Raw genomic sequence first — 52,926 nt, forward strand, 5'->3', positions numbered from 1 at the left:
CGTCCGGCGCCGGCGCCGGACCCGGCACCACCGGCGCCCGCGGCGGCCTCGGCGCGCCCAGCCGGGTCGGCCGGCTCCGCCCCCGCAGCGTCACCGACCTGCCGAACTCCCACTCGTCCGCCTCCGCGAGATGCGCCAGCTCCAGCACCGTCCCGGACGCCAGCACCCGTCCCGGCGAGGCCTTCGCGAGGTCGCTCAGCCGCGCCGCCTCGTTCACCGGATCGCCGATCACCGTGTACTCGAACCGCTGCTCCGCGCCGATGTAGCCGGCCACCACCGGGCCCGCCGACACGCCGATCCCCGCGTCCAGCACCGGCACCTCCGCGCGCAGCCGCACCGCCAGCTCCCGCGCCGCGCCGAGCGCCCCGCCCGCCGAGTCCTCCAGCTCCGTCGGCGCCCCGAAGATCGCCAGCGCCGCGTCCCCCTCGAACTTGTTGATCCACCCGCCGTGCCGCGCCACCACCGCCACCACCACGCCGAAGAACCGGTTCAGCAGCCCGACCACCTCGTCCGGGCCCCGCGTGTCCGCCAGCCGCGTCGACCCCGTCAGGTCGACGAACAGCACCGCCACCTCGCGCGTCTCGCCGCCCAGCTCGATGTCGCCGCGCTCCAGGGCCAGCCCCGCGACCTCCTCGCCGACGTGCCGGCCGAACAGGTCCCGCAGCCGCGCGTTCTCCCGCAGCCCCGCCACCATGTGGTTGAAGCCCGCCTGCAGCTGCCCGACCTCGCTCGCGTCGTACACCGCCACCTCGGCGCCGAGGTCGCCCCGCTCCACCTGCGCCATCCCCGTCCGGACGGACTTGATCGGGTCCGCGATGGCGCGCGTCGCCATGTACGTCACGTACACCCCGACGGCCAGCGCCGCGCCGCCCAGCCCCAGGATCGTGATCGCGAGCTGGGTGACGTCGATGTCCGGCGCCGCGAGCGCCGCCACCGCCACGCAGATCAGGCCGAACACCGGGATCGCCGTGCCGAGCGCCCACGCGAGCATCACCCGCGTCGTCACGCCCGGCAGCCGGAACCTGCGCGGCCGCTCCGCCGCCAGCACCAGCGCCGCCGCCGGACGCAGCAGCCGCTCCGACAGCAGGTACACGATCGTGCAGGTCGTCGCCGCGCCGAGCAGGCACGTCAGGCCCGTCTTCACCGCGAGCCGGCCCGTGAACAGCACCACGTCCAGCCCCGCCCAGCCCGCCGCGCCGACCCCCCACAGCGCGCCGACCAGGACCGTCAGCCGCAACGGCCCTAACAGGACCGCGCGTCCCTGCACCCGGTCCGGCATCCCGCCGCCCCGCACCAGGCTCACCACCGGACGCCACAACCACAGCCCCGCGACGAGCGCGATCGGCCCCGCCACCACCGGATAGCCGAAGAACGCCACCGCGTTCACCAGGTGCACGTGCTCCGGATCCCGCAGCGGCGGGTCCGGCACCACGAACGTCGCGAACAGCAGCACCACCAGGCCGCCGACGATGTTCGCGACCACCACCACGACCGCGAGCACCCACCGGACCCGCACCTCGAGCATCGTCCGGGGCACCCCGGGGAGAAGTCCGCGCGCCATCGCCCTGGACACCTGTGCGCCTCCGTCCCCGAGGTCCCACGGAAATCATCGCACTAGGCGGTGGTGCTCTCCTCGGCGATCGCGGCGTCCGCCGGCGCCTCCCGCTGCGAGCTCCGCCACACCAGCGGCCAGCCCGCGAGGACCAGCACGAGCCACCCCGCCATCACGTACAGCGCGACCCGCGTGTCCGCCTCCCACGCGATCGTCACCGTGACGAACGCGAAGAAGGCCAGCACCAGCCAGTTCGTGTACGGCGCCCACGGCATCCGGTACGGCGCCTTGGGCAGCAGCCCCGCCGCCGCCTTGCGCCGGTACGCCATGTGCGCCACCAGGATGACGCTCCACACCAGGATCGCGCCACCCGTCGACACCGACGTGATGTACTCGAACGCCTTGTCCGGCACGACCGCGTTGATCACCACGCCGACGCCCATGACGAGCGCCGAGATGACGACGGTGAGCACCGGCACGCCGCGCCCGTTCAACCGCCCGAGCGCCTGCGGCCCGTCCCCGTTGACACCGGCCGTCCGCAGCATCCGCGACGTCGAGTACAGCCCGCCCGCGTTGCACGACGACAGCGCCGCCGTCAGCACCACGAAGTTGACGATGTCCCCGCCGCCCGGAATGCCGATCCTGTCGAACGCCAGCACGAACGGGCTCGCCCCGCCCTTGAACGCCGTCCACGGCACCACCGCCATGATCACCAGCAGCGACACCAGGTAGAACAGCGCGAACCGCACCGGCAGCGCGTTGATCGCCCGCGGGATGTTCTTCTCCGGGTCCTTCGCCTCGCTCGCGGTCACCCCCACCAGCTCGACGCCCAGATACGCGAACATCACCATCTGCAGCGTCATCAGCGTCGGGCTGATCCCCTCGGGGAAGAACCCGCCCTGATCCCAGAGGTTCGACACGCCCGCCGTCTTCCCGGCGTCGCTGAACCCGAAGACCAGCACCCCGATCCCCACCAGGATCATCATCACGATCGCCGCGACCTTGATCATCGCGAACCAGAACTCCAGCTCGCCGAAGAGCTTCACCGAGATCAGGTTGACCACGAACAGCACCACCAGCGCCACCAGCGCCGTCTGCCACTGCTCGACGCCCGGGAACCACTTCTGGACGTACTTCCCGGCGGCCGTCAACTCGGCCATCCCGGTCGTCACCCAGATGATCCAGTACGTCCACGTCGTGGCGTACCCCCAGAACGGGCCCAGGAACTCTCGGGCGTATCCGGCGAAACCCCCCTCCGCGTGCCGGTAGGTGAGCAGCTCACCGAGCGCCCTCATGACGAAGAACAGCATCAAACCCGCGACGGCGTACGTCAGCACGAGACTCGGGCCGGCCTTGGCGATGTTCTCCCCGGCGCCGAGGAACAGCCCCGTACCGATGGTGCCGCCGATGGCCAGCATCTGGATCTGGCGGGTTCCGAGCCCGCGCTGATAGCCGTCCGCTTGGTCTGGGAGCTTTGCGACCACGCGTTCTTTCCAGCCTCTCACGTCTACGGCCGCCCCTCCTGGGACGGCTCTGGCCCGGCCAGACTAGGAACCGTCCCCCCGAATGCGGAAACTCACCCCCGCATCCGCCCGATGACGCTCCGTGTCCCCCGTCCTCCCCCATCCCGCCCGCGGTTAACGAGTTGGCGCCGCCCTCGGGAGTCGCGTATGCTCTCGGACGTCGCCAAAGACCGGCAGCCCGCCGGTCAGGCCACCGCCCCGAAGCCGCTAAGCTCGAGGCAAGCAAGGTCCTGTGGAGCAGTTAGGAGTGCTCGCCACCCTGTCAAGGTGGAGGCCGCGGGTTCAAATCCCGTCAGGACCGCCAGACGCGCCGACGCGCGTCCTGGGCAGGTAGCTCAGTCGGTACGAGCGTCCGCCTGAAAAGCGGAAGGTCGGCGGTTCGACCCCGCCCCTGCCCACCTCTCTGAGCAGCACAAAGGCCCGGAACCAGTCTCGGTTCCGGGCCTTTTGACGGCAACCCTGACGGCAACGTCCGCTCATGACGGCTTCCATCGCCCCAGCGGCCGACCGCTCTCGATGAAGTCCCGGTACTCATCGAACAGGACTCCCTGATTCACCCACCGCCCGCGGTCGGCGCCCAGCTCCCGCTCGGCCAGCTCGATGGCGGCTTCTGACGACTCGGTCTCACCCACGGTCCTAGCACCGTCCTGATCCTCATCCGCAGCGTAGAAGGCGGGGAACTCATCGACCGGGAGCCACTCGCACTCTTCGACGATGTAGAGCCGCACGACGAACCCCCGGAAGCGCTTCACCGGCGAGATGGAGCACCACCGGAGGCCCCGTCGCCCCTCGTCCTCGAAGGCGCTAATGAGTTGCTCTATCTCCCGACCTCGCCGAAGAGCACCGGCAGCGTAGGTGTTCGTCAGGTACCGCACGGGGTCACCCTACGGAGCTTCCCTCATGCAAAGAGGCCCAGACGGTGGTCTGGGCCTCTTTGAGCAGCGAGCGGACGTCAGCCGAGGGCATCCCCCAGCTTCCGGAGCGCTGCCCGCTTGTCGTCGAGGGACGTGTGCGCGTAGATCGTCATGGTCACCTCGATGTCGCTGTGCCCGACGATGTCGCGGACGACGTTGGGTGCGATGCCCAGGTGGAGCAGCAGCGAGACGCAGGTGTGGCGCATGTCGTGGAAGCGCATGCCCTCCAGGCCGGCGGCCGCGCGGACGCGGCCCCAGGAGCGGCGAAGGTTGTCCGGCTCCATGGGCGTGCCGCGTCGGGACGGGAAGACGAGGCCGTAGTCCTCCCAGTCGTCCCAAGCGTCCGAGCGTTCGGCCGTCTGCCTCACCTTGTGCTCGCACAGAGCGGTGATGCAGACGGGAGGCAGCGGGATGGTTCGCTCAGAGTCGTCGGTCTTGGGGCGGACAAACCGCAGCGCTCCCCCGACCCGTTGGAGCGTCTGCGCGACTTCCAGCGTGGCGCTCTCGACCCCGCTACCCGCGCAGGTCTGGCACTCGGCGCGATCCGTTCCGCCGGCTGCGCGGCGCCGCCAACTGGCTCCGGGAGCTGTACAAGGCGGGGTCCAACATGGTTCTGATCTTCGATGCGGCGACGGACTAGAGCCCCGAGACGCGGGCGTTGCTGCGCTCGAAGCTGGCGGGCCGCAACGAGGTGACGGACGCGATGATCGCGTCCCTGGCGGATCATCTGAACGTGTCGGTCCGCGAGGCACAGGCTGTCTACCGCGCACTGGCCGCCCCCGGCGTCTATCGCGAGCTCGTCAACGACTCGGGCTGGACGGCCGACGAATTCGAACGCTGGGTCGGCGACGCGCTGGAACGGCAACTGCTCGGCAGCCGCCGAGGCAGAGACCCATCCGGACAATGCGCCACAGGCCCGGGCGGTCTCCGGCCACAGGAAGCCGGGCACCGCGCCCAGAAGGTCATTAAAGGAAGTCAAACCTGCGGCACCGCGCCCGCATCAGGCGCAAGACCGGACCGACCACACGCGGCATGAGCGGATGGTACGAGTCCCGTCAACAGCCAAGTCCTGGTCCCTTACCCACGCGGTGCAGCAGCCCACCCTGACGGAACGCCCCGTCAGTGAGCGCCTCGCAGGTCGCCTGCGCTGATGTCCCGGCATGGGGCTAGCGTGACGCCCAATCCATGGTTAGCGTCCACTTGAGCCGCTCGCCCACCCGAGGAGCATCTAGTGGCCAAATATGACGCTCTACGAGACCACCTTATCGCGCGCCGTGACGATGAGATTTCCGTGATAATGGGCTTCGGCGAGATCGAGGCTCTCGTGGGATCGCTCCCGCAGTCGGCGTGGACACACAGGGCTTGGTGGGCGAATGATTCCAAGGTCCAGGCGCAAGCGTGGCGGTCTGCCGGCTGGCGCGTCGAATCGGTGGACCAGAGCACCGAACAGGTGGTGTTTGCCCGTAGCCTCGTGGGCGATGCCCTAGGAAACAGAAGAAGCATTGAGGCTAGTTCCAATCAAGGCCCCGGAAGGACGGAGCGCCGGCATCGGATCTCCGCAGCGGAGTTGACTAATGCGCCTGTCGCCGAGCGACAGCCACGTATACGCGTGTTCCTCTGTCATGCCTCACAGGACAAGCAAGCGACTCGTAACCTTTACGAACTGCTCACCGGTGCCGGCTACGACGTATGGTTCGACGAACGAAATCTCCTTCCCGGTCAAGACTGGGAGTATGAGATCCGTGCGGCAGTGAAGAGATCCGACGCCGTCATCGCAGTAATCTCTCGACATTCTGTAAACAAAGTCGGCTTCATTCAACGCGAATTGCGTCTGGTATTAGATGCCGCGGACGAACGCCCGGAGGGCGTGATCTTTCTGATACCGTTACGACTTGACGATACACCGGTTCCCGCACGCCTGGCCAAGTGGCAATGGCTGGATGCCACCGGCCCCGCCTGGCTCGACCGGCTTGTGGATGCATTGGGTACGGTCGAATCCTTCGCCAGTTCCGACAATCCTGATTCTGTCCCTGGCTCCGGCGACAGCCCCGTCGCCGTTGACTTCCTTGGCCTAGAGTTCAACCCAGAAGTTCTGAGTCCCGGCCAGACCATGCAATTGAGCTACCGGGTTCGACTGCTGTCTGAGCGGACACTTCCCGTCACCCTGGGTGCGAGCCTGCTTGGCAGGAACGGTGATGAGTACTTCGATGCGCTTAGAGATCGCGAGGTGCAGCTCGCGCCCGATACGGCGGTCTACCGTCGTCATCTTCAGCTCCCGTTGGCGGTACCCGCAGGCACATATAGGCTTGTAGGAGCCGTCTGGTGGCGTCGAGTAGGACAGCGCCGTCTTGCCACGCTCGACCGAGGCTTCGTCGTGAGTGTTGTGCCGTAATAGCACCACCGGCTCATACACAACAATCGAAGCACCTTGGTGCGTTCAAGCAAGCTTCCAATTCATACAATCGCGCGAATGCAAATCAGCCGCAAGAACAGCGGCATGACGGCAAGACACGCTTACTGCTCTGAGCCCAGCATGATCGCGCAATAGCCTGCGACACGGGATTGCTCTTCTAAGGGCACAAGGAGATCCGTTCCCGCTTATGGTGGCTATTCGCGTGGCTGGAGGAGTTCAGCCCGGACCAGTTCGAGCAGTCGACCGACCCAGTTGCGTCCTTCGTGGGGACCACGATCGGTCCAGAATGGTGACTCGGAGACGCCGGTGTAGCTGATCCGTGCGTCTGCGGTGGACAGCAAGATCTCAGCCCTTTCTGGGTGCTGGGTGAACTTAGCGCGCAGCAGATCAGCCATCGCAGCAGTCCGGGCCGTAGCCCAGTCCGGCCGCAACGTGCACCGACCGCCGGCCTCGTGGGCCTCGCGGACCGTGGCCGCGTCCCGGATGCGGTCGTGATCCGAACGGGCAGCGACGGCGCTCGCCCAATACCCATGGATGATCGTGGGGTAGGTCTGGCCGGCATAGGTGAACGGAGCCGGAAACTCGTTGCGGAGTACCCCCAGATCCAAATGTTCCGGCGGCTCGACGGGCGGATTGAGTCGCTCATGCAAAGTGATCGCCGCCGCACAGGCCTGCACTGGATCGTCGGCATACAGGACGTCCCGGCGCTCACGCTCACGCTGCGCGCCTTGAGCACCGGCGTTGAAGTACTCCAGAACCTCGGAATGCATCTGCTCGGTGGCAACCGGCCCGTCTCCGCCAACCGGTTCCCCGATATCGGTGACCAACTGCCGCAGCGGGATGTCCTGCCGGTCCATGTCGCCCAGCACGAACACCCGCCGGTGCGCCGGAATCGCCAAGTACGCCTCGCGGATGCGCAGGCGATTGTCCTCGGCGGGATCGGACTGGTACCGCCTGATCGCCTCCCAACACCGGTCCGAGGTGGTCGGCCGACCGTTCAACGCTTCGATCTCGTCAGCGACCTCGCCCAGGAAACCCTGGTTCGTCAACGGCTCTGGATACCGGGCCGACCACCGCGGCGTCGGTGCAGGCCGCTCAGGCACCGGCCGCTCAGGATCACGAAGAGCGATCTTTCCGGACCCGAGCCTCTGCCGCAATCCATGCAGGTCGAACGCCTCCCCGCAGCTGAGCAAACCGTCAGCGTAGACGAACAGATCGTCCACGTAGTAGCCGGAATGGCCCTTGACCCAGACATGGCACCACACCCCGCCGACCCGCTCTCCATCCACGAGCCGATAGGTCGGCCTCTTCCACACCATCCACGCAAGCTAACCCTCGATCAGTACCGCGACAAACGCACGCGCTCATCAGCAGAAGAGGACGTTCCCTGGCGGTGTCCTCCGATGGCGACCGATGAGGGGCGTCGACTGGTAAGGATGAGGTGTCATGTATGGCTTGAGGCCGGATGTCGGGTGGTTGCGCTGGTCGTGAGATGGGGCCGGAGAATCGTGCAGCGGCGGTTAGCCCTGTTCGGGGGACGAAGATTCGCTTTCGTTACGGCGCTCCCGGTGCATGCGCGCCAGCGTTACCGCTCCGCCGCCGACGCCGATGAGGAGAGCCACGCCAGCGATCCAGAAGGCAGGGGTTCCGGGCTCGACGCCGGTAGCCGAGGCAAGGGCGACCGCCAGGGCCCACGTGGCAAAGGCGGGTACGACCAACGCTGCGGCACGCCGATCACCCTGGCGTCGCCACCTGTAGAACATCACCATCATTCCGCCGGCACCTAGGAAGAAGGCGATTCCCTGCAGGGCAACGGACCAACTTCCTCCAGAGATCACGAAGACCGCCACAGCACAGCTGATAACCATTAAGGCGATCTGGGCGGTTACGGCATTCGACCTGGACAGCAATCTGCACCTCACGACGGGAAGAGAGATCACGCCCCATCTTCGGGCGGCTTGGCTTTTGATGCCTCATATGGCCGAAGGTGGCCGACGGGGGGACGGCAACGCCGGAGGTGGAGGGCGCGTGCCCACGGTGAGCCGGGCTGCGGGCACGGCCCGTTTGGTTGGGCGGGCTTCGGTGTTCTCGTCGTCGAGGCTGCGGTCTCGGGCTCCGGTGAAGGTACGACCTGAGTAGACAGGAAGATCAGGCGGGTGGGGGCGGATGGTCGCGTACGAGCGTCAGATCCGTGCGTGCTGGAAGATGTCCCGATCCCCGGAGGAATCCACGTGCGGCTCCGCTTCGATGGCCTGTACGCCGAGCAAGGCCAGGCGTACACCTCGTTCCTGCGCTTCTTCCCCACAGGCGAGGGCATGGCCGCCTCGGTCGAGCATGATCTGCCGTTGGAGGAAACCGTCGTGTCGGTGGCCGCTTGGCTGCTCCCCGAACATCCCTATGCGTCCCGCGGTCCGTACTCGGTGGAGGACAACGTTCTGTCGTTCGACGCGACGTCCCGGGAAGGGTTGGTCGAATATCTCGGCGTCATCGCGCCGCATGGCATGGAGTTGTGCCTGCACTCGCACAGCCACATCAACGGCCACAGGGCCTACGGCGTCTACCGGTACCAGCGCCTTCCCAGCTCGTGAGCACGAAGGGGGCCTGTCGTCTTCCGCTATACCGGACGGGCCGTTCTGGTTGTAGCGTGAGGGCGTGTTTGGTTGATCTTGCCCGGGGCTAGGGTCCGGGCGGCGCCGGCGGGAGCGAGGCCATGCGGACCAAGGGTCGAGGAGCGCCCGATGCGGAGGCGCCCTGGAATGAGATCGTCCCGTTGCTGTGGATGGGCGGCCACTACTACCGGAATTCGATGGGGAATCGGGCGCCGGCCATCGTGCGTGACGAGTTCGATCTAGTGATCAGCTTGTACACGCGAGAGGGGCATGGTCCAAGCGGCGGCGTCGCCCACCAGTGTGTGGACGTTCCCGATGGGCCGCTGACCGCTGAGCAGATCGCGGCGATCTGTCGCGCTGCCGAGTCGGCGGTGGAGGCGGTTGAGCAGGGCAGGCGTGTGCTGGTCCGCTGTCATTCCGGCTACAACCGGTCCGGTCTCGTCATTGCCCATGCCCTCACGCTTTCGGGTTACAGCACCGATGACGCGATCTTTCTGGTCCGTTACCGCCGATCAAAGTGGGCGCTGAACAATTCCTTGTTCGTGGACTACCTGAACACCGGGCTCGACGTGGCGCGCTTGCTGACCGGGCTCGAAGCCTGATCCGAACCCCGGTTCTCAGATGAGCATTGGACGCCGTCGCCTTGTTCTCAGATCATTCGGGTTTCGGTGCTGCGCTCCCTTGGCTACCTTCGGAGGCATGGACGAGGCGGAGGCGAGTGGGAAGGTCTGGCGGGAGCAGGTGCGTCGGCGAGTGACCGCAGAGCAGGACCGGGACGCCTTGGCCCGTCTCATCGAATACGACGCCGACCCGTTCGAGGTTGAACTGTACGAGCTGGCGGCCGACCCGCGGACGCTCGTCATCGACCGCGCCCAGCGGCGGAATGCCGGGCAGCATGAGCGGCATGTTCGGCGGTTGAGCCAGCGAGGTCGGCGGGCCGCTTCGTGAGCCCGCACTACAGGTGCATGGCGGGCGCCGTCCGACCTCGGTCGGTGGTTCGCCCTCGGCCGAAGATATTCTCGGAGCCGCCGGGGCGTTTTTGTTGATGGCGGCCGTACCGATGCAGAACTCGGGCGTGGGGCGGTGGCGCAGTTATCGGGACGATTTTAAATGGACTTTCACGCTCGTCGTCCCGGGAGCGAGTTGGTGGCCAAGCGGGCGGCGGCGAGGGCGCTGTTGATGGAGACTTCAGCCAGGAGGCCGGGTGCGGCGACAGCGTCGCCGGCCAGGTAGATGTGGTCGCCGCGGTCGATCGCCGGGCGGTCTCGCCAGGTCGTGCCGGGCAGGTCGAGGGCGCCGGTGCGGTTGGCAGCGATCTGGTCGCGGCGCCAGGTGAGGCGGTGGCGCCACAGCGGGGCGCACAAGTCGTAGAGGGCTTCGAGACGCGTCAGGCCGGCGGCCTTGGATTCACCGGCCCGCAATGGCATCGCCCCCTGCAGGAGCGTTCGGCCGGGCGGAGCGAGGCTCGGGTCCTGTGCGCTGAACCGTTCGACGAAACCGCCTTCTTGGAGATCGAAGGTGACGCATTGGTCTCTGCGAGAACGGCGCAGGGCGAGGTCCAGGAGGACGCATCGTCCCGACTCCCAGCGCAGGGTCTCGTCGGTCAGGAGAGCGCGGGCGGCGTCGAGGCCGGTCGCCACGATCACCGGGCCGGTTCCGGGAATCTGATCGATTCGTGAACCGGTTTCGATCCGTACGCCGAGGCGGCGGGCACGGGCTGCCATACGGTCGACCAGCGCGCCCCAGCCTCCGGCGGGGTAGCGAGTGATGGGCTGGCGGAACGAGGCCGCCCTCAGCAGGCGTTCGAAGGCGAAGGCGGCCGAGAGCCGGCCGGGGTCGGCCTCGAACAGGACGGGACCGAGCATCCCCGCTGCGGCATGGTAGGCGCGCGACCCGAATTGCGAGGTCGCCCAGTCGCGGAAGGAGCGGTCGATCGGGGCGCGGCGACGGCGGCCGAAGGTGAGCATGCGGATCAGGTCGGCGGGAGGGAGTGGCTTGAGCCCGCCGCGGTCGCGGAAGCGGATCCTCACCAATTGGGCGGCGCTCAGCCGGACGGCGGGATGTGCGAGTCCCTGCGCGACAAGCCAGCGCCAGGCCGTGCCGTCCTTGTAGAAGGCGTGGATACCGTCGTTGGCGATGTAAGGGGCGGGAGTGGAGCGGGCCCTGCCACCGAGGTTCTGATGGGCTTCGTGCAAGACCACGCCCGCGCCCTTTTCGGCGCAGGTGATGGCGGCGGTCAGACCTGCCAGGCCACCGCCGATGACGGTGATGGTGGGTTTCATGCCGTCAAGGACGCAGCGCCGGTCCGTCCTGTGACATGACGGACCGGCCTCCGGCGGTGACGACGATCGCGGGGCCCGCATTGGCGTTGACCAGCCGGGCGATCGGGTCCGCCTTGAAGCGTGGCCGCCGCCGGACGAACACCGTCCGCTCCAATGGCGACAGCGTTTCCAGCACCACCAGCAGCGCCAACGACACCGAATTCATGGCGCAGGACGTTCTCGGCGGGATCGCCGCCGAGAGTATCGGGCGCGGCAGTTTTCGACTACCGCGGCCACGTTTCCTGCACTACGTCCTCGGCGTCACCGACCCTGCTCAGCACCCGATAGGCCTTGCCCATCAAGAGGTCCCGATGGGCAAGGAAGACGTCTTCCCGCGTTACGCGTCCAGCTCGGCCTGAACACTTCCGGCTGATCACTTGGCTTCCCAGGCGCCGTCCGGGCACTCGGTTTGGTGCAGTCAGGGGGCTCGTAGCTTCTCTACTACCGTGACGGCCTGGTCGAGCAGATCTATGGGGCAGCCCCAGTAGTCATAGATGCCGCCGCGGGCGCGGTTGCTGCCGCAGACGACGAAGACGCCGGTGCCCAGTTCGGCCTTGAGGTGGGTGGCGAGCCAGCCGACGAAACCGCTGTTGTCCATCTGGTCGGCGAAGTGGAAAGAGAAGATTCCGAAGCGTTCGATGCCGTCGCCCTTCTGGAACGGGACCAGGCGGCTCCAGCTCTCCTGGTCGCGGACGACCGCGAGCGTCTCGGGAGTGAGCGCCGGCGGACGGTCGGCCGGAGACTCCTCAAAACACCAGACGCCGTCATGCACGACGAGTTCCGCCTGGGCGATGACACTGCGTAGCCGTTGTTCCGTCTGTTCCGCGGTCTCCATACTCACACTGACCATCAGTGACGCTCCTCGATCCGTGAAGCCGTGATCCGACGCAGGAATCAGCGCGCTTACCGTCTCGCCTATTTCGCGTTCCGCGACGGGCTAGGTGTCGCGTTGGATTGGGCTGCGGAGGCCGTTGATGAGGATCGACAGGAGTCGCGGTCCTCGGGCGTCGAGTTCGGCGTCGTCCAGGCGCGACAGCCAGCTGATGAGGACGATGACGTCGCGGGCCTCGGCGTCCGGGCGGACGCTGCCGGACGAGCGGCCGGCGGCCAGCAGCAGTTCCACCGCCTCGCCGATCGGGCCGAGGCTGTGGGCGGCGAGGTCCTGCCACGTCGCCGCCTCGATGGCGGCGAACACGTCGCGCTTGACGCGGGCGTAGGCGGCCACCCGGTCGAACCACGCCGCGAGCGCGTCCAGCGGCCGAAGGGCCGCCAGCAGGCGCGGGGCCTCGGCGACCAGTTCTTCCACTTCGTGGCGGTAGACCTCGGCGAGGAGGTCCTCGCGTGTCGGGAAGTGGCGGTACAGGGTGCCCTGTCCGATGCCGCAGGCCTTCGCGACCGCGTTGAGCTTCAACTCTCCCGGCTCGTGGACGAGGTCGCGCGCCGCCTGGAGGATCCGCTCGCGGTTGCGCTGCGCGTCCGCGCGCCGCGTCCCGCCGCCTCTGACAGAACCGGACATGTGTCCGCTAGGCTCGTCGGTGTAACCGGACATGTGTCCTATTCTAGGCGGAGGTTCTGCATGACCATCCAAGGCAAGGTCGTCGCGATCACCGGAGCCAGCAGCGGGATCGGTGAGGCGACGGCCCGCCACCTGGCCTCGCTCGGCGCGGCCGTCGTCCTCGGCGCCCGCCGCACCGACCGGCTGGACCGGCTCGTCGGCGAGATCGAGGCCTCCGGCGGCGAGGCGGCAGCCACGCGCGTGGACGTCACCGAACCCGGCGACCTCCGGTCGCTCGTCGCCCTCGCCGTCGAGCGCTTCGGCAAGCTGGACGTCCTGGTGGGCAACGCCGGGGTCAGCAGGATCGGCCCCGTCGCCGACCTGGACGTCGACGGCTGGTCGGCGATGGTCGACGTGAACGTCAAGGGGATCCTGCACGGGATCGCCGCAGCCCTGCCGGTGTTCCGCCGCCAGGGCACCGGTCACCTCGTCACGGTCGTCTCGACGTCCGGGCTGAAGATCGTCCCCACGCAGGCGGTGTACGCGGGGACGAAGAACGCGGTGCGCACCCTCCTGGAGGGCCTGCGGCAGGAGAGCACGGACGGGGTGCTGCGGACGACATCGATCTCCCCCGGCTACGTCCGGACAGAGCTCATCGACAACGCGGTCGACGATCCGGCCGTGCGCGAGCAGGCCAGGCGGAACATGGCCGACCTCGGCATCGACCCGGCGGCGGTGGCGCGGGCGATCGCGTTCGCCATCGACCAGCCCGAGGACGTCGAGATCGGCGACCTGACCATCCGTCCGACGCGCCAGGGCTGAGCGGCCGCGATGAGCGTCCGCGATGGGGGTCAGGCGTCGGCTTCGATGGCGAAGGTGTTGCCGTCCGGGTCCTGGAACCAGGCGATGCGGCCGCCGCCGGCGCGCGGGGTGATCCCCCGGTCGTCGTGTTCGAACTGGTCGTAGCGGACGAATTCGACGCCGGACGAGGCCAGTTCGTCAACGATCCGGTCGATGTCGTCGACGTACCACGTCGCCAGCGTCGCGTCGGTCTTTCCGGCGGTGACGGACTGGTACACGTTCAGCGCCGGGCCGCCGCCGGACGCATAGACGCGGCTGCCGCCGACGATTCCGGCACTGGGGCCGGACCCCAGAGCCTGCAGGCCCAGCTTTCCCTCGTAGAACTCGACGGCCTTCTGAATGTCGGAGACGGCGATGGAAGTCCTGAGGTGATACGCGCTCAAGGGCATGAACCACTCTCTCACACGCGGCCGGCTTCGCCCTTACCGCGGGCACCTGCGGGGAAGGCGGACTTTTCCGGGGGTGTGCTTGAAGGTGTTCATCACGAGCCATTCGTCCAGTTCCGGATCGAAAAGGTTCTGGACGCCGAACTGGAGCACCTGCCAGAACGTCCCCCGATCGCGCTGGTCGACGTAGACGTCGCCGAGGGCGAGCGGAATGCGGAGGTGCTTGCCGGGAGGCAGTTGCGGCACGACGACACCGACCCTCCAGTGGTTCACGTGGCGTCGTGGGTTTCGCTGCAGCGTCTCCCGTCCGACGAAGCGTGCCGTGCCGAGCTTCTGGTTCAGGGTGTCCAGGGTGAATCCGGGAATGCGGGAGCAGCGGTGGTCGTCGAGGCCGGGCCATTTGTAGGTCAGCGTGTAGAGCGAGCCATGGTAGATGAGGTTGGTGAACCAGATCGGGTAGCGGGGGCCTCCAGCGATCATCTGGCTGTCGCCGTTCCGTCCCGTCCAGGTGAACGGCACCGTGATACCCAGGTCCCGGACGATCCATTTGCCTTTTCCGTGAAAGTTCCGCGGGAGCTTCGGCGGTAGCGGCCTGGACTTGCCGGCGGTTCCGGGCTGCCGCGCCGTGCCGATCCGGGCTGCGGCGACGGCGGGAGACAGCGCCAATAGGGCGAGCATTCCGGCGACTGTTCCCGACATTGCCGCTCGACGTGTCCGACTCACGGTTCTCCCCGGATGCTGCGTCGCGCGCCGTCGCGGCGCAGCATCCTCACGCAGCGATGCATTTGCACCGTCCCCCGCCCCAGAGACGACGAAAACCACAGGCAGGTCATGAAGTGTTCTTGCAAGGGATGCTCACAGGCCGTCGACCTCGATGGTCGTGACCGTGTTCGCCTCGTGGACCACCGTGAGCAGGCCGTCCCGGGAATCGGCGTCGGCGCAACGGGTGTACCGGCGCGCGCCGGGGGCGTCGGACGCGTCGGTCACCCACATGCGGGCCGCGTTCCTGTCCCTGGTCAGCGGCCTCAGGTCGTAGTTGACGGTTCGTTTCCGGCCGTCGTTCACGGTGACCAACGCCAGCCGCCGGGCGGACGGGTCGTGGGCGGCAACGGTGTTCGCGTGCCCGGACCTCAGGATTCGCATTCCCGGCCTGATATGGCGAGTGTATTGGGCGAGGACGTGATACTTCGTGTTGACGCCGCCCACTTGCCCTTTCAGCGTTCCGGGGGCTCCGCCGTTCGGATTCGGGGTCCGGTCGTCGTACTCGCCGTCCAGCAGCCCCCAGTCGAGCGCCTCCACCGGCTGCCAGCAGACCCAGCCAGTCGGCTGGAGATACCGGATGTCGCGGCTGATGCTCAGCGCCATCGCCATTCCGTCGGGCTGCCCTTCCGAGTACTCCGACTGCCATATCGGAAGCTCTTCGCCGACCGCTTCGCGGAGCCTTGTGCGGCTGCCGCCTTTCTCGTCGGGCTCGTACGCGTGCACGTTGACGCGGCCGACGAGCCGTCTGGTGCCGTCGGTGAACTTCTGCCAGGTATCGACCGCGTCCGCGTAACGGCATTCGTCGGACGCGGCGATTAGGACGTCGTCCAAGCCGTGCTCGTCCAGCGCGCGGCGCAGGCACGCGATGACAGCCTCCTGCGCCCCGAGCGTGAAATGGCACCCTTCCTGGTTCTGCCGCGCGTGCCAGCCGTCCAGCGACGGCTCGTTGAACGGCTCGACCGATGAGAAGCGGATGCCCCACTCGTCGCGGGCACGCCCGGCCACCGTCGCGATGAAGCGCGCGAACGCATCCTGATACTGGAATTCCAGGTTGTCCTGCTCACCTTGCTCCGCGCCGGACGGATTGCCGTTGACCGTCATCCACCACGGCGGTGAGACCGCGAACATCTCGAAGGTGTCGGCGCCGGCGTCGCGGGCCTTCACCAGCATGTTCCGCTGGTTCGCGTCCGCACGCCAGTTCCACTCTTCGCCGTCGTGGTACGTCTCGATCTGCTTGCGCCTAACGATGGCGGGCGACTCGACCATGGCCGACCCGTCCGTCCAGGTGCAGGCTCCGAGGTTGTAGCGCACGATGTTCAGTCCCAGCCCGGGAAGCTCGATCGCGCGACCGGAACTCTCCACCCTGACCGTTTCCAGGCCGAACAGGGCTGCCGCCAGATCGTCACGCGCACCCAGCTCGGTGTTCGCCCACCACGACAGGCAGGTCCCCCACCCGTCCCAGATGTATGCGCCTTCCGGATCGATGACCCGTTCATCGGACATATCCACGCCTTCGCTCGTCCGTCCCCACCCGGGATCTGTTCGGACGACCAGCCGCTATCCAACGCTTTTCAGAACTTTGCCCGATCAATTTCCTAAAAAGGCTTCTTCTTTATGCGGCGCAGGGCGCACTGACAGGAAGGTGGCCCGAGGCTCAGCACCCCGCGGACACGCTTGATGCAGTGAAGCGCTCGGGCAGCAGGTCTGGAGAACAGGGCGCGCAAGCGGCGTTCGCCGGCTGAGAGCCGCTGAGCGAGTGCGGCAACCCGCTCGCCCGTGGTGGACAGCGACTCGACGGCCTCGCGGAGCAGCGGGTCGCGCTCGTCTGCGCGGCCGGTGCAGGCCAGCGTGGAGTTCACGGGGCCATGGACGGCAGCGAATAGAGGCGTATCTTCCGCCTATGGCGCAACTTTTCCTCGGAATCGTGGTCATCGTCGCCGGGATCATGGTCCTCGCCGAGCTGTTCTGGGACAAGCGCAGGCGCGCCGACGCCGCGCGTGAACTCGCCGATCTGCGGGACCTGGTCGGGCGGAAGGCCGACGCCGCAAAAATCGACGGTCATCTCACGGCCGTCCGTAAAGGGCTCGACGACGAGGTCGGCGCGATTCGCGGCGAAGTGGCGTCCACCCGCGATCTGAGCGCGGCGGATTCGCAGAGGATCGCCGCCGAGTTGCATGACGAATTCGAGCGATCGCGGCAGGAGACGCAACGTCGGTTCAGTGAAGTGGCGGACGGGCTGGAGGCCCTGCGAGACGGGTTCACCACCGCGATCGGACGATCGCACAACGAGGCCCAGGGCCGGCTGGATCAGGTGACCCGCAAACTCGACGCGCTCGCGCAGCGGGTGAGCCGGAACCACGACCACGCGCAAGCGGAGTTGGCCGGTCTCAATGAGCGCCTAGTGCGAATAGAGCAGGCGCAAGAGAAGCAGGCCGGCAGGCTGGCGAACCTCGAACGGGAGTCCTGGGGAGCGGTTCGCGGCGCGATCGATTGCACGGACGCCGATGTCGGCATCGCGGTGCAGGACGTGTTGTTCCATCTGGCCGGTGCCGCCGGTCTGCGCCTGGTGAGCAGCCGCGTCCTGAGCGCTGCACCGTTGAAAGCGCGCCACTGGTTCGCCGGAATAGACGAGGAAGAACTGGCGGACTGGCTCGGGCACGCTGTGCAGGCAGAGGCGCCGGAGGTCGAGGCCCTGCTCGAGGCCGTCAAGACGATGGAGTCCGGGCTCGTCACGCTCGGCCCGATGACGCTGCGAGGGATCCTAGGCGAGTGGCGGTACGACATCCGTGGTCAGTACGCCTATGTTCTTGCATGACGGTTCATGGGTCCGCAGATCGACGTCGATATAGACGGCCAGGCCGAGCACGCGGTCGTACAGGATGACGACGCCGATACGACGAAGCCACTGTGCCGACGTCCTCATGCTCTTCGGCCTCCGAGTGTCGAAGAGGCGCCGGTGCAACGCCTGGCGGGCCAGGTTCAGCCCGTATACGGCGAGGTCGTGCCCGTGGAGGTTGCGAATGTCCGCGTAGACGACCACGACGAGGAATTCCGCCAGGTCCAGTCCCACGACGGCGTCCGGCCGGACCTCGGAGACGAAAGCGGATTCCGCAGCGGCGCCCGGCTCGGGCGGCCCCTGATCCGGACGGCCGGGAATCGGAAGATGCGGTCGTTCAGACCACGGCTCCCGGAATTCGCCAAAGGTCTCGGGCCGCGTCTCGACGGTGTTCGCTGGTTCGGCGGCAGGCGCCCCAGGAGTCGGGGCTTCGCCGGGCCCATACCAGCGCGCCGTGCCCCCTGGACGCTCGACTTCCGGCACGGCGGGTTTCGCCCGGCGAGGAGGTTCGGTGGCGTTCCGCCATTCGCCGGTTTTCACAGATATCGCGATCGCGCCGACGTCGGGAACGGTAGCGTCGGCTCGGCTCTTGCCGGTAGTCGGTGTGCCTTCAGGTCCGATGGACGGAAGGTCGCCGAACGCCACGTCAAACCGCAATCTGAGGCCGCGTCCGGAATCCGCGAGCGTCACGCCGAGGTCGTCGCCGATCGGAATGGTGATCCGGACGGGTCCGTCGCCGGTCAGCGCCTCACCGGTCTCCCAGATCGTCTTCAGATACCGCGCCGTGGCGCCCGCGCCGGGCGCGATGCCGTCCATGGCGTACGTGATGGCACGGAACATGATCGCCGACTTGGCGCGCTCGACGAAGCCGGGAGCGCCTTCCCCATCCGGAGCCGGCTCCGAAGCCGGATCCGGAGCCAACTCCGGAGCCAGGTCGGACGGGGGGCGGCGATCGGCCTCCGCGTCGTCTGCGGACCGCCCGAAGGACTCCAGGACGGCGTCCTTGCGCTCCCTGGTGGCCTTTTCAGGCGCCTCCCGGGAACGACGTTCCTCATCGGCCGCCTTCTGGTAGCAGTCGTTCAACTCGCTGAAAGGATCAGCGACCGTTTCAACGCCGGACCCTTCGCACCCATCTCCAGCGAGCTTCGCTCGTCCCCGATCGAACGCCTCCTTCACTTCCGCCTCGTCCTCGCGAAGCCGCTCCGGCTCGTCCCGCCGGCTCAGCGCCTCGAGCTGCGACTGCTCCTGGGCGTCGAGCGCATCGGAGGCTTCCTTCTTGAAAAGCCTCAGGGATTCGGCTCTCTCCTCGCGCCTGGCCATCTGCAGATCGGCGTCTCGCCGCGCGCACTGCTCCGCCCGCTCCTCGAACGATGAGGACGGGCCCCCTTCCGGCGATCCGGGTACCTCCCACGCGGCGACCTCCCGGGAGAAAGCGGCCTTGAGGTCCCGGAGCTCTGCGGCGTCCTGATCCTCACCCTCCGCTTCCGCCCTGGACACCGGTTCCCCGAACTCCGCCACCACGTCATCACACGCGTCCTGCGCGTCACGTGCCACGCGAGCCAATTCCTCCGCGCGTACCGCGTCAGCCAATGACCTTTCTTCCACCTCCTGTTCCGCCACATTGTCGGCCCCACGGGGCGCGGGAATCTCCGCGGCCTTCGGCTTGGGAAGGCGTTCCGGCTCGGAGAACTCAGAGAACCGCGGGAGATCCATGCAGCCAATATGCGCCTTCGACGCGGCGGATCACGCACGGCAGCGGACGCCGACCGATTTCGGCCGTGCGCGCCAGCGCGCGGTGCTCGCCACCAGGACGGGTGGTCAGGGGGTGGTGAAGGCGCCGGCGGTGGCGGCCAGGGCGGCGGTTCGGGCGGCGTGGTCGGGGAGGTCCGGGTCGGGGGGCGTGCGGAGGAGGACCAGGTGGTGGTACAGGGGGGCGGTCGCGGTGATCAGGAGCCGGCGGGCGTGGGTGTCCGGGGGGATCTCGCCGCGGCGGACGGCCCGGGCGACGACGATCTCGCAGCGGGCGTAGCGGTCCTCCCAGAGCCGCCGCTGGGCGCGTTCGGCCTTCTCGGAGCGGAACGAGGCGGCGATCAGCGCCGCCATGACCGGCGGCCGCGCGGTCATGGCGTCCTGGATCTCGCGGTTCAGCCCGGCCAGGTCGCGTTCCAGGGAGCCGGTGTCGGGGGGCTGCCACGCGTCGTCGGACGCGGCGTCCAGGACGTCGGCGAGCAGGCCGCCGACGTCGCCCCAGCGCCGGTACACGGTGGCGCGGTGGACGCCGGCGCGGGCCGCGACGGCCTCCATGGTGAGGGCGTCGTAGCCGTGCTCGCCGAGCTCCGCGAGGACGGCTTCGTGGACCTGCGCGCGGACGCGGGCGGTGCGGCCGCCGGGGCGGCGGCGCGGAGGCGGCGCGGGCTCGGCGTCTGCCGGTGGAGTCATCGGTGGTGCTCCGGTTGCTCGGTGGGACGGCGTCGTGCCAGTATCTTAATGCGTCGATCGTCGCATTAATTCGGGCGACGGCGCGTCGCGCCCGCGAAGGAGACGATCGCGCATGCCGCCCGTGCCCGCCGACCCGACCGTGCTGCACCCGATTCCCGGGCAGCCGCGCGTCGTGCTGCTGAAACCGCTGGTCACGTCGCCGCTGATCGAGGTCGGCGAGTTCAGCTACTACGACGACCCGGACGACCCGACCGCCTTCGAGACCCGCAACGTGCTCTACCACTACGGGCCGGAAAGGCTCGTCATCGGGAAATTCTGCGCGCTCGGCACGGGCGTGCGGTTCCTCATGAACGGCGCGAACCACCGCATGGACGGCCCGTCGACGTTCCCGTTCCCGATCATGGGCGGGTCGTGGGCCGAGCACGCCGACCTCATCACCGGACTGCCCGGACGCGGCGACACCGTGATCGGCAACGACGTCTGGATCGGCTACCGGTCGCTGGTGATGCCGGGCGTCCGCATCGGGCACGGCGCGGTCATCGCGTCCGGGTCCGTGGTCATCGACGACGTCCCCGACTACGGCATCGCCGGCGGCGACCCGGCCAGGCTCCTCCGCCGCCGCTACAGCGACGCCGACATCGCCCGCCTCCTCGCCCTGGCCTGGTGGGACTGGCCGCTGCGGCACATCACCGACCACGTCCGCACGATCATGTCCGGCGGCGTCGACGAGCTGGAGGCCGCGGCGCCCCGATGACCCGCCGCGAGTAGCCTTGGGCGGTGTTCTCGTCTCAGGGGCCGTCGTTGCGGGAGCTGGCGGTGCAGGCGCTGTCCTCGGTCGAGCGCGGGTACGACCTGCTCGCGCCGAAGTTCGACCACACGCCCTTCCGGACGCCCGACGGCGTTCTCGACGCGACCGCCGACGCGCTGCGTCCGCTCGGGCCGTTCGGGCGGGGACTGGACGTGTGCTGCGGCACCGGCGCGGGAATGCGAACGCTCGCGGCCGTTTGCCAGGGGCGGATAGCCGGAGTCGACTTCAGCTCCGGAATGCTCGCGCAGGCGCGCGAAGCGCATCCGGACGCCGAACTGGTCCGGGCCGACGTGCGAGACCTTTCCTTCGGTGCGGAATTCGATCTGGCCGTGACGTTCGGGGCGCTCGGCCATCTGCTGCCCTCCGAGCGGCCCGCGGTTTTCGCGGGCGTGCATCGGGCGCTCCGCCCCGGCGGTCTCTTCGCCTTTCCGATCGGCGGTCCGCCGCCCGTCACGTCGGTGCTGTATTGGGCGCTGCTGGGCTTCGACGCGGTCATGCGCGTCCGGAACGCGGTCTGGCGTCCGCCGTTCGTCATGTACTACCGCACCTGCCCGCTGGGCGCGGTCCGCGACGACCTGGCGACGGCCGGATTCGACGTGACGACCGTCCCCCTGACGGCTCTGGGCCGCCGCCCCGACGGCGCCCCGCGCTTCCGCCTCGTCCTGGCAAGAAAGCCCGCCTGAAACCCGCGGCTGTCACAGTCGGCCGATACTCTCCCGCCGTCACGGAATGGACGAGGGAGTGGGCATGGGAGCCAAGACCGGGCTGCTGGTTTACGCGGACGGTGATGTCGGCGAGATCCTTCGTGCGGCTCCCGAACCGGATCCGGAGGCGACCGCGGCGCTGCTCGACCGGCTGTATCCCGGGTGGGCGGTGCAGGAGGACGAACCGTCCACGCTCGGCGACGGCTGCTACCCGCCCTACGGGACGACCTACGCCACGCGGCTCCCGGGGCTCGACATCATCTGCGATCAGCGGGTCATGCTCGACGAACCGTCGCGGCTCCCCGCCCATCTGGTCGAGGCGAGCGCGGGGCGGAGGCTGATCCTGCACGCGATGCACAGTGTCGTCGACTGGCTGGCCTTCGCGGTGTGGGAGGACGGGCGGCTGGTCCGTTCGCTGAGCCTGTCCCCCGACGACGGGATCGTCGAGAACATCGGTGAGCCGTTCCCGTTCGAGGCGCCCTTCTGGGCCGGGGAGCATCCGGTCCCGGACGAGCCCGAATGGTCGGAGGAGCCTTACCCGCTGCCGTTCCATCCTCTGGAGCTCGGCGAGGAGGTATTGCGCGGGCTGTTGGGGTTCGTTCTGGAAGGCGAGATCCTGCCGGACGACGCCGATCCGCAGGAGGTCGGGCTTCTCGGGTTCCGGCTCACCGATCCTTCGGATCCGGACGAGGTCGCCAGACATGAGGCGGAGATCGCCGAAGCCGTCAGCAGGATGGGGCCGCCGAGGCTCTTCACCTATGGCGCCGACGGCTCGCTGGTCGAGATCCCCGCGGAGTAATGGGGGGCCTCAGAGCTGGTCCGTGGTCAGGGGGTTGTTATGGGGAAGTTCGGGACGGGGTCGTCCATGAGGGCCAGGAGGCGGCGGAGGGCGGAGGTGTCGCCGGTGAGGTCGACGCCTTCGGTGGTGTCGCCCTTGACCAGGGCGAACAGGGCCGGTCTGGTGAGGGTCAGGGTCAGGTCGGCGGGGGCTGGCGCGCTGTCGGTGCGGCGGTGGGTGAGGGCGCCGTTGGACAGCGTCATGCGGTGGCGGTCGCCGGAGTCGGTGAAATGCCAGTCGATGGTCAGGTGCTCGTCCCACGCCTTCGGGCCGTTCACGCGGATCGCCATCGAGTCGAAGACCTGCTCGGCGGTCAGTCCCGCCGTCATGCCGCCGGAAATGCTCGTCGGGACCGGTTTGATGCCCTCCCGCAGTTCCATCGCACCGGTCAGGTAGAAGTTGCGCCAGATGCCGTTCTCGGCGCCCTCGCCGAGGCGCTGGAAAACGTCGGCGAGGCCGGCCTTCGCGTCGGCGTTGCCGGGGTCGGCGAAGACGACGTGGTCGAACAGCGTCGCCGCGAACCGCAGGTCGCCCTGGGCGGCGTAGTCGCGGGCCATCGCCATCGTCTTCGAGGCGCCGCCCATGCATTCGACGTACCGGCGGGACGCCTCGACGGGCGGGTGTTCCCACAGGTGCGCGGGATTGCCGTCGAACCAGCCCATGTAGCGCTGGTAAATGGCTTTGACGTTGTGGCTGACCGAGCCGTAGTAGCCGCGCGCGTGCCAGGCGTTGGCGAGGGCGGGCGGCAGCTCCATCATTTCGGCGATCTCGATGCCGGTATGGCCCTGGTTGAGGAGCCGGAGCGTCTGGTCGTGCAGGTAGGCGTAGAGGTCGCGCTGCTGGGACAGGAACGCGACAATCTCGTCGCGGCCCCAGGTCGGCCAGTGGTGGGACGCGAACGCCACGTCGGTGCAGTCCGCGTACAGGTCGATGGCCTCGTCCAGGTACTGGGCCCAGACGCGGGCGTCGCGCACGAGCGCGCCCCGCAGCGTCAGGATGTTGTGCAGATTGTGGGTGGCGTTCTCCGCGAGGCACAGAGCGCGCCGGTCGGGGAAATGGAAGTTCATTTCGGCGGGCGCTTCGGTGCCGGGGGTGAGCTGGAAGACGATCCGCACCCCGTCGAGGACCTCCGCCTGCCCGGTCCGGGTGATGTCCTTGGTCGGGGGGACGAGCGTCACCCGTCCGGACGAGGCGGTCTGCCCGAGGCCGGTGCCGATCATCCCGTCCGGGCCTTTCGGCAGCAGGACGCCCGTGTGGTAGACGCCGCGGCGGCCCATCGCGGTGCCCGCGTAGACGTTCTCGGCGACGGCGTGCTCCAGGAATCCGGCCGGGGCGAGGATCGGCACCGTCTCGGGGTTGCCGGGCGGGATGACGCCTTCGGCGCCGCCGAAGTGGTCGACGTGGGAGTGGGTGTAGACGAGGCCGCTGACGGGCCGGTCGCCGCGGTGCTCGCGGTAGAGCGCCAGCGCGGCGGCGGCCGTCTCGGCGGAGACGAGCGGGTCGATGACGATCACGCCGCGGTCGCCCTCGACCAGCGTCATGTTCGACAGGTCCAGGCCCCGGACCTGGTAGATCCCGTCGGTGACCTCGAACAGGCCCTGGATGGCGCACAGTTGCGACTGCCGCCAGAGGGACGGGTTCGCCGACTCCGGGCAGGGGGCGTCGAGGAACGCGTAGGCGTCGGCGTCCCAGACGACGCGGCCGCCGGCGTCCCGCACGGCCCCGGGCGACAGCGACGCCACCTTGCCGCGCGCGGCGTTCTCGAAATCGGTCCGGTCATCGAACGCGGGTCCGTCCATGGCACGGGTATGTCCCACCGCAAACCGCACCAAAATCCCTGCTGCGCAAAGAGTCGCCATAAGGGCACGTCAGCTTTCGGGCACGTTTCGCCCTGGCGCGGGCCAAAAGAACCCGGGACGCGGTTGCGGCCGGTCGGACAAGGGGGATCTTTCGGGCATCCGAGTCCGGCTTCGAGCAGGGGAGGCCCACGATGACCAGGATGGCGCACGGCTCGGCCCGGCACCTCCCGCAGACGTCCGGCTGGCTGACGTTCGCCGGCACCCTCGCCATGGTGATCGGCGCGTTCAACGTCATCGACGGGCTGGTCGGCCTGTTCAACGACGACTACTACCTCGTCGGCAGCAGCAAGATCATGGTGTTCGACTTCACCGCCTGGGGCTGGTTCTGGCTGATCCTCGGCGCCGTCCAGATCGCCGTCGGCGCGGGGATCATCGCCGGGCGGATGTGGGCGCGCGTCGTCGGGGTGCTGTTCGCCGTCCTCGCCGCGATCGGCCACATCGCGTTCCTGCGGGCGTTCCCGCTCTGGTCGGTGCTGACGATCGCGATGTCGATCCTGCTGATCTACGCGCTCACCGCGCCGCCGGCGCGGGCCCGGGGCTGAGGTCCCGCAGCACGGCCTCGGCCGCGGCGCGGTGCTCCGCCGCCGCGGCCGGGTCCGTGCCGTCGAGGACGGCGGCGATGCCCGCGTGGGCCAGCGCCTCCTCGTGCCGGTACCCGACCTCCGGGGCCAGCTCCAGCGCCCGCCGGTGCAGCCGCAGCGCCTCCTCGGGACGGCCCGCGAGCCGGCACGTCTCGCCGTAGCCGTTGAGGTAGTGGATCTTCCAGTGCTCCTCGAACAGCTCGTCGAGCAGCGCGAACGCCCGCCGGTGGGCGTCCAGCGCCTCCTCGTACCGGCCCATCCGGCGCAGCGCGACGCCGAGGCAGTTGAGGCACCACGCCTCGTTGTGCTTGTGGCCGTCGTCGCGCGCCATGTCCAGGGCCTCGTGCAGGTACCGGACGGCCTCGCCGGGCTCCTCGTGGGCGATGGCGACGCCGAGCGTGATCCGGGCCGTCAGCGCGGGCGGCCACGCGGGGTCGGAGTGCGGGACGTCCAGCGCCTTGCGGGCCAGCCGCGCCGCGTCCTCGCGGTGCCCGAGCTGGAGCAGCGCCCACGCCTCGTACGCGGTGGCGTGGGCGGCGCCCATCGGGCAGCCGGCCGCCTCGTACAGCCGCCCGGCCGTCCGGAACAGCTCGAGCGGCTCCTCGACGTGCCCCTCGTCCCACCTCAGGTAGCCGCGGCGGATCGTCAGCTCCGCCTGCGACAGGACGTCGCCCGCCGCCGACACCAGCGGCTCCGCCGCCTCGTACGCGGCGCCGGCCTCCGCCATCCGGCCCGCGTTGTACCGGGCGAAGCCGAGGTCGCTGTGCGCCTCGGCGAGCCAGAGCGGGTCGCCGAGCCGGCGCGCCGCGTCCACCGACCGCTCGAACAGGGCGTTGAGGTGCGTCGTCCCGCAGCGCCGCGCGAAGTACGCCCGCATGAAGCGCGGCAGCTCGCAGACGTGCGCGTCGGCGCCGGTAGCGACCGCGGCGTGGAACGCGGCCATCAGGTTCCCGTACTCGGCGCCGAACCAGGCGAGCGCGGCGCTCTTGCCGGCGAACCGCGGCACCTCGGCCGGCGCGGGTCCCGCGGAGGCCGCCCGGCTGCCCGCCGGGAACGGCATCGCCGCGTCGGCCGCCGCGGCGGCGTGCACGTAGTAGCCGAGGACCCGGGCCAGCGCCCGCTCCCGCTCCGCCGGCGGGACCTGCTCGGCGGCGGCCCGGCGCGCGTGCCGGCGCACCAGGTCGTGCAGCCGGTACCGGCCGGCCGCCGGCTGCTGGACGAGGGGCGCGTCGCCCAGGTCCTCCCGCAGGGCCCGGGCGGTGCGCGGCGGGACGTCCGCCAGCGCCGCCGCCACGTACTCGTCGAACGACGACCCGGGCAGCTCCCCCAGCAGCCGGAACAGCCGGCGCTGGGCCCGGTCGAGCTGCCGGACGGACATGGCGAACGCGGTGTCGAACTCGCCGGAGCCCTCCGCCATCCGCTCGACGAGGATCCCGACGGTCCAGCCCGGACGGTGCCGCAGCCGGGCCGCGGCGAGCCGCAGCGCGAGCGGCAGGTGCCCGCACAGCCGCAGCACCTCCGCCGCCGCCTCCGGCTCGCGCGCCAGCCGCCCGCCGGAGGCGGCCTCGCCGCTGGCGCGGGCCAGCAGCTCCGCGCTCTCCCACGGGCTCAGCACGTCCAGCGACACCGGCGGCACCTCGTCCAGGCCCAGCAGCCGGTTCCGGCTGGTGATCAGCGCGACGGACGGGCCCGCCCCGGGCAGCAGCGGCCGGACCTGCTCGGCGTCGGCGGCGTTGTCCAGGACGACGACGGCCCGCCGGCCCGCCAGCTCCGACCGCCAGCACGCCGCCAGCGGCTCGACGCCGCCCTCCTGCGGGACCTTCTCCGACGGGACGTCGAGCGCCGCGAGCAGCGCCCGCAGCGCGGTGTCGGGGTCGAGCGGCTCGCGGCCGTCGGTGAATCCGTGCAGGTCAAGGTAGAGCTGCGCGTCGGGGTGGCCGTCGGCGAGCCGGTACGCGGCATGCACCGCCAGGCACGTCTTGCCGACGCCCGCCATCCCGTCGACGGCCACGACCCGGCTGCCCGCCACGGCGTCGAGGACGGCGGCGAGCTCGTCCTCCCGCCCGGTGAAGTCGGGCACGTCGCGCGGCAGGTCGTTGCGGGGCGGGCGCGGGACGCCGGACGGCGGCGACGGCGGCTGCACCTGGCGGCTGGTCTTCGGCGGCGCGGGCAGCGGGTTCGACGCCCGCTCCCACAGCGGGCGCAGCGGCCGCGGGTCCCGCTTGACGAGCCGGCACAGCGCGAGCACCGCGGGCCACGGCGGGACGGTCTGCCCGCCGAGGTAGCGCGACAGCGACGACGAGCTGAGGCCGGTGTCGCGGGCGAGGGCCCGGACGCCGCGTCCGGACAGCTCCTGGAGCAGCCGCAGCCGGGCGGCGAGCTCGTCCTGCGGGTCGGTCCGCGCCGTCGTCCGCTGCTGCACGACCACCGTTCCCCGCCTCCTGTCCCACGCCGGCCGAAACGGTGCGGGCGCGCCCGCCGCTGGTCCAGGCCGTTTCGGCTGTCCCACGGTGTCCCATCGCCGTCGTCAAGGCAAGCCCGCCCGGCTGTGATGGTGCCACGCCCCGAACCGAGCGGGGCACCGGCCGCAAGGCCCCTGAAGAGGGAGAACACCGAGATGCAGTCCCGTATGCAGAACCCCGCCGTCATCCTGTCCGACGCCATGAAGCCGATCCAGGAGGTCTTCAAGGCGGTGCACTCCGGCGGGGTGGACGAGCAGACCCTGGAGCTGGTGCACCTGCGCGTCAGCCAGATCAACGGGTGCAGCGCGTGCGTCGACGCCGGCGCGAAGACGGCCCGGAAGGCGGGCGTGAGCGACGAGCGGCTCGCGCTGGTCGCCGCGTGGAGGGAGGCCCCGTACTTCAGCGACGAGGAGCGAGCCGCGCTGGAGCTGGCGGAGGCCGCGACGCGCCTCGCGGACCGTCCCGACGCGGTGAGCGACGAGGTCTGGGACACCGCCGCCACCTACTTCGACGAGAAGCAGCTGGCCGCGATCGTGCTGATGATCGGCGTCACCAACATGTTCAACCGGCTGAACGCCACCACCCGCCAGATCGCCGGCGCGTGGGGCTGAGCGGCGACATAACCGCAGGCAGGGCGGCTGACCAGACCGGTCAGGAATCGAGAAGCGCCGATGACCGGGCCGGAACTAGCGTGACCGGCAGGGCGTCCCGGACGGGGCGCCCGCCACGACCCAAGGAGCGATCATGAGCGAGTCTTCCACCCAGGGGATCAGGACGGTCCTGCACCCGGTGACCGACCTGGCCGCGGCCAAGGCCGTCTACACCGCACTGCTCGGCGTCTCCCCGACGGCCGACTCGGAGTACTACGTCGGCTTCGACGCCGAGGGCCAGCACATCGGGCTGGTGCCGGCGGGCGGGCCGCAGCAGATGGACTCCCCCGTCGCGTACTGGCACGTCCCGGACATCGAGGCGAAGCTCGCCGAGGTGACGGCGGCGGGCGCGGCGCTCAAGGAGGCCGCGCGCGACGTCGGCGGCGGCCGCCTGGTCGCCACGTTCACCGACCCCGACGGCAACGTCCTCGGGCTGATCCAGGACAAGAGCTGATCCAGGACAATTGACTTCCTTCTTCCCTTAAGGGAGGAGATCCCTACGGCTCGCGCTGTGGGTGTTTCTGCTTCGCAGCCGACTGCGGAAGGGGGGACCCTTGCCGTCTGACATCAGCTCCACAGACATCGCCAGGGGTGCCCCCGGCTACGGCTCGACCAGCCGCAAGGATGTTCTTGGCCGCGTTGACGTCCCGGTCGTGCCGGGTGCGGCAGCCCGGACACGTCCACGCCTGGGTGGAAAGGCTCAACTCGGCCAGCAGGTGCCCGCAGTGCGAGCAGGTCTTGGACGAGGGGTACCAGCGATCGATCACCACCAGAGTGCGCCCGGCCCGCTCGCATTTGTACTCCAACTGCCGCCGGAACTCGCCCCATCCGCAGTCGGAAATGGTGCGGGCGAGGATGCGGTTGCGGACCATGTTGGCGACCGCGAGGTCCTCGACCACGATCACGTCCGCCTTTTTGACGAGGCTAGTGCTGGTGCGGTGCAGGAAGTCGGCGCGGGCGTTGCGGACCTTGCGGTGAGCGCGGGCAACCTTGGCCTTGGCCTTGCTGCGATTGACCGAACCAGGCCGTTTACGGGCCATGCGTCGCTGGTATCGCGCAAGGTTGCGCTGCTTCTTCTCCAGATGGCGGGGGTTGGCGATGCGGTCCCCGTCGGAGGTCACCGCGAAGTCCTTGACCCCCAGGTCGACGCCGATCTGATGCCCGGCGGCATCCATGGGGGCGGGGGCTTGGGCATCGACGGCGAAGGTGACGTACCAGCGGTCGTCAGGCTCCCTCGAGATCACCACCATCGTCGGTTCCAGTGCCGCCAGGTCCACCTCATCAAAGGACCACACGAACGCCAGCGGGGCGGTGGTCTTCGCCATCCACAATTCACCCTTGCGCATCCGGAACGCCGAGCGCGTGTAGTGCGCGGACTGGCGGGAGTTTCGGGTCTTGAAGCGGGGGTAGCGGGCGCGTCCGGCGAAAAAGTTGGCGAACGCGGCGTGCTGGTGCCGCAGCGCCTGCTGCAATGGAACGGAGGAGACCTCGGAGAGGAACGCCAACTCTCCGGTCTTCTTCCAGCCGGTGAGCGCGGCGTCGGTCTGCTTGTAGGAGGTGCGCTTCCCCTCAGACTGCCAAGCGCGATGCCGTTCGGCGAGCGTCAGGTTCCACACCAGGCGCACGCAGCCGAATGTGCGCCCGAAGAGGGCAGCCTGCACCGGGTCGGGATAGGCCCGGCACTTGTACGCCGTCCGCATGGCCATGACGTTACACAACGACCGAATGCATGTAAGGGCTTTCGGATGCCAGGGGCAGCAGGTACCGGGCGGTACCTGGCGGAGGCCGAACTCCTCTCCGGGAGCGAACCGGACATACTGTCGGACTGAGCAGGCCACGCCGACGCGGCCCGCCCGTTCCGGGCCCGCCGACCCGATGGAGAGACCATGAGCACGACCACCAGCGCGGACGAGCCGGACGCGCGGCCCGTCACGCCGCACGACGCGCCGCACGTCGCCGACAGCCACGAGCTGATCCGCGTCCACGGCGCCCGAGAGAACAACCTCAAGGACGTCGGCATCGAGATCCCGAAGCGCCGGCTGACGGTGTTCACCGGCGTCTCCGGCTCCGGCAAGACCTCGCTGGTGTTCAACACGATCGCCGCCGAGTCGCAGCGGATGATCAACGAGACGTACAGCACCTTCGTGCAGGGCTTCATGCCGGCGCAGGCGCGGCCGGACGTCGACGTCCTGGAGGGGCTGACGACGGCGATCATCGTCGACCAGCAGCGGATGGGCGCCGACCCGCGCTCGACGGTCGGCACCGCCACCGACGCGCACGCGATGCTGCGGATCCTGTTCAGCCGGCTCGGCCGGCCGCACATCGGCTCGCCGCAGGCGTTCTCCTTCAACGTCGCGTCGATCAGCGGCGGCGGCGCCGTGAAGTACGAGCGCGGCGGCAAGACGGTGAAGGAGCGGCGCAGCTTCACGATCACCGGCGGGATGTGCCCGCGCTGCGAGGGCCGCGGCACGGTCTCCGACATCGACCTCACCGAGCTGTACGACGCGGACAAGTCGCTGAACGAGGGCGCGCTCAAGATCCCCGGCTACAGCATGGACGGCTGGTACGGGCGGATCTTCCGCGGCTGCGGCTACTTCGACCCGGACAAGCCGATCCGCAAGTACACCAAGAAGGAGCTGGACGACCTCCTCCACCGGGAGCCGACGAAGATCAAGGTGGACGGGATCAACCTGACCTACGAGGGCCTGATCCCGCGGATCCAGAAGTCGATGCTGTCCAAGGACGTCGACTCGCTGCAGCCGCATGTCCGGGCGTTCGTGACGCGCGCGACCACGTTCACGGTCTGCCCGGACTGCGACGGCACCCGGCTCACCGAGGCGGCCCGGTCGTCCAAGATCGACGGGATCAGCATCGCCGACGCGTGCGCGATGCAGATCAGCGACCTGGCCGCCTGGGTCCGCGGGCTGGACGAGCCGTCCGTCGCGCCGCTGCTCGCCAAGCTCGCGCACACGCTCGACTCGTTCGTGGAGATCGGGCTCGGCTACCTGTCCCTGGAGCGGCCGTCGGGGACGCTGTCGGGCGGCGAGGCGCAGCGCGTCAAGATGATCCGGCACCTCGGCTCGTCGCTCACCGACGTCACCTACGTCTTCGACGAGCCGACGATCGGCCTGCACCCGCACGACATCCAGCGGATGAACGGCCTGCTGCTGCGGCTGCGCGATAAGGGCAACACCGTCCTCGTCGTGGAGCACAAGCCGGAGGCGATCGCGATCGCCGACCACGTCGTCGACCTCGGCCCCGGCGCCGGGACGAACGGCGGGACCGTGTGCTTCGAGGGCACCGTCGAGGGGCTGCGCGCCTCCGGCACCGTCACCGGCCGCCACCTCGACGACCGGGCCGCGCTCAAGAAGGCGGTGCGCGAGCCGACCGGGAAGCTGGAGATCCGCGGCGCTTCCACGCACAACCTCCAGGACGTGGACGTCGACATCCCGCTCGGGGTGCTCACCGTCGTCACGGGCGTCGCCGGGTCCGGGAAGAGCTCGCTCGTGCACGGGTCGATCCCGGCGGGCGCGGGCGTCGTGGCGATCGACCAGGGTGCGATCCGCGGCTCGCGGCGCAGCAACCCGGCGACCTACACCGGCCTGCTCGACCCGATCCGCAAGGCGTTCGCGAAGGCGAACGGCGTGAAGCCCGCGCTGTTCAGCGCGAACTCCGAGGGCGCCTGCCCCGCCTGCAACGGCGCCGGCGTCGTCTACACCGACCTCGCGATGATGGCCGGGGTCGCGGTGACCTGCGAGGAGTGCGAGGGCAGGCGGTTCCAGGAGGCGGTGCTGGACTACCGCCTGGGCGGCCGGAACATCGCCGAGGTCCTCGCGATGCCGGTCGCGGAGGCCGAGGAGTTCTTCGGCGACGGCGAGGCGCGGCTGCCCGCCGCGCACAAGATCCTCCGGCGGCTCGCCGACGTCGGGCTCGGCTACCTCGGCATCGGGCAGCCGCTCACCACCCTGTCCGGCGGCGAGCGGCAGCGGCTCAAGCTCGCCACCCACATGGGCGAGGACGGCGGCGTGTACGTCCTCGACGAGCCGACCGCGGGCCTGCACCTCGCCGACGTCGAGCAGCTGCTCGGCCTGCTGGACCGGCTCGTCGACGCCGGCAAGTCCGTGATCGTCATCGAGCACCACCAGGCCGTGATGGCGCACGCCGACTGGATCATCGACCTCGGTCCCGGCGCCGGCCACGACGGCGGGCGGGTCGTGTTCGAGGGGACGCCCGCCGACCTCGTCGCCGCCCGCTCCACCCTCACCGGGGAGCACCTCGCGGCCTACGTCGGCGGCTGACCGCCGTGGCCCTCGCGGACGTCCTGGCCCGGCTGCGCCGCCGGGCGGGACGCCGCGAGGATGTCACCGGCGCCGCGTACGATCCGGATGTGGCCCGCAAACCCGCCTCCGAGCAGCGCCTTCTCGACCTGGCGCGGCTCCGGCGCGTCCGCGACCGGATCGACCGGGAATACGCGCGGCCGCTCGACGTCGAGGCGCTCGCCCGCGGCGTGAACATGTCGGCCGGGCACCTCAGCCGCGAGTTCCGCGCCGCCTACGGCGAGTCGCCGTACTCCTACCTGATGACGCGGCGCATCGAGCGGGCGATGGCGCTGCTGCGGCGCGGCGACCTCACCGTCACCGAGGTGTGCTTCGAGGTCGGCTGCTCGTCGCTCGGCACGTTCAGCACCCGGTTCGCCGAGCTCGTCGGGATGCCGCCGAGCGCCTACCGGCAGCGGGCCGCGGAGGCGCCGGGCGAGCTGCCGTCGTGCGTGGCGAAGCAGGTGACGCGGCCGGTGCGGGGCCGTTCACCGGGTCCCGGCGGCCCGCCGGGTTAGCCTGGCCCGCATGGACATCGCCATCCATTCGACGTTCCTCCCGCACGAGGACCCGGAGGCGTCGCTCGCGTTCTACCGCGACGTCCTCGGTTTCGAGGTCCGGCTGGACGTCGGCAGCGGGCGGATGCGCTGGATCACGGTCGGGCCGCCCGGCGGGGCGGGCACGGCCATCGTCCTGCACCCGCCGGCCGCCGACCCCGGCGTCACCGAGGACGAGCGCCGCACCATCGCCGAGATGATGGCCAAGGGCACCTATGCCATGATCCAGCTGGCCACGCCCGACCTCGACGGCGCCTTCAAGCGGCTGCAGGCGGGGAACGCCGACATCGTCCAGGAGCCGGCCGAGCAGCCGTACGGCGTCCGGGACTGCGCCGTCCGCGACCCCGCCGGCAACCTGATCCGCATCCAGCAGACCCGCTGACCCGCGGGCACATCCGCCCGGACCGCGGCGTCGACGAGCGCGCCGAACTGTGGCGCCGCCTGGTCGAGTTCTAGCCTTTTCCAGGAAAGGCGCGGGGCGGGCGGGTGCGCGCTGAACGTCCAGGTTCGGCGCGGGTGCGGTAATTTGGGGCGGAATCCCCGAGCGAAGGGCGTCGTTCATGGCAGCGGACGAGCCGGTCATCGACACGAGCGTTCCGCATTCGGCGCGCGTCTGGAACTACTGGCTGGGCGGCAAGGACAATTATCCGGTCGACCGGGAGGTCGGCGAGCAGGTCCGCCGGGTGTATCCGGGAATCGTGGACGTGGCGCGCCACTCGCGGGCGTTCCTCGGCCGCGCGGTGCGGTATCTGGCGGGCGAGGCGGGCGTCGAGCAGTTCCTCGACATCGGCACCGGGCTCCCGACGGTCGACAACACGCACGAGGTCGCGCAGCGGGTCAATCCCGGCTCCCGGATCGTCTACGTGGACAACGACCCGCTCGTGCTGACGCATGCCCGTGCCCTGCTCAGCAGCACCCCGGAGGGCGCGTGCGACTACATCAGCGCGGACGTCCGGGAGCCGGACGCCATTCTCGAACGGGCCGCCGCCACGCTGGACTTCGGCCGTCCGGTCGCGCTGATGATGCTCGGCATTCTCGGGAACGTGTGGGACGACGCGGAGGCGAAGGACATCCGCGACCGGCTGGTCGGGGCGCTGGCGCCGGGCAGTTTCCTCGTTCTGGAGGACGGCACCGACAAGGTGGATCCGGAGGCGGCGGCGCAGGCGGAGCAGACCCGCGCGGAGGCGGGCGACCCTTACAAGCTGCGGTCTCCGGAGCAGATCGCGGGTTATTTCGACGGCCTGGAACTGCTCGATCCAGGTGTGGTGTCGGTGTCGCAATGGCGTCCCGAACCCAATCCGTGGGGCAACCCGCCCGAGGTGACGGCCTTCTGCGGCGTCGCGAGGAAACCGTCCCTCACCTGACGCGGCCTTTCCACGCTCCGCCGCGGCCTTTCCAATGGAGGCGGGCGGAGTCGACGGTCATCGCGGCGTACATGAGCGCAATGAGCGGCAGCCCCGGCGCCCGGAATGGGGACAGTCCGTAAAAGCGCAGCATCGGAATGTAGGTGGCGGTCATCAATGCCCAGGCGAGGGCGCCCGCGACGGCGGGCAGCGGGCTGAGGGCCGCCAGGCCCGCGAGCGCCGCGGCGGGCGGGACGGCGTAGACCAGCAGCAGCCCGAGGACGGTGCCGGCCAGCAGCGCGGGCGAGTAGCGGAGCTGGTGGTAGGCGCTGCGGGCGATCATGGCCCAGAGGTCGCGGAGGTGCGGGTAGGGGCGGCGGCTGACGACGTCCCGGTCGAGGTCGAGCCGGCAGCGGGCCCCGGCGCGCTTGAGCAGCCGGCCGAGCGCGACGTCGTCGATCAGCGCGTCGTGGATGGCGGCGAGCCCGCCCGCCGCCTCCAGGGTCGCGCGCCGGACCAGCATGCAGCCGCCGGCCGCGGCGGCGGTGCGCCTCCCCCGCGCGACCCGGCGGAACGGGTAGAGCTGCGCGAAGAAGTACACGAACGCCGGGACGATCCGCCGCTCCCAGGCGGTGGCGGTGCTGAGGGTCGCCATCCGGGAGACGAGGTCGCGGTCGTGCGCGGCGCGGACGAGCCGGGCCAGCGTGCCGGGCGCGTAGGCGATGTCGGCGTCGGTGAACAGGTAAAGGTCGGGCTCGCCGGCGGCGCGGACGCCCTCGGACATCGCCCACACCTTGCCCGCCCACCCGGCGGGCCGCTCGCGGGCCCGGACGACCCGGGACGCGCCGAGCGCGGCGGCGGTCTCGGCGGTGCCGTCGGTGCTGGCGTCGTCCACGACCACGACGTCGAAGCGGCCGGGGTAGCGCTGCGCGAGAACGGTCGGGAGCGTGCCGGGCAGGACGGCGGCCTCGTCGCGGGCCGGGATCACGGCCGTGACGTGCGGCCACGCGGGCGGGTCGGCGCCGTCCGGCAGGCCGGTCCGGGTGCGCCAGAAGCCGCCGTGCGCGGCCGCGAGGTACAGCCAGGCCGCGAGGGAGAGCAGGGCCAGGACGCCCAGGATCAGCACGTCCGGCAGCCTCGCATCCGCCGGTGGTGATCGTCCAGCATCACGGAGGGTGAACGCGGGCATCCACAGGGTGTGGACGCTCCCTCGCGCCGCCCGCTCGTCCGGACGATCGCGCGCATGCTGGTGACCTCGGCGTGCGCGCTGACGCTGTACGCGGTGGCGCCGCTGGACGTGCGGTTCGGGCCCGCGACCGCGCTGGCGCTGCTCGGGGCGCTGGCGGCGCTGGGCGTGCTCGTCGGCTGGCAGGCGCGGGCGATCGTGTGCTCGCCGTCGCCGTGGCTGCGCGCCGTGGAGACGCTGGTGACGTCCCTCTTGCTGTTCCTGGTGGTGTTCGCGTCGGCGTACCGGCTGATGGACAGCGACGGTCCGGGGCACTTCTCCGAGCGGCTGTCGAAGGTGGACTCGATGTACTTCACCGTGACGGTGTTCTCCTCGGTCGGCTTCGGCGACATCGTGCCCGTGTCGACGGCGGCGCGGATCCTGGCGACCGTGCAGATGCTCGGCGACCTGGTGTTCCTCGGGGTCGTCGGGCGGGTGCTGCTGGAGGCGGCGCGCAGGGGCGCGGAGCGCCGCGGCCGCCGCCGGTAGCCGGCCCCGGGGCGCGCGCCCGGCGCGTGTCCGGGATGTGCAAACGGCGAGGTCCGGCAGGGGAAAGACGGGGACGGCCCTTCCGGGGTTCACTCGCGGTCACGAACGCGACCACGAGCAGGAAGGGGCCGTCCCGATGCCGGAAGCAGCCGGTTCCGAGTTCTGGAAGAACCTGAAGCCGATCGAGAACTCGCAGAAGCCCGACGCGCTGCCGGAGGTGTACCTGCCGAAGGTCGCCACCGACGACGACCGCTACTACGTGCCGTTCACCGAGACGGTCGGGTCGCGGCCCCTGTGGATCAACGTCAAGGACAACACCTGGTCGGACGTCCTGCGGGCGAAGCAGGCCGGGCTCGTCAACCGGCACTACCACCCGCACGAGGTGTTCGCCTACACGATCTCCGGCAAGTGGGGGTACCTGGAGCGGCCGTGGACGGCGACGGCCGGTGATTTCATCTACGAGGCGCCGGGCGAAGGGCACACGCTGGTCGCCTACGAGTCCGGGGAGCCGATGAAGACGCTGTTCATCGTCAAGGGCCCGCTCGTCTGGCTGGACGAGAACGGCGACCCGGACGGCTTCTTCGACGTCCACGACTACATCGACATGTGCCGCGCCCACTACGAGAAGGTCGGCCTGGGCGCGGACTATGTGAACTCGCTGTTCCGCTGACCAGCGGCCACCGGCATAGGCTCCGGAAGCAGGACAGACTTCCTGCGATCGGGAGGAGCCCGCCATGCCGGCCGCCGACCTCATGATCTCCACCGCGAGCACGGAGGACGTCGCGCCGCGCGAGCGGATCGGGTTCTGGGAGGACTACAACCGGCGCGCGCTGGTCGGGCTGTCCTGCACGTCCTACTCCGAGCGGGGGCTGGTCGCGCGGCAGGCGAACTACCGGCTGGGGGACGTCCGGCTGGCCGACATCAGCGGGAACGCGCACGCGATCGAGCGGACGCCGCAGGTCGCGCGGTCCGCGCCGAAGGACTCGGTGTTCCTGTCGCTGCTGGTGAAGGGCGAGGCGGTGTTCCTGCACGAGCACGGCTGCCTCGCCGCGACGGCCGGCGACCTGGTCGTCTACGACACGCGGCGGCCGTACCTGTTCGGGTTCTCCTCGGCCATGCGGCAGTTCCTGGTGGACGTGCCGCGCGAGCTGTTCGTCCGCGAGTGCATGGCGGGCGGGGTGCCCGCGCCGATGCTGTTCGGGCGCGGGACGGCGCGCGAGGGCGAGCTGGTCGTGGCGCTGCGGTCGCTGCTGGAGGCGCCGCGGCCCGACGATCCGGCGCTGACGGGCGGCGCGGTCCTCGGCGTGCTGCGGATGCTCGCGGACGGGCGGTCCGGCGGGCGGCCCGCGCCCGCGGCCCACCGGAGCCGGCTGATCATCGCCGGGGACTACATCGAGCGGCACCTGCACGACGCGTCGCTGGCGCCCGCGGAGGTCGCGCGGGTGATGGGCGTGTCCGTCCGGCACCTCGGCCGGATCTTCGAGGCCGCGGGGACGACACCGTCCCGGCACATCCTGGAGCGCCGCCTCCAGCGCGCGCACGAGGACCTGACCGGCGGCGGGGCGGCGCGGACGACGATCGCCGACGTCGCGCACCGCTGGGGCTTCTCCAGCCAGGCGCATTTCGCGCGGCGTTTCCGCGCCCGCTTCGGGATCACGCCGTCCGAGGCCCGCGCGGGCCGCTGAACGCCGCCGCCGGCCCCGGATAGGTCAGCCGCCGGGCAGCTCGCCGAGCTTGACCTGGACGTCCTTCTTCGACCCGTTCGGCTGCTCGATCTGCACCTTCACGGTCTGGCCCGGCTTCAGGCCCGCGAGGACGGCGGCGAGGGCGGTCTGGTCGGGCGTCGCGGTGCCGTTCACCGAGAGGATCAGGTCGCCGGCCTTGATCCCGGCCTTGTCGGCGCCGGCGCCCTTCGTCACGTCCACCACGGCGACCGCGGTCTGCTCGCCGCTGTTCGGGTCGACGATCGTGCGGACGGTCGCGCCGATCGCGGCCCGCCCGGACTGCGACACCTTCCCGCTCCGGATCAGCTGCGGGACGATCTTCTGCACGGTGGCGCTCGGCGCGGCGAACCCGATGCCCGCGGCGGCCCCGCCGATCTGCGGGTCGGACGCGGCGGCGGTCGGGATGCCGATGACCTGCCCCTCCAGCGTGACGAGCGCGCCGCCGCTGTTGCCGGGGTTGATGGGCGCGCTGGTCTGGATGGCGTCGCCGATCGTCGCGCCGGGGAACGCGCCCTCCTGCTTGGTGGACACGGTCCGGTTCAGCGCGGACACGATCCCGTTCGTCACGCTGCCGGCGAGGCCAAGCGGGTTGCCCATCGCCAGCACGATCTGCCCGACCTTGGCCTGCGTGGAGTCCCCGAACGCGGCGGGGCGCAGGTTCCCGCCGCTCGCCCTCACCACCGCCAGGTCGTCGGCGACGAACGAGCCGACGAGGTTCGCCTTCAACGGGCTGCCGCCGCTCGACGCCGTCACCCGGATCTGCTTCGCGCCCGCGACGACGTGCGCGTTGGTGACGATGTCGCCCTTGTCGTCGTAGACGACGCCGGACCCCTCGCCCTGGTCGGTCTCGATCTTCACGACCGAGGGCAGCACGGCCGCGACGACCTGCTCGTACTGCTGCTGGAGCTGCGACGCGCCGCCGGTCGGCGAGGGCGCCGCCGCGGCCGTCCGCGCCTTCCCCCCGCCTCCTCCGCCGCAGCCCGCCAGCAGCAGCGCCGTGCCCGCCAGGGCCCCCGCGAAGATCCTCACGTTCCGGTCCACCAGAACTCCCCCCTCCGCGTCCGGTCCTTCCCTTTTCCGGCGAGAAGGCACCCCCGACCTGCGCGGACGTGATCGCATTTCGGCAGCCCTTGTCCGCTATGCCAGGAATGTCGGACGATCAAGGTCGCCACCGAGGGGAGATCGGGACCATGCGCGACGACATCGGCGGGGTCGACACCGGGGCCGGCGGCACCTGGGCCAGCGGCGACTACGCCCGCGTCGGCAACCGCTGGCTGCTGGTCGGCGAGCTGCTCTGCGAGACGGCCGGGATCCGCCCCGGCGAGCGCGTCATCGACGTCGCCACCGGCACCGGCAACACCGCCCTCGCCGCCGCCCGCCGGTTCGCCGACGTGACGGGCGTCGACTACGTCCCCGCGCTGCTGGAGCACGCCCGGGCCCGCGCCGCCGCCGAAGGCCTGGACGTGCGGTTCGAGCACGGCGACGCGCTGGAGCTCGCGCACCCCGACGGCGCGTTCGACGTCGCGGTGTCGACGTTCGGCGTCCAGTACGTCCCGGACCAGGAGCGGGCGGCGGCCGAGCTGCTGCGGGTCGTCCGGCCCGGCGGCCGGATCGCGCTCGCGAGCTGGGCGCCGGACGGCTACCTCGGCGAGCTGCTCCGCCTCGTCGGCCGGTACACCGCCGGGGCGTCCGGGGACGCCGCGCCGACCCGCTGGGGCACCGCCAAGCACCTGGAGCGGCTGCTCGGCCCGCACGCGTCCAGCCTGGAGTGCGCCGAGCGGCAGTGGCGGTTCCGGTTCCGCTCCCCCGCCGACATGATCGGCTACTTCCGGGCGTACTTCGGCCCGCTGACCGTCGCGTTCGACGTCCTCGACGACGCGGGCCGGGAGGCGCTGACCGCCGACCTCACCCGGCACATCGAGGCCGCCGGTGCCGCGCCCGGCGGCACCGTCGAGGTCCCCTCCACCTACCTGGAGGCGGTCGCCGTCCTCGCCTCCTGAGCCGGGTGCCCGGCCACCGGGGTCAGTCCGCGAGCTCGTTCTTGCCGAAGAACGGCGCGTACCCGGACGGGAGCTGGCTCAGCAGGTGGTTCAGCTCGCCCCCGGAGACGGTGCCCGCGAGCGTGCTGAGCACGGCGTCGGCGTCCCATTCGGCGGTCCGCTCGGTGGCGCCGGTCATCCCCGCGACCCGGCGGCAGAACTCCGCCGACCCGTACGACTCGGCCCGCGCGGAGTCGCGGTCGCGCATCAGCTCGTCCAGCGGCTCGGGGAGCTGCGCCGCCAGGTGGTCCGCGCCCTCCTCGGTGAGCCGGTCCCGCAGGACGCTCAGCACCGCCTCGGTGACGCGCTCGGCCTCCTCGCGGCCGCTGTAGTCCCCGTTGTCGCGGACCGTCGCGATGAACTGCCCGTACTTCATGGTCTGTCCCCTCTCCGCACGTGTCTGCGTCCGGTCCTCTCTGCCGGGGTGCCCGTGAACGCGGCCTCCATGCGGCCCGTGACGTGGTGAATCGCCCCACGTCCGGCATGGATCCGGCCCCCGGGGTAGGGCAGACGGGGACGGGAGACCGAGCACGGAGGTGAACGTTGGCGCTGCGCATCGAGGATTACGGACTGCTCGGCGATCTCCATACGGCGGCCCTGGTGGGGGCCAATGGCTCCATCGACTGGCTGTGCCTGCCCCGGTTCGACTCCCCGGCCTGCTTCGCCGCGCTGCTCGACGACGAGGCCGCCGGGTTCTGGCGGATGGCGCCCGCGTCCGGCGGGATGTGCACGCGCCGCCGGTACCGCGGGGACACGCTGATCCTGGAGACCGAGTGGGACACCCCGGACGGCACCGTCCGGGTGATCGACACGATGCCGCCGCGCGGGGAGGCGGCGGACGTGGTCCGGATCGTCGAGGGCGTCAGCGGCCGGGTGCCGGTGCGGACGGAGCTGCGGCTCCGGTTCGACTACGGCCGGATCGTGCCGTGGGTGCGGCACGTGGACGGGCAGCTGGAGGCGGTCGCGGGCCCGGACGCGGCGTGGCTGAAGACGCCCGTCGCGCTGGAGGGCCGCGGGACGTCGACCGTCGGCGAGTTCGCGGTGTCGGCCGGGGACCGCGTCCCGTTCGTCCTGACCTACAAGCCGTCGCACGAGCCGCACCCCCGGCACGTCGACCCGGAGCAGGCGCTGCGGGACACCGAGGCGTTCTGGGCGGAGTGGACGAGCGGCTTCCGCTACGAGGGGCGCTGGGACGACGCCGTCCGCCGCTCCCTGATCACGCTGAAGGGGCTCACCTACCGGCCGACCGGCGGGATCGTCGCCGCCGCGACCACGTCGCTGCCCGAGCAGCTCGGCGGGCCGCGCAACTGGGACTACCGGTTCTGCTGGCTGCGGGACGCGACGTTCACGCTGCAGGCGCTGCTCGGCACCGGGTTCGCGGAGGAGGCGCGGGCGTGGCGGGAGTGGCTGCTGCGCGCGATCGCCGGCGACCCCGCCGAGCTGCAGATCATGTACGGGATCGACGGGACGCGCCGGCTCCCCGAGTACACCCTCGACTGGCTCGGCGGGTACGAGGGCGCCGCGCCGGTGCGGGTGGGAAACGCCGCGTCCGGGCAGTTCCAGCTGGACACGTGGGGCGAGGTGCTGCACGGCCTGCACCTCGGCCGGGAGTCCGGCATCGCGCCGGTGCAGAACGCGTGGGACGTGCAGAAGTCGCTGCTCGACTTCCTCGAGTCCCACTGGGACGACCCGGACAACGGCCTGTGGGAGGTGCGGGGTGACCGCCGCCACTTCGTGCATTCCAAGGTGCTGGCGTGGGCGGGCGTCGACGCGGCCGTCCGGGGCGTCGAGAGGCACGGGCTGGACGGGCCGGCGTCGCGGTGGCGGGCGCTGCGCGACCGGATCCACGCGGACGTCTGCGAGCACGGCTACGACGCCGACCGGGGCACGTTCACGCAGTTCTACGGGTCGAAGGGGGTGGACGCGGCGCTTCTGCTGATCCCGACCACCGGATTCCTGCCGTGGGGCGACCCGCGCGTCGTCGGGACCGTGGACGCGGTGGAGCGCGACCTGTACCGGGACGGGTTCGTGCTGCGGTACGACACGTCGGCCGACGGCGGCGTCGACGGCCTGCCGGGGTCGGAGGGCGCGTTCCTGGCCTGCACGTTCTGGTTCGCGGACGCGCTGCAGGGCGTCGGCCGGCACGAGCAGGCGACCGAGGTGTTCGAGCGGCTGCTGAGCCTGCGCAACGACCTCGGGCTGCTGAGCGAGGAGTACGACGCGGCGGCGGGGCGGCAGGTCGGCAACACGCCGCAGGCGTACTCGCACGTCGGGCTGGTCAACACGGCCCGGCACCTGAGCGGAACCGTCCCGGCGACGGAGGCGTCCCGGACCGCGGGTGCGAGCGCGGGTGCGGGCGCCGGGGCTTGACCCCTCACAGCGAGAAGACAGGCAGAGCACGGAACCGAAGGAGAACCGCATGCGCGCCTTGACCGTCGTCCCCGGGCAGAAGGACTCGCTGTCCGTCCGGGACGTCCCCGATCCGGAGCCGGGCGACGGCGAGCTGCTGGTGGACGGGCTGGCCGTCGGGGTCTGCGGCACCGACCGGGAGATCGCGTCGGGCGAGTACGGCTGGGCGCCGCCGGGGCGTGACCACCTGGTCATTGGGCACGAGTCGCTCGGACGGGTGCGGCGGGCGCCGTCCGGCAGCGGGTTCACCGAGGGCGACCTCGTGGTCGGCGTGGTGCGGCGGCCCGACCCGAACCCCTGCGGCGCCTGCGCGCACGGCCAGTTCGACATGTGCCGCAACGGCCGCTACACCGAGCGCGGCATCAAGGAGATCGACGGCTACGCGAGCCAGGCGTGGACGGTCGAGGCCGATTACGCGGTGAAGCTCGACCCGCGGCTCGCGGACGTCGGCATGCTGATGGAGCCGACGACGGTGGTCGCGAAGGCGTGGGAGCAGGTCGAGAAGGTCGGCGCGCGGGCCTGGTACGAGCCGAAGTCCGCCCTCGTCACCGGCGCCGGGCCGATCGGGCTGCTGGCGGCGCTGCTCGGCGTCCAGCGCGGGCTCGACGTGCACGTCCTCGACCAGGTCGCGGACGGCCCGAAACCGGACCTGGTGAAGAGCCTCGGCGCGACGTACCACAGCGAGGGCATGGACGCCGCCGTCGCGCACGCCAGGCCCGACATCGTCATCGAGGCGACCGGCGTCGGGCAGCTGGTGTTCGGCGCGATGGCCGCGACCGGCGCGTACGGGATCGTCTGCCTCACCGGCGTGTCGCCGACGGGACGGAAGCTGACGATCGACGCGGGCGGCATCAACCGGGAGATCGTGCTGGAGAACGACGCGATCGTCGGGTCGGTGAACGCCAACCTCGACCACTACGCGGCGGCCGCGGACGCCCTCGCGAAGGCCGACCTGGACTGGCTCGGCCGGCTGGTGTCGCGGCGCGTCCCGCTGGAGCGGTTCCAGGACGCGTTCGCACCGGACAAGGACGACGTGAAGGTCGTCATCACGCTCGACTAGCACCTGCCGGCGTTCGGGGTCAGGTCTCCATGCCGAGCAGCGGCTCGTCGGAGGCGCGCAGATCCTGGTTCGGCAGGCCGTCGGGGAAGTCACTGCGCACCCGTTCGAGCGCGGCCAGCGCGATGTCGAGGTGGCGCCGCTTGCTGGTCTCGTAGAACGACTTCGCGCCGCCCGAGAGCTTCGGCGCGGCGTGCAGCGGCTTGTCCGAGACGCACAGCAGCGTCGCGTTCGGGATGCGGTACCGGAACCCGTTGGCGGCGATCGTCGCCGACTCCATGTCGACGGCGATGCACCGGGCGCCCTTCATCGCCGCGAGCGTCCGCCGCTGGTTGAACTCCCAGTTGCGGTTGCCGGTGGTGTGCACCACGCCCAGCCGGTACCCGGCCCCGGCCGCCTCGAGGCTGTCCAGCAGGATGGTGTTGAGCCGGTGGTTGGGGATGACCGGGATGTCGGTGGGGAGCACCTCGTCCAGCACCTGGTCGGCGCGCTGGTAGGCGGTGGCCAGCACGTAGTCGCCGAGCCGCTGGTGGTTGCGGAGCCCGCCGCAGTGCCCGACCATGATCATGGTGTCGGGGCGCAGCACCGCCAGGTGGTCGGTGATCGTCTTGGCGTTGGACGGGCCGACGCCGATGTCGACGAGGCTGACGCCGTCCCCCGCCTCGGTGCGGTGGTGCCACGCGGCCATCTGGACGCCGGGACGCTCCGGCCCCTCCGCGTCGGGGAACCGCTCCCGGAACGTCTCGATGTACATCGCGTAGTTGGTGAACAGCACGTGCCGCTGGAAGGACTCGGCGGGCGTCCCGCAGTAGTGCGAGAGCCGGTCCAGGGACAGGGCCATGCGCTCCGGCCCGAACAGGAACAGCTTCTTGCCGCGCAGGTCGACGTGGTCCTCGTCCAGCGCCGCGAAGAAGCCCGGATCGTCGAACGGCAGGGCCCGCCGCGACGCCCGCACGCTCACGTTCGCGCCCGCCCGGATCAGCGCCGACAGCTCCCTGCGCAGGTAGTTCCGGATCGCGCCCGGCCGCGCGAACTCCCCGGTGATGTGCGGGTTCGCCGCCGACCACGGGCGTTCGACGTCGATGGCCGGGTACCAGCCGTCCGCGTCGATCGCGTGCAGGGCTTCGAGGAGCTCCTCCACCGCCGCGACCGAAGCCTCCCTCGCCGGGACCTCCACCGCCGGGACCTCCACCGCCGGGACCTCCACCGCCGGGACAGGAACCTCCGCCGCCGGAACCTCTGATGCCGGGACCAGGCTCTCCGCCGGCGCCGTCGTGACCTGCCCGGCCGTGCCCGCCGCGTTCTGCTCGACCACTCGGGGCGCCTCCCTCCGACTCCGCACCAAGGGCCGGCGTCCTCGGTCCGCGGCCGCAGCGCGATCGTATCCGCCCCGACGACCGCAAGCCGGTGATTCGTTCACGAGTGTCGCCTTTGGACGGTCCTGAATGTCATTCTGTTCGGGACGAGGGCGAGCGCGCGCGCCCGCCCGCCGGCCCCGCCCCCGGAGCATGCATGATCGACAAGGAAGCCCTCCGCCGGAAGTACCGCGCCGAACGCGACAAGCGCCTCCGCCCCGACGGCAACGCCCAGTACAAGCGCCTGACCGGCCGGTTCGCCCACTACCTCACCGACCCGTACACCCCCGTCGCGCCGCGCGAGCCGCGCACCGACCACGTCACCGTCGCGTTCATCGGCGGCGGGTTCGCCGGGCTCGTCACCGGCGCCCGGCTGAAGGAGGCCGGCGTCGCCGACGTCCGGATCGTCGAGAAGGGCGGCGACTTCGGCGGCACCTGGTACTGGAACCGGTACCCGGGCGCCCAGTGCGACACCGCGTCGATGGTCTACATGCCGCTGCTCGAAGAGACCGGGCACATGCCCACCGAGAAGTACGCGCACGGCCCGGAGATCCTGGAGCACTGCCGCCGCATCGGCAAGCAGTACGGCCTGTACGACAACGCGCTGTTCCACACCGAGGTCGAGGACCTGGAATGGGACGCGTCCCGGTCCCGGTGGACCGTCCGGACGAACCGCGGCGACGCGTTCACCGCCCAGTTCGTCGCCATGGGCACCGGCCCGCTGCACGTCCCGAAGCTGCCCGGCATCGACGGCATCGACGCGTTCGAGGGGCACTCGTTCCACACCAGCCGCTGGGACTACGCCTACACCGGCGGCGACCCGTCCGGCGCGCCCATGGACCGGCTCGCGGACAAGCGCGTCGCGATCATCGGGACGGGCGCGACGGCCGTCCAGTGCGTCCCGCACCTCGCGCGGGCCTGCCGCGAGCTGTACGTCTTCCAGCGCACGCCGTCGTCGGTCGACGTCCGGAACAACTACCCCATCGACCCGGAGTGGTTCGCCGGGATCGCGACGCCGGGCTGGCAGCGGCGCTGGCTGGAGAACTTCACCTCCAACCAGACCGGCGGCACCGCCGAGATCGACCTCGTCATGGACGGCTGGACCGACCTCAGCCGCCGCATCCGCGCCCGGTACGCCGCGCTCGGCCCCGGCGAGATGACGCTCGAGCGGATGGCGGAGGTCTACGAGGAGTCCGACCACGAGAAGATGGAGGAGATCCGCGCCCGCGTCGACGCGATCGTCGCGGACCCGGACACCGCGGCCGGGCTGAAGGCCTGGTACCGGCAGCTGTGCAAGCGGCCGTGCTTCCACGACGAGTACCTGCAGGCGTTCAACGTCCCCGGTACCCACCTCGTCGACACCGACGGGAAGGGCGTCAACCGCATCACCCCGTCCGGCGTCGTCGCGGGCGGGCGCGAGTACGAGATGGACTGCGTCATCTACGCGTCCGGGTTCGAGGTCGGCACCGAGTACACCCGGCGCACCGGCTACGACATGACCGGACGCGGCGGCGTGAAGCTGTCGGAGTACTGGTCGGAGGGGATGCGCACCCTGCACGGCACCCACGTCCACAGCTTCCCGAACGCGTTCGTCGTGCAGCCCGCGCAGGGCGCGAACCTCATCTCCAACATCCCGCACAACCTCACCGAGGCGGGCGCGACGACCGCGGCGGTCATCCGGCACGCCCTCGACGGCGGCTTCACCGAGGTCGAGGTGACGCGGGAGGCCGAGGACACCTGGCTCGACCTGCTGCGCACCGCGCCGCCCCCGATGCGGTTCCTGCCGGACTGCACGCCCGGCTACTACAACAACGAGGGTCAGGCCCCCTCGCCGTGGTCGCTGCTGAACGTCGGCTACCCCGCCGGCGCCACCGCCTACTTCTCCTACCTGGACCGCTGGCGCGAGTCCGGAGAGTTCGCCGGCCTGGAGTTCCGCTGACCCCTGCGCCGGGGCGGGTCAGTCGGCGACGAAGCGGGCGCCGCCGCGCCGGCGGTCGTGCTCGCGCTGCCGCCGGACGACGTACGTCCCCGGCGCGCAGCCGGACGCGCCGTGCTCGGGATGCAGCAGGTACACGACCTCCGACGCCGTGAACGCGCCGATCGCGAGGCCGGTGTCGTCGGCGACGTTCGCCGTCCAGCGGCAGATGCCCGGCTCCGCGACGAGCGTGTGCGTGTTGCCGCCGGCCTCGGCGCGCAGCAGCTCGACGCCCTCCGGCGGGACGTCCCGCCACGGGCTGGGGGCGCCGAACCGCGGCTCGTCGGGCGCGGGCCGCACCGCCGGCGCGACGGCGTCCAGCGGGATCACGATCAGGTCGCCCTGGGCCTGGAGGCCGTCGACGACGGGGATGCGCATCGACCGCTCCAGGTGGTCGAGCACCGCGACGCCGGTCTGCCGGGAAAGGGACGCGAGAGTCTGTTCCATGGTCATCACCTTCAGGTTCGGCGGGCGAGGAGGGAGTACTGCTCGGCGGACAGCCCGTACGTCCAGGCGGCCGCGGCGACCGGGTCGCCGATCGCGCCCGGCACGGTCAGCCCGTACCGGCGGCGGGTGCCGTCGCGCTCGACCGACCCGTTGACGGCCAGCAGCACGCGGGTGTCCGGCCGCATGTCGTAGAGCCGCAGCTCGGAGCCGGGGTTCCCGGGGTCGGGCGCGGCGCCGACGAGCCGCAGGCCGGCGCCCTCGATGTAGGCGGGCCAGCCGAGGCGCTCGATCGCGCACCGGCGGATCTCGACGTTGACCTCCCGGTCGATGCGCTCCGGCGACGGGTCGGCGATCACCCAGGGCGGCACCGGGGTGCCGTGCCAGACGTGCACGTCCCAGCCGTCGGCGTAGCGGATCGCCGGGCCGTCCGGGGCGTGCAGGCGCACCTCCCCGTCGTCCCCGGCCGGCTCGGTGCTGACGGCGACGGGCCGCTCGGACACCACGCACACGTCCTCGTGCGGCCACCACCAGCCGGCCGACGTGAGCGCGGCCTCCCACAAATCAAGGGCCCTGACCTGCTCGGACGTGAACGGAACGCCCGCCACCCGGCGCATGACGTCGTGGTAGGCGAACCAGGAGACGCACAGCCTCTCGTACCAGGTGGCCGCAGCGCCCTTCGAATCGTGCGCCGCGCGCGCGGCCATGCCCAGCGTGCCCCGCACCGAGCGGGCCAGCGAGCCCTGCACCTGCTGCCGGAACAGGCCGGCCAGGCTGGAGCAGTGCTCCCTGACCGCCTCGTCGAGATCGAGGCGCAGCTTGAACACGGACGTGGCGAGTGCGCGCGCGGCGGACCCGTCGAAGACGTGCGGCCCGTCCGGGCGCAGGCGCATGCCGGGCGGGACGGTCTCGAAGGCCGCGAGCGGCGAGGGAACCCAGTGGAACCGGGGCGGATCGAGTCCGGCCAGGCGGTAGAGGCCGGAGATGGCCGCTTCGGCGGCCGGACGGTCGGCGGGCAGCGCACGCAGCGCCCGGCCCAGCCATGCGTCGCGGAGGGCGGCAGCGTCCCGCTGCACGGCTCCGCTCATCGGATGCGGGCGGCGACGCCCCTTTCATCGATCATGGTCCGCATGGTCGCAGACCGCCGCCCGGGATGTCCATAGGGTTACCTCAGTCCGCGTTCAGCGAGTTCCCAGTTTCGCCGCATAGACCGTGCGGCATGGGATTGTCGCGACGCGGGTTTCTGGTGGGGACGGTGCTGGCCGGCGGGGCCGCGTTGGCGGGAGCGGCCGGAACGCTCCAACGCGGCGGCGGCCCCGACGCCGACGCCGCCGCGGCCGAGCCGGGCGGCTACCTCACGCTGCCCGGCACGCAGCCGCCGAAGCTGACCGTCCGCCGCACCGGGAACACCGCGCCGGGGCTGGTGTTCCTCGGGCCGTTCCGCGGCACCGACTACGCCGACGCCCTCATCGTCGACGACGACGGCGAACCCGTCTGGTTCCGCGGCTCCAGCGATCTCGTGACGGACCTGCGCGTCCAGACCTACAAGGGCGAGCCCGTGCTGACCTACTGGGAGGGCGCGCGGCTCGTCGGCGGGCACGGCGCGGGCAACGGCGTCCTGCTCGACCGGACCTACACCAAGATCGCCGAGGTGCGGGCCGGCGACGGCATGCACGGCGACCTGCACGAGTTCCAGCTCACCGACCGCGGCACCGCGCTCCTCACCGCCTACCCCGAGGTCACCGCGGACCTGCGGCCGATCGGCGGCCCCCGCGACGGGCACGTGTACGGCTGCCGCGTCCAGGAGGTCGACATCGCGACCGGGAAGGTGCTGCTCGACTGGAAGGCGCTCGACCACATCGCGATCGCCGAGACGAAGATGCCGATGACCAAGGACACCGACGGGACGAAGGGCCGGACGTTCGACCCGGTCCACGTCAACTCGGTGCAGGCCTACGGCGACACGCTGCTGGTCTCCGCGCGCGACACCTGCGCGCTGTACTGCGTCGACCGGCGGACCGGCGCCGTTCGGTGGCGGCTCGGCGGCCGCCGCAGCGACTTCGCGATCGGCCCCCGCGCCGCGTTCGCCTGGCAGCACGACGCACGCCGCCTCGACGCCACCACGATCTCGCTGTTCGACAACCACATCACCAACGTCGGCGACGGCCCCTCCCGCGGCCTCCTCCTGAAGATCGACGAGAGGGCCCGCAAGGCGACGCTGCTGCGGGAGTACACCGACGGCAAGACCTACGGGCAGTACATGGGCAACGTGCAGTTGCTCCAGGGCGGCAACGCGGTCGTCGGCTACGGCTCGACCGCCACGGTGATCGAGTTCGGGCCGGACGGGAAGCCCGTCATGGAGATGACCGGCGCCGGCTCCTACCGGGCGTACCGCTCGCCCTGGTCGGCGCGGCCCGCGACGGCGCCGTCCGTCGCCGTCGCGTCGGTCGCCGACGGGCGGATGCGCGTCCACGCGAGCTGGAACGGCGCCACCGACGTCGCGGCCTGGCGGTTCCTCACCGACGCGGACGCGGCCCGCTTCACGGCCGCCGCGACGGCCCGGCGCACCGGATTCGAGACGGCCGCGACGATGCCCGTCGCACCGCGCGTCGTCGCCGAAGCGCTCGCCGCGAACGGCAGCGTCCTCGCCCGGTCCGCCGTCCAGGCCGTCAGCGTCTGAGGTCGGCCGCCCGGCGGCCGGGGGTCAGCCCGCGGGCGGGCGGTTCAGCGTCGAGTTCAGCGCCCGCAGCCGGTCCAGCTCGCGGCGGTCCCGCTTCGTGGGGCGCCCCGCGCCCCGGTCGCGGCGGCCGATCGGGACCAGCGCCTCCCGCGGCGGCGGGGGCGGGCTCTTGTCGATCAGGCACTCGGCCGCCGCCGGCGCCCCCACCCGCTTGCGGACGATCTTCTGCACGACCACGATCCGCTCCCGGCCGTCGTGCCGCAGCCGCACCTCGTCGCCGATCTTCACCGCGGTCGCCGGCTTCGCCCGCTCGTCGTTCACCCGCACGTGCCCCGCGCGGCAGGCCGTCGTCGCCATCGACCGCGTCTTCAGCAGCCGGACGGACCAGATCCACAGATCGACCCGCACCGTCCCCTCGTCCGCCATGCCCTGGAGTCTATTGACCACGTCAACGGCTTATCGCGATCACCGGTTCGCCGTGATCCACGCGTCCGCCCGCTCCCACTGCGCGTACAGCCAGTTGATCCGGGCCTCCCGCTCCTCCGGCACCTCCTCCGCCGGGATCCGCCACCACCGCGCCCGGACCGGCTCCGCCAGCGGCACCCGCCGCCAGATGTCCCGCACCGACGCCATGTGGTCGAGCCCCACGTGCGCGACGAACACCACGTCCGCGCCGGGCGCCGCCTCGATCGCCGCGAGGACGCCGCCCGGCCGCGGCGGCATCAGGTTCCGCAACCGCGCCGCCCGGACCGCGTCCCGCCGGCGGTGCCGGCGCGCCAGCCGCCGGATCGCCCGGTACCGCCGCTCCGGCGAGAAGTTCCCACCCTCCGGGAAGATCAGCAGCGCGTCCCGCGGCCCCAGCCCCTCCGCCAGCCGCCCGATCCGCTCCGTCGCGCCGCCGCGCTTCACGAACACGTTCGGCATCCGGTGCGCGGCGATGTCGATGCACGGATCCAGCTGCAGCTCCGCCTTCATCACCACCCGCGGCCGCCGCCGGTACCCGGTCAGCAGGTGATGGACGAGGATCAGCGCGTCCCCCGGACCCGCGTGCCGGCTGAGGACGATCAGCGGACGGCCGCCGCCCGTCCCGTCCCAGCTCCCCTCGTCCTCGACCCGCAGCCCGAGCCGCCGCCCCGCCACCGCGTACAGGCCCGCCACATAACGGCGGATCACGTCGTAATGCCGCTCGTCATGCCCGCGCCCCGTACACCACAGCCAGCCGCACTCCACCACCGCCGCCGACTCCCGCACCCCCCACGCCAGCGCGAACCACAGGAACCGGACGGCGCGCCGGCGCTCCCGGCCGAACACCGTCCCGAAGAACCACACGACGGGGAACGCGAGCACCACCAGCAAGGTCAGCAGGAACAGCACCGGCGTGCAGACCAGCCGCCGGACCACGGGGGGCGGCACCATCTCACACCCGCTCTTCGAGATACCTCGACGACGCCGCATAGGCCCGCTCGATATGCCCCGCGATACCCGACGCGTCCCGGTACCGCATCTGCGAGTAGTCGACGCCCGCCTTGAGCCGCTTCCCGCCCGCCGGCAGGACGTGCACCTCCAGCCCGTCCGGCAGCGCCGCCATCTCCTCGAAGAACCGGTGCCGCCGCGCGATCTCGAACGCCACCATCCCCACCTCCCACGGCCGCCGCGGCGGCACCAGCGCACGCTCGACCCGCCCCACCTGCAGCACGTAGATCCGCGTCGCGCCGAGCGCCACCGCCCGCCCCACCGGGATGCTGTGCACCAGCCCCCCGTCGAAGTAATGCCGCCCGTCCACCTCCACCGGCGGCAGCAGCCCCGGCGCCGCGCACGACGCCAGCACCGCCGGGATCACCGGCCCCTGCGCGAACCAGTGCGCCATCGCCGTCTCGATCCCCGCCCCGACGCACTGGAACGGGACCGCCATCTCCCCGAACTCCCGCACTGGCAGCAGCTCCTCCAGCATCCGCCGCAGCGGCTCCGCCGAATGCAGATGCGTCCCTGACCGCGCCAGCGTCCACAGCCGCTCCCACACCCGCGCCCCGAACACCTCCCGCGCCGCGTCGTCCGACCACAACCCCGTCAGCCGCCCCACCGCCGTCTCCGGGTCCGCCGCGACGAACGCCCCGTTCAACGCCCCGATCGACGTCCCCACCACCAGATCGGGCCGCACCTTGGCCTCCTCCAGCGCCCGCAGCATCCCCACCTCGTGCGCGCCGAGCACGCCCCCGCCGCCCAGCACGAACGCCGTCCCGCCCGACTCCGCCACCGTCCCTCCTTCAGCCGCCCCGTTCATCCCCCCAGAAACCAAGCCAAATCAGTACCCGGCGGCTTGACCCTCACACCGATGTCAGGCCCTACCGTCCGGCTACATGACCACCCGGACAACCCAGCGGCGCGCCTCGATCGTCCACGGCTACGGCGCGACCCCCGCCGACCACTGGTTCGGCCACCTCGCCGAGCAGCTCCGCCGCGCCGGCATCCCCACCACGATCCCGGCCCTCCCGGACTCCGGCACCCCCGACCCCGCCGCCTGGACGGCCGCCGTCCACGCCGACGCCGGCACCCCCGACGAGAACTCGATCATCGTCGCGCACAGCCTCGGCTGCCTCGCCGTCCTGCGCCACCTGCGCTCCCTGCCGTCCCCGTGGCGCCTCGGCACCCTCGTCCTGGTCGCTGGTTTCGTCGACCCGCTGCCCGCCCTCCCCGACCTCGACGCCTTCATAGCGGGCGGCTGCGACGTCCAGGGCCTCGCCGACCGCATCGACCACCTCACCGTCATCCGCTCCGACGCCGACCCCGTCGTCCCGCCCGGCCACACCGACCGCCTCGCCCGCCTGCTCGGCACGACCGCCGAGATCGTCCCCGGCGCAGGCCACTTCCTGGCCTCCGACGGCATCACGTCACTGCCCCAGGCCTTGCGCGCAGCGACAATCTGAAACGATCAGTAGCCGCACTCCCGGAATCGTCACGGCGGTCGATTCTTCGTCCACAGGCTGTGGACAGAGATGGCCGCGTTGGAGGCGGGGTCGAACATTGCTAACGCCGAAGCAGCACAGAACGCCTGGTCGGAGCGATGGCTCGGGCGTTCAGGTGATTGGCAGCGGCCCCGATCTGATCGCTTCTTCGACGACGTCTTCGAGGTTGGTCTTTGGCGGCGGCGTTAGGGGTTCCCGGGGAGAGGCCGTACGCGCTTCACGAGGGCCTTAACGGCTTTCTTGGGACGGCGTTCGAGAGACCGGAGAAAAGGGTGTTCGGGTGGTGGGGTGGCGCTTGCGTACGGGGCCGGTGATGGGGGCAGGCTCCGCCTGCCCC

General features: G+C 70.9%; 54 protein-coding genes and 2 tRNA genes. 28 read left to right on the forward strand and 28 right to left on the reverse strand.

All coding sequences use genetic code 11. The annotated features are described in order from the left end of the window. Nucleotides 1-1,561 (reverse strand): adenylate/guanylate cyclase domain-containing protein (locus tag F9B16_RS18210; protein ID WP_151541283.1); only part of this gene is annotated, 1,561 nt, incomplete at its 3' end. 53 nt (nt 1,562-1,614) lie between these two features. Next, nucleotides 1,615-3,036, reverse strand: coding sequence for an amino acid permease (locus tag F9B16_RS18215; protein ID WP_225991729.1), 1,422 nt, complete (start codon nt 3,034-3,036; stop codon nt 1,615-1,617). Between the two features lie 265 nt (nt 3,037-3,301). Here F9B16_RS18215 and F9B16_RS18220 point away from each other — a divergent pair. Together F9B16_RS18220 and F9B16_RS18225 are read left to right on the forward strand one after the other, a co-directional pair. Beyond that, nucleotides 3,302-3,379 (forward strand) — tRNA-Asp (locus tag F9B16_RS18220). Nucleotides 3,380-3,399: 20 nt separating this feature from the next. Further along, a tRNA-Phe gene (locus tag F9B16_RS18225) sits at nt 3,400-3,473 on the forward strand. A gap of 78 nt (nt 3,474-3,551) precedes the next feature. Here the strand turns inward: F9B16_RS18225 and F9B16_RS18230 are convergent. Together F9B16_RS18230 and F9B16_RS18235 are read right to left on the reverse strand one after the other, a co-directional pair. Then, entirely contained in the window at nt 3,552-3,950 is a 399-nt protein-coding gene (locus tag F9B16_RS18230) for a hypothetical protein (protein WP_151541284.1), read from the reverse strand. 77 nt (nt 3,951-4,027) lie between these two features. Continuing rightward, nucleotides 4,028-4,759, reverse strand: a complete 732-nt coding sequence (locus tag F9B16_RS18235; RefSeq protein ID WP_151541285.1) for a tyrosine-type recombinase/integrase — start codon at nt 4,757-4,759, stop codon at nt 4,028-4,030. Here F9B16_RS18235 and F9B16_RS50930 point away from each other — a divergent pair. Further along, the gene (locus tag F9B16_RS50930; protein ID WP_192808852.1) at nt 4,648-5,025 is read left to right on the forward strand and encodes a hypothetical protein; all 378 of its coding nucleotides are present in this window, start codon (nt 4,648-4,650) and stop codon (nt 5,023-5,025) included. The genes F9B16_RS18235 and F9B16_RS50930 overlap by 112 nt on opposite strands. A 195-nt stretch (nt 5,026-5,220) precedes the next feature. Further along, nucleotides 5,221-6,381 (forward strand): toll/interleukin-1 receptor domain-containing protein, encoded by a 1,161-nt coding sequence (locus tag F9B16_RS18240; RefSeq protein WP_151541286.1) that lies wholly within the window; start codon nt 5,221-5,223, stop codon nt 6,379-6,381. Nucleotides 6,382-6,596: 215 nt separating this feature from the next. Here F9B16_RS18240 and F9B16_RS18245 read toward each other — a convergent pair whose 3' ends face one another. Both F9B16_RS18245 and F9B16_RS18250 read right to left on the reverse strand, forming a co-directional pair. After that, a complete protein-coding gene (locus F9B16_RS18245; protein ID WP_151541287.1) occupies nt 6,597-7,721 on the reverse strand; it encodes an NADAR family protein in 1,125 nt (374 codons plus the stop codon). 201 nt (nt 7,722-7,922) lie between these two features. After that, on the reverse strand, nt 7,923-8,252 hold the full coding sequence (locus F9B16_RS18250) for a hypothetical protein (protein WP_151541288.1): 330 nt from the start codon (nt 8,250-8,252) through the stop codon (nt 7,923-7,925). Nucleotides 8,253-8,597: 345 nt separating this feature from the next. Here F9B16_RS18250 and F9B16_RS18255 point away from each other — a divergent pair, with 345 nt between their 5' ends. The 3 genes from F9B16_RS18255 (at nt 8,598) to F9B16_RS18265 (ending at nt 9,959) form a co-directional block, all read left to right on the forward strand. Then, complete coding sequence (locus F9B16_RS18255; RefSeq protein ID WP_151541289.1) at nt 8,598-8,990, forward strand: hypothetical protein; 393 nt, start codon at nt 8,598-8,600, stop codon at nt 8,988-8,990. A 122-nt stretch (nt 8,991-9,112) separates the two neighbouring features. Beyond that, nucleotides 9,113-9,613 (forward strand): protein-tyrosine phosphatase family protein, encoded by a 501-nt coding sequence (locus F9B16_RS18260; RefSeq protein WP_151541290.1) that lies wholly within the window; start codon nt 9,113-9,115, stop codon nt 9,611-9,613. Between the two features lie 97 nt (nt 9,614-9,710). Further along, nucleotides 9,711-9,959, forward strand: a complete 249-nt coding sequence (locus tag F9B16_RS18265; RefSeq protein ID WP_151541291.1) for a hypothetical protein — start codon at nt 9,711-9,713, stop codon at nt 9,957-9,959. A 170-nt stretch (nt 9,960-10,129) separates the two neighbouring features. Here F9B16_RS18265 and F9B16_RS18270 read toward each other — a convergent pair whose 3' ends face one another. The 5 genes from F9B16_RS18270 to F9B16_RS18290 all read right to left on the reverse strand — a co-directional run bounded on the left by F9B16_RS18270 (nt 10,130) and on the right by F9B16_RS18290 (nt 12,881). Beyond that, the gene (locus F9B16_RS18270) at nt 10,130-11,293 is read right to left on the reverse strand and encodes an FAD-dependent oxidoreductase (protein WP_151541292.1); all 1,164 of its coding nucleotides are present in this window, start codon (nt 11,291-11,293) and stop codon (nt 10,130-10,132) included. A 4-nt stretch (nt 11,294-11,297) separates the two neighbouring features. Further along, nucleotides 11,298-11,483: a hypothetical protein gene (locus F9B16_RS18275; RefSeq protein ID WP_151541293.1), complete on the reverse strand. Its 186-nt coding sequence runs from the start codon at nt 11,481-11,483 to the stop codon at nt 11,298-11,300. Nucleotides 11,484-11,556: 73 nt separating this feature from the next. Then, on the reverse strand, nt 11,557-11,631 hold the full coding sequence (locus tag F9B16_RS53625; protein WP_151541332.1) for a sigma factor: 75 nt from the start codon (nt 11,629-11,631) through the stop codon (nt 11,557-11,559). A 119-nt stretch (nt 11,632-11,750) separates the two neighbouring features. After that, nucleotides 11,751-12,182, reverse strand: coding sequence for a DUF6196 family protein (locus tag F9B16_RS18285; RefSeq protein WP_192808849.1), 432 nt, complete (start codon nt 12,180-12,182; stop codon nt 11,751-11,753). A gap of 87 nt (nt 12,183-12,269) precedes the next feature. Beyond that, nucleotides 12,270-12,881, reverse strand: coding sequence for a TetR/AcrR family transcriptional regulator (locus F9B16_RS18290; protein WP_225991732.1), 612 nt, complete (start codon nt 12,879-12,881; stop codon nt 12,270-12,272). A gap of 27 nt (nt 12,882-12,908) precedes the next feature. Here F9B16_RS18290 and F9B16_RS18295 point away from each other — a divergent pair, with 27 nt between their 5' ends. Next, nucleotides 12,909-13,649, forward strand: a complete 741-nt coding sequence (locus tag F9B16_RS18295) for an SDR family oxidoreductase (protein WP_151541295.1) — start codon at nt 12,909-12,911, stop codon at nt 13,647-13,649. A gap of 29 nt (nt 13,650-13,678) precedes the next feature. Here F9B16_RS18295 and F9B16_RS18300 read toward each other — a convergent pair whose 3' ends face one another. From F9B16_RS18300 to F9B16_RS18310, 3 genes are all read right to left on the reverse strand, one after another. Then, the gene (locus F9B16_RS18300) at nt 13,679-14,077 is read right to left on the reverse strand and encodes a VOC family protein (protein ID WP_151541296.1); all 399 of its coding nucleotides are present in this window, start codon (nt 14,075-14,077) and stop codon (nt 13,679-13,681) included. Between the two features lie 33 nt (nt 14,078-14,110). After that, the gene (locus tag F9B16_RS18305; protein WP_151541297.1) at nt 14,111-14,752 is read right to left on the reverse strand and encodes a hypothetical protein; all 642 of its coding nucleotides are present in this window, start codon (nt 14,750-14,752) and stop codon (nt 14,111-14,113) included. Nucleotides 14,753-14,929: 177 nt separating this feature from the next. Continuing rightward, nucleotides 14,930-16,339 carry a glycoside hydrolase gene (locus tag F9B16_RS18310; protein WP_151541298.1) on the reverse strand — a complete coding sequence of 470 codons (1,410 nt, stop codon included), beginning with the start codon at nt 16,337-16,339 and terminating at the stop codon, nt 14,930-14,932. 397 nt (nt 16,340-16,736) lie between these two features. Here F9B16_RS18310 and F9B16_RS18315 point away from each other — a divergent pair, with 397 nt between their 5' ends. Further along, nucleotides 16,737-17,651, forward strand: a complete 915-nt coding sequence (locus F9B16_RS18315; protein WP_151541299.1) for an AAA family ATPase — start codon at nt 16,737-16,739, stop codon at nt 17,649-17,651. On the opposite strand, the gene F9B16_RS18320 is transcribed toward F9B16_RS18315, so the two are convergent. Further along, nucleotides 17,598-19,385, reverse strand: a complete 1,788-nt coding sequence (locus tag F9B16_RS18320) for a hypothetical protein (RefSeq protein WP_151541300.1) — start codon at nt 19,383-19,385, stop codon at nt 17,598-17,600. The two genes, F9B16_RS18315 and F9B16_RS18320, sit on opposite strands and share 54 nt — an antisense overlap. Before the next feature lie 105 nt (nt 19,386-19,490). Next, complete coding sequence (locus F9B16_RS18325; RefSeq protein WP_151541301.1) at nt 19,491-20,111, reverse strand: TetR/AcrR family transcriptional regulator; 621 nt, start codon at nt 20,109-20,111, stop codon at nt 19,491-19,493. Nucleotides 20,112-20,223: 112 nt separating this feature from the next. Between F9B16_RS18325 and F9B16_RS18330 the strand changes: the two genes are divergently transcribed. The 3 genes from F9B16_RS18330 (at nt 20,224) to F9B16_RS18340 (ending at nt 22,422) form a co-directional block, all read left to right on the forward strand. Then, nucleotides 20,224-20,865 carry a CatB-related O-acetyltransferase gene (locus tag F9B16_RS18330; RefSeq protein WP_151541302.1) on the forward strand — a complete coding sequence of 214 codons (642 nt, stop codon included), beginning with the start codon at nt 20,224-20,226 and terminating at the stop codon, nt 20,863-20,865. A gap of 47 nt (nt 20,866-20,912) precedes the next feature. Beyond that, nucleotides 20,913-21,602 (forward strand): class I SAM-dependent methyltransferase, encoded by a 690-nt coding sequence (locus tag F9B16_RS18335; RefSeq protein ID WP_225991733.1) that lies wholly within the window; start codon nt 20,913-20,915, stop codon nt 21,600-21,602. Nucleotides 21,603-21,666: 64 nt separating this feature from the next. Then, nucleotides 21,667-22,422, forward strand: a complete 756-nt coding sequence (locus F9B16_RS18340; RefSeq protein WP_151541304.1) for a DUF6928 family protein — start codon at nt 21,667-21,669, stop codon at nt 22,420-22,422. Nucleotides 22,423-22,448: 26 nt separating this feature from the next. Here F9B16_RS18340 and F9B16_RS18345 read toward each other — a convergent pair whose 3' ends face one another. Further along, entirely contained in the window at nt 22,449-24,260 is a 1,812-nt protein-coding gene (locus F9B16_RS18345) for an alkyl/aryl-sulfatase (RefSeq protein WP_151541305.1), read from the reverse strand. A gap of 191 nt (nt 24,261-24,451) precedes the next feature. On the opposite strand from F9B16_RS18345, the gene F9B16_RS18350 reads away from it, so the two are divergent. Then, nucleotides 24,452-24,862, forward strand: a complete 411-nt coding sequence (locus tag F9B16_RS18350; RefSeq protein WP_151541306.1) for a DUF7144 family membrane protein — start codon at nt 24,452-24,454, stop codon at nt 24,860-24,862. Here F9B16_RS18350 and F9B16_RS18355 read toward each other — a convergent pair. Continuing rightward, on the reverse strand, nt 24,831-27,329 hold the full coding sequence (locus F9B16_RS18355; protein ID WP_225991734.1) for a tetratricopeptide repeat protein: 2,499 nt from the start codon (nt 27,327-27,329) through the stop codon (nt 24,831-24,833). The two genes, F9B16_RS18350 and F9B16_RS18355, sit on opposite strands and share 32 nt — an antisense overlap. A 189-nt stretch (nt 27,330-27,518) precedes the next feature. Between F9B16_RS18355 and F9B16_RS18360 the strand changes: the two genes are divergently transcribed. Then, entirely contained in the window at nt 27,519-27,974 is a 456-nt protein-coding gene (locus tag F9B16_RS18360) for a carboxymuconolactone decarboxylase family protein (protein ID WP_151541307.1), read from the forward strand. 133 nt (nt 27,975-28,107) lie between these two features. Next, nucleotides 28,108-28,467 carry a VOC family protein gene (locus F9B16_RS18365; protein WP_151541308.1) on the forward strand — a complete coding sequence of 120 codons (360 nt, stop codon included), beginning with the start codon at nt 28,108-28,110 and terminating at the stop codon, nt 28,465-28,467. 43 nt (nt 28,468-28,510) lie between these two features. On the opposite strand, the gene F9B16_RS18370 is transcribed toward F9B16_RS18365, so the two are convergent. Further along, a complete protein-coding gene (locus F9B16_RS18370; RefSeq protein ID WP_151541309.1) occupies nt 28,511-29,713 on the reverse strand; it encodes an RNA-guided endonuclease InsQ/TnpB family protein in 1,203 nt (400 codons plus the stop codon). A 186-nt stretch (nt 29,714-29,899) separates the two neighbouring features. Between F9B16_RS18370 and F9B16_RS18375 the strand changes: the two genes are divergently transcribed. The 4 genes from F9B16_RS18375 (at nt 29,900) to F9B16_RS18390 (ending at nt 34,250) form a co-directional block, all read left to right on the forward strand. Further along, nucleotides 29,900-32,311, forward strand: coding sequence for an ATP-binding cassette domain-containing protein (locus F9B16_RS18375; RefSeq protein ID WP_151541310.1), 2,412 nt, complete (start codon nt 29,900-29,902; stop codon nt 32,309-32,311). Nucleotides 32,312-32,400: 89 nt separating this feature from the next. Continuing rightward, nucleotides 32,401-32,847, forward strand: coding sequence for a helix-turn-helix transcriptional regulator (locus tag F9B16_RS18380; protein WP_151541335.1), 447 nt, complete (start codon nt 32,401-32,403; stop codon nt 32,845-32,847). 10 nt (nt 32,848-32,857) lie between these two features. Then, nucleotides 32,858-33,268, forward strand: a complete 411-nt coding sequence (locus F9B16_RS18385) for a VOC family protein (RefSeq protein ID WP_151541311.1) — start codon at nt 32,858-32,860, stop codon at nt 33,266-33,268. Nucleotides 33,269-33,446: 178 nt separating this feature from the next. Next, on the forward strand, nt 33,447-34,250 hold the full coding sequence (locus F9B16_RS18390) for an SAM-dependent methyltransferase (RefSeq protein WP_151541312.1): 804 nt from the start codon (nt 33,447-33,449) through the stop codon (nt 34,248-34,250). Here F9B16_RS18390 and F9B16_RS18395 read toward each other — a convergent pair. Continuing rightward, complete coding sequence (locus F9B16_RS18395) at nt 34,243-35,355, reverse strand: glycosyltransferase (protein ID WP_225991735.1); 1,113 nt, start codon at nt 35,353-35,355, stop codon at nt 34,243-34,245. The genes F9B16_RS18390 and F9B16_RS18395 overlap by 8 nt on opposite strands. Nucleotides 35,356-35,427: 72 nt before the next feature. On the opposite strand from F9B16_RS18395, the gene F9B16_RS18400 reads away from it, so the two are divergent. The 3 genes from F9B16_RS18400 to F9B16_RS18410 all read left to right on the forward strand — a co-directional run bounded on the left by F9B16_RS18400 (nt 35,428) and on the right by F9B16_RS18410 (nt 37,628). Beyond that, nucleotides 35,428-35,943 (forward strand): potassium channel family protein, encoded by a 516-nt coding sequence (locus tag F9B16_RS18400; RefSeq protein ID WP_151541314.1) that lies wholly within the window; start codon nt 35,428-35,430, stop codon nt 35,941-35,943. A gap of 136 nt (nt 35,944-36,079) precedes the next feature. Further along, nucleotides 36,080-36,613 (forward strand): 2,4'-dihydroxyacetophenone dioxygenase family protein, encoded by a 534-nt coding sequence (locus F9B16_RS18405; RefSeq protein WP_151541315.1) that lies wholly within the window; start codon nt 36,080-36,082, stop codon nt 36,611-36,613. Nucleotides 36,614-36,677: 64 nt separating this feature from the next. Continuing rightward, nucleotides 36,678-37,628 (forward strand): helix-turn-helix domain-containing protein, encoded by a 951-nt coding sequence (locus tag F9B16_RS18410; protein ID WP_151541316.1) that lies wholly within the window; start codon nt 36,678-36,680, stop codon nt 37,626-37,628. Between the two features lie 24 nt (nt 37,629-37,652). Here F9B16_RS18410 and F9B16_RS18415 read toward each other — a convergent pair whose 3' ends face one another. Beyond that, complete coding sequence (locus F9B16_RS18415) at nt 37,653-38,708, reverse strand: S1C family serine protease (protein WP_225991736.1); 1,056 nt, start codon at nt 38,706-38,708, stop codon at nt 37,653-37,655. 149 nt (nt 38,709-38,857) lie between these two features. Between F9B16_RS18415 and F9B16_RS18420 the strand changes: the two genes are divergently transcribed. Then, nucleotides 38,858-39,667, forward strand: coding sequence for a class I SAM-dependent methyltransferase (locus F9B16_RS18420; RefSeq protein ID WP_192808850.1), 810 nt, complete (start codon nt 38,858-38,860; stop codon nt 39,665-39,667). Nucleotides 39,668-39,689: 22 nt separating this feature from the next. On the opposite strand, the gene F9B16_RS18425 is transcribed toward F9B16_RS18420, so the two are convergent. Continuing rightward, nucleotides 39,690-40,082 (reverse strand): DUF2267 domain-containing protein, encoded by a 393-nt coding sequence (locus F9B16_RS18425; RefSeq protein ID WP_151541319.1) that lies wholly within the window; start codon nt 40,080-40,082, stop codon nt 39,690-39,692. Between the two features lie 173 nt (nt 40,083-40,255). Here F9B16_RS18425 and F9B16_RS18430 point away from each other — a divergent pair, with 173 nt between their 5' ends. After that, nucleotides 40,256-42,076, forward strand: coding sequence for a glycoside hydrolase family 15 protein (locus F9B16_RS18430; RefSeq protein WP_404800503.1), 1,821 nt, complete (start codon nt 40,256-40,258; stop codon nt 42,074-42,076). 49 nt (nt 42,077-42,125) lie between these two features. After that, nucleotides 42,126-43,175, forward strand: coding sequence for a glucose 1-dehydrogenase (locus tag F9B16_RS18435; RefSeq protein WP_151541321.1), 1,050 nt, complete (start codon nt 42,126-42,128; stop codon nt 43,173-43,175). 19 nt (nt 43,176-43,194) lie between these two features. Here F9B16_RS18435 and F9B16_RS18440 read toward each other — a convergent pair whose 3' ends face one another. Next, nucleotides 43,195-44,487: a phosphorylase family protein gene (locus F9B16_RS18440; RefSeq protein ID WP_225991737.1), complete on the reverse strand. Its 1,293-nt coding sequence runs from the start codon at nt 44,485-44,487 to the stop codon at nt 43,195-43,197. A gap of 197 nt (nt 44,488-44,684) precedes the next feature. Between F9B16_RS18440 and F9B16_RS18445 the strand changes: the two genes are divergently transcribed. Next, nucleotides 44,685-46,466, forward strand: coding sequence for a flavin-containing monooxygenase (locus F9B16_RS18445; RefSeq protein WP_151541323.1), 1,782 nt, complete (start codon nt 44,685-44,687; stop codon nt 46,464-46,466). Nucleotides 46,467-46,484: 18 nt separating this feature from the next. Here the strand turns inward: F9B16_RS18445 and F9B16_RS18450 are convergent, their stop codons facing one another. Beyond that, a complete protein-coding gene (locus tag F9B16_RS18450; RefSeq protein ID WP_225991738.1) occupies nt 46,485-46,949 on the reverse strand; it encodes a hypothetical protein in 465 nt (154 codons plus the stop codon). An 11-nt stretch (nt 46,950-46,960) separates the two neighbouring features. Beyond that, nucleotides 46,961-48,022, reverse strand: coding sequence for a DUF6745 domain-containing protein (locus tag F9B16_RS18455; RefSeq protein WP_225991739.1), 1,062 nt, complete (start codon nt 48,020-48,022; stop codon nt 46,961-46,963). A gap of 143 nt (nt 48,023-48,165) precedes the next feature. Here F9B16_RS18455 and F9B16_RS18460 point away from each other — a divergent pair, with 143 nt between their 5' ends. Then, nucleotides 48,166-49,626 (forward strand): arylsulfotransferase family protein, encoded by a 1,461-nt coding sequence (locus F9B16_RS18460; RefSeq protein WP_192808851.1) that lies wholly within the window; start codon nt 48,166-48,168, stop codon nt 49,624-49,626. A gap of 24 nt (nt 49,627-49,650) precedes the next feature. Here F9B16_RS18460 and F9B16_RS18465 read toward each other — a convergent pair whose 3' ends face one another. The 3 genes from F9B16_RS18465 to F9B16_RS18475 are packed head-to-tail and all read right to left on the reverse strand — an operon-like array spanning nt 49,651 to nt 51,880. Continuing rightward, a complete protein-coding gene (locus F9B16_RS18465; RefSeq protein ID WP_151541327.1) occupies nt 49,651-50,052 on the reverse strand; it encodes an RNA-binding S4 domain-containing protein in 402 nt (133 codons plus the stop codon). Nucleotides 50,053-50,091: 39 nt separating this feature from the next. Next, on the reverse strand, nt 50,092-51,042 hold the full coding sequence (locus F9B16_RS18470) for a 1-acyl-sn-glycerol-3-phosphate acyltransferase (protein ID WP_151541328.1): 951 nt from the start codon (nt 51,040-51,042) through the stop codon (nt 50,092-50,094). A gap of 1 nt (nt 51,043) precedes the next feature. Next, the gene (locus tag F9B16_RS18475; protein WP_225991740.1) at nt 51,044-51,880 is read right to left on the reverse strand and encodes a patatin-like phospholipase family protein; all 837 of its coding nucleotides are present in this window, start codon (nt 51,878-51,880) and stop codon (nt 51,044-51,046) included. A gap of 103 nt (nt 51,881-51,983) precedes the next feature. On the opposite strand from F9B16_RS18475, the gene F9B16_RS18480 reads away from it, so the two are divergent. Further along, nucleotides 51,984-52,550, forward strand: coding sequence for an RBBP9/YdeN family alpha/beta hydrolase (locus tag F9B16_RS18480; protein WP_151541330.1), 567 nt, complete (start codon nt 51,984-51,986; stop codon nt 52,548-52,550). Nucleotides 52,551-52,926 lie beyond the last annotated feature (376 nt).

Source organism: Actinomadura montaniterrae (assembly GCF_008923365.1).
GTDB classification, from domain to species: Bacteria; Actinomycetota; Actinomycetes; order Streptosporangiales; family Streptosporangiaceae; genus Spirillospora; species Spirillospora montaniterrae.

What these genes read in the sequence shown, in the direction of transcription:
- F9B16_RS18370 (WP_151541309.1), bottom strand. Translation starts at nt 29,713, where the DNA reads ATGCGGACGGCGTACAAGTGCCGGGCCTATCCCGACCCGGTGCAGGCT.
- F9B16_RS18260 (WP_151541290.1), top strand. Translation starts at nt 9,113, where the DNA reads ATGCGGACCAAGGGTCGAGGAGCGCCCGATGCGGAGGCGCCCTGGAAT.
- F9B16_RS18390 (WP_151541312.1), top strand. Translation starts at nt 33,447, where the DNA reads ATGGCAGCGGACGAGCCGGTCATCGACACGAGCGTTCCGCATTCGGCG.
- F9B16_RS18320 (WP_151541300.1), bottom strand. Translation starts at nt 19,385, where the DNA reads ATGGATCTCCCGCGGTTCTCTGAGTTCTCCGAGCCGGAACGCCTTCCC.
- F9B16_RS18410 (WP_151541316.1), top strand. Translation starts at nt 36,678, where the DNA reads ATGCCGGCCGCCGACCTCATGATCTCCACCGCGAGCACGGAGGACGTC.
- F9B16_RS18245 (WP_151541287.1), bottom strand. Translation starts at nt 7,721, where the DNA reads ATGGTGTGGAAGAGGCCGACCTATCGGCTCGTGGATGGAGAGCGGGTC.
- F9B16_RS18385 (WP_151541311.1), top strand. Translation starts at nt 32,858, where the DNA reads ATGGACATCGCCATCCATTCGACGTTCCTCCCGCACGAGGACCCGGAG.
- F9B16_RS18285 (WP_192808849.1), bottom strand. Translation starts at nt 12,182, where the DNA reads ATGGTCAGTGTGAGTATGGAGACCGCGGAACAGACGGAACAACGGCTA.
- F9B16_RS18350 (WP_151541306.1), top strand. Translation starts at nt 24,452, where the DNA reads ATGACCAGGATGGCGCACGGCTCGGCCCGGCACCTCCCGCAGACGTCC.
- F9B16_RS18315 (WP_151541299.1), top strand. Translation starts at nt 16,737, where the DNA reads ATGGCGCAACTTTTCCTCGGAATCGTGGTCATCGTCGCCGGGATCATG.
- F9B16_RS18405 (WP_151541315.1), top strand. Translation starts at nt 36,080, where the DNA reads ATGCCGGAAGCAGCCGGTTCCGAGTTCTGGAAGAACCTGAAGCCGATC.
- F9B16_RS18310 (WP_151541298.1), bottom strand. Translation starts at nt 16,339, where the DNA reads ATGTCCGATGAACGGGTCATCGATCCGGAAGGCGCATACATCTGGGAC.
- F9B16_RS18270 (WP_151541292.1), bottom strand. Translation starts at nt 11,293, where the DNA reads ATGAAACCCACCATCACCGTCATCGGCGGTGGCCTGGCAGGTCTGACC.
- F9B16_RS18290 (WP_225991732.1), bottom strand. Translation starts at nt 12,881, where the DNA reads ATGTCCGGTTACACCGACGAGCCTAGCGGACACATGTCCGGTTCTGTC.
- F9B16_RS18435 (WP_151541321.1), top strand. Translation starts at nt 42,126, where the DNA reads ATGCGCGCCTTGACCGTCGTCCCCGGGCAGAAGGACTCGCTGTCCGTC.
- F9B16_RS18330 (WP_151541302.1), top strand. Translation starts at nt 20,224, where the DNA reads ATGCCGCCCGTGCCCGCCGACCCGACCGTGCTGCACCCGATTCCCGGG.
- F9B16_RS18345 (WP_151541305.1), bottom strand. Translation starts at nt 24,260, where the DNA reads ATGGACGGACCCGCGTTCGATGACCGGACCGATTTCGAGAACGCCGCG.
- F9B16_RS18300 (WP_151541296.1), bottom strand. Translation starts at nt 14,077, where the DNA reads ATGCCCTTGAGCGCGTATCACCTCAGGACTTCCATCGCCGTCTCCGAC.
- F9B16_RS18480 (WP_151541330.1), top strand. Translation starts at nt 51,984, where the DNA reads ATGACCACCCGGACAACCCAGCGGCGCGCCTCGATCGTCCACGGCTAC.
- F9B16_RS18445 (WP_151541323.1), top strand. Translation starts at nt 44,685, where the DNA reads ATGATCGACAAGGAAGCCCTCCGCCGGAAGTACCGCGCCGAACGCGAC.
- F9B16_RS18470 (WP_151541328.1), bottom strand. Translation starts at nt 51,042, where the DNA reads ATGGTGCCGCCCCCCGTGGTCCGGCGGCTGGTCTGCACGCCGGTGCTG.
- F9B16_RS18425 (WP_151541319.1), bottom strand. Translation starts at nt 40,082, where the DNA reads ATGAAGTACGGGCAGTTCATCGCGACGGTCCGCGACAACGGGGACTAC.
- F9B16_RS18375 (WP_151541310.1), top strand. Translation starts at nt 29,900, where the DNA reads ATGAGCACGACCACCAGCGCGGACGAGCCGGACGCGCGGCCCGTCACG.
- F9B16_RS18295 (WP_151541295.1), top strand. Translation starts at nt 12,909, where the DNA reads ATGACCATCCAAGGCAAGGTCGTCGCGATCACCGGAGCCAGCAGCGGG.
- F9B16_RS18305 (WP_151541297.1), bottom strand. Translation starts at nt 14,752, where the DNA reads ATGCTCGCCCTATTGGCGCTGTCTCCCGCCGTCGCCGCAGCCCGGATC.
- F9B16_RS18325 (WP_151541301.1), bottom strand. Translation starts at nt 20,111, where the DNA reads ATGACTCCACCGGCAGACGCCGAGCCCGCGCCGCCTCCGCGCCGCCGC.
- F9B16_RS18460 (WP_192808851.1), top strand. Translation starts at nt 48,166, where the DNA reads ATGGGATTGTCGCGACGCGGGTTTCTGGTGGGGACGGTGCTGGCCGGC.
- F9B16_RS18365 (WP_151541308.1), top strand. Translation starts at nt 28,108, where the DNA reads ATGAGCGAGTCTTCCACCCAGGGGATCAGGACGGTCCTGCACCCGGTG.
- F9B16_RS18450 (WP_225991738.1), bottom strand. Translation starts at nt 46,949, where the DNA reads ATGGAACAGACTCTCGCGTCCCTTTCCCGGCAGACCGGCGTCGCGGTG.
- F9B16_RS18465 (WP_151541327.1), bottom strand. Translation starts at nt 50,052, where the DNA reads ATGGCGGACGAGGGGACGGTGCGGGTCGATCTGTGGATCTGGTCCGTC.
- F9B16_RS18360 (WP_151541307.1), top strand. Translation starts at nt 27,519, where the DNA reads ATGCAGTCCCGTATGCAGAACCCCGCCGTCATCCTGTCCGACGCCATG.
- F9B16_RS18420 (WP_192808850.1), top strand. Translation starts at nt 38,858, where the DNA reads ATGCGCGACGACATCGGCGGGGTCGACACCGGGGCCGGCGGCACCTGG.
- F9B16_RS18340 (WP_151541304.1), top strand. Translation starts at nt 21,667, where the DNA reads ATGGGAGCCAAGACCGGGCTGCTGGTTTACGCGGACGGTGATGTCGGC.
- F9B16_RS18265 (WP_151541291.1), top strand. Translation starts at nt 9,711, where the DNA reads ATGGACGAGGCGGAGGCGAGTGGGAAGGTCTGGCGGGAGCAGGTGCGT.